Genomic DNA, 51213 nt, shown 5'->3' on the forward strand with positions numbered 1-51213 from the left:
CCCGCCGGTGCCGCGATCCTCCTGCAAGCCGCCGAGGACCTCGCCGCCGGCGGCGGTGGCGAGGAGTGCCTCGCGCTCCTGGACCGCGCCGGCATCGAGGGCGGCCTCCCCGACGACGGGCCGCTGCGCGTGGCGACGGCCCGAGGCCGGGCGCTGGCCTCCCTCGGCCGGATCGAGGACGCCGCCCGGGCGCTGACGGAGGCGCTCGAGCTCGCCCCGCCCGCCGAGCTGGCCGTGCGCCACGCCGACCTCGGCGACACCTGGCTCGGTGCGGGAGCGGTGGCCGAGGCGAACGCTGCCTACGGGCGTGCCCTCGATCTGCTGTCCGGGCCCACCCCGGAGCTGTCCAGCAGCGAGCGCCGCGGGTTGATCGCGCGCCTGGCGGCGGTCGCCTCGCTCTCGGGCCGCGTCGGTGAGCTGAGCCAGGCCGAGCTCGCAGCGATCCTCGCCCAGCCCGAGGAGCAGGACTCCTACGGGGACCGGGCGCTGCTCGCGATGGCCGCCCTCGGCATGACGATCGTCGGCGAGGACGCGGCGMCCGCCGGCCGGCTGGCCGTGCGCGCTGCGGGCGACCTCCGGGTCGTCGAGCAGGACGGGGTCCACGGGGGAGTGGTGTCGCTGCTGACTGGCGCACTCAACGGCACCGAGCAGGACGACCTCGCGCTCGACGTGATCGACGCCGCGCAGGCCCTCGCCCGGCGCCGGGGCTCCATCACGTCGTACGCGACGCTGGCCTACACCCGTGCCGCGATCCACCACAACCGCGGAGAGCTGCGCCGCTGCGAGGCCGAGGCGATGGCCGCCCTGGACCTGCGCGAGGACGGCTGGACGCTCTACCTCGAGGCGGCCCAGTTCATGGCTGTGTGGGCGCTGCTGGCCCAGGGGCGGCGCGAGGAGGCCGGGGCCGTGGTGCGCGAGGTCGACGTGGACTCGCCCCGCGGCCCGCTCCACGCGGCGATGGCCCGGGTGGTCCGTGGCATGGCGGCGCTCGACGTCGACGACCCCGAGGCGGCGCTGGCCGACCTGCTGGTGGCCCGCGACCTCAGCGCCGAGTTCACCGGCCCGTCGGTCGGCTGGTTCGTCCGGTACGCCGTGCAGGCGGCCGCGCGGGCCGGACGGTCCGAGCTGGCCCGCACCATGGCGGTCGAGGCGGTCGACCGTGCCCGCCACTACGGCGCCCCCCGCCTGCTGGGCGTCACCCTGCGCTCGGTCAGCGAGGCGCTCGAGCCCGCCGAGCGGGCCGCCCACCTCGACGAGGCGGTCCGGCTGCTGCGCGGGAGCACCTCGTGGTTCGAGCTCGCCCTGGCCCACCGTGACCGCGCCGAGCTGCGCGCCGGCCGGAGCGACACCCGGGCTGCGCTCGAGGACGCCCGACGCTGCCTGGAGCTCGCCGAGCGGATCGGCGCTGCCCCCGTCTCCGCCCGGATCCGCGAGCGGATCCGGGACTGGGGTGGTGACGACGCGGCCGGGCCCCTGCTGCCGCCGGAGTCGGTGCTGACCACGGCCGAGTACCGGGTGGCCGAGCTCGCCGCCGCGGGCCTGACGAACCGGGAGATCGCGGAGCGGCTCTTCGTCATCGTCAAGACCGTGGAGTGGCACCTCAGCCGCGCCTACAAGAAGCTGGGCGTCAGCTCGCGCCGCGAGCTCGCGGCGGTCCTGGCCACCGACCGCTGAGCGGTGGGGCAGCCTCCCCGCGGCGGCCCCGGGCCACCCCAGGGGGTACCCCAGAGTCGTGACTCTGGGGTCGAGATCGGCCGTCCGGCACCGGTAGTGCCCCCATGCTTGTTCCGTGGTGCTCGGAGGCTGTGGGGGCTCCGGGCACGGGGGACCCGTCCCGGTGGGGCGGTCGACCCGGGACGGCCGTCGTCACTGCCTCTGGACGGTCGTCCCGGTCCGCCGCCCCGGCCGGCGGCTCAGGACGGACCCGGGACCACCATCGCGTACGCCGACGGGACCACCCGCCACGCGCGCTCGCGGAACGGGCCGTCGATCTCGCCGTCGCTGTTGCAGTCGAACGGCGTGCCGCTGACCCTCACCTCCGTGCCCCGCACGATGCGGACGTCGGCGTGGTCCTCGTGCCGGGCGAACGGCAGGCGCAACGCGTACCCGAGCCGGGCCCACCGACCCACCGGGCTCGCGACCAGCACGTCGACCAGGCCGTCGCCGGGGTCGGCGTCGGGCGTGAGCTGCGTGCCGCCGCCGACCGAGGCACCGTTGCCGAGGGCCACCATCAGCACCTTCTCGTCGAGGTCGACCACGACCTCGCCGTCGACCTCGACCCGGACCCGCAGCGTCGGGGGATTCATCGCGGTCTGCACGGCGCCGATCGGGTAGCCGAGCCGGCCGAGGTTGACCTTGCCGACCCCGACCGAGCCGAGCCGCTCCTTCCAGCGTGCGCCCTTCGCGCCCGCCTCCGCGCCGGCGCCGAGGTGCACGCTGTTGACGGTGACCTCGTCGTGGTCGTCGACCACGAGGTCGGTCGGTCGCGGGTGGCCGGTGACCACGACCTCGGCGGCCGCGGCCGGCTCGAGGGGCAGCCGCAGGGTGCGGGCGAAGTCGTTGCCGGTGCCGAGCGGGACCAGCCCGATCGTCGTACCGGACAGGGAGCCGCGGCGGTGCAGCGCGGCGACGACCGCGTGGATGCTTCCGTCGCCGCCGACCACCACGACCGTGCGGTCGCCGAGGCCGGCGAGGGCGGCGTCGAGCTCGTCGGGGGAGGAGGTCGCGGCGACCTCGACCTCGGCGTGCTGCCGCAGGACGGCGAGCGCCTCGTCGAGGGCCTCCTGGTCCGCCGTACCGGCGTCGGCGTTGGTGATGACGAGCATCGATCGGGCGCTGGGCACGACCCCAGCGTAGGGACCGGTCCCGCCTGTCGTGCGCGGGACCTGAGGACCGGACGGCCCCGCCTAGAGTTCGGGCCCATGGGGACCTCTCGCCGCTGGACCGCCCGTGAGCTGATCGACCTGGTGCTCGACGAGGGCTCCTACGAGTCGTGGGACACGCCGATCGACACCTCCGGGCACCCGGAGCAGTACCGCGCCGAGCTTGCCCGGGCCGCCGAGAAGGCCGGCACCGACGAGTCCGTGCTCACCGGGCGCGGCACCGTCCGCGGGCGCCCGGTCGCCTTCGTGGTCAACGAGTTCGGCTTCCTCGCCGGCTCCATCGGCGTCGCCGCCGCGTCCCGGATCGCCTCCGCGGTGCGTCGCGCGACAGCCGAGGGGCTGCCGGTGCTGGCCAGCACCTCGTCCGGCGGCACCCGGATGCAGGAAGGCACCCGCGCCTTCGTGCAGATGGTCGAGATCTCCCGTGCCCTGATGGAGCACCGCGCCGCCGGCCTGCCTTACCTCGTGCACCTGCGGCACCCGACGACCGGCGGCGTCTACGCCTCGTGGGGCTCCCTCGGCCACGTCACCGTCGCCGAGCCGGGCGCCCTGGTCGGCTTCCTCGGCCCGAAGGTCTACGAGGCGCTCAACGGCGAGCCGTTCCCGCCGGGGGTCCAGGTCGCCGAGAACCTCGCGGCGAAGGGGGTCATCGACGCCGTCGTACCCGCCGAGGAGCTGCCCGCGCTCGTCGACGCCGCCCTCGGGGTGGTCGTCGACCCGGCGTCCGCGCCGGCCCTCGAGCGGCGTGAGCCGGTCGCGCCGGGCACCGTGTCGGACCACCACGTGTGGGAGGACATCGAGCACACCCGCGACCGCGACCGCGCCGGCGTCCGCGACCTGCTCAAGCACGGCGCCTCGCCGGCCACGATCCGGCTCCGCGGCACCGACGAGGGCGAGCGCGACGACACCGTCCTCATCGCGCTGACCCGGCTCGACGGCCAGCCCTGCGTGCTGGTCGGCCAGGACCGCACCCGCCAGACCCCGGACAGCCCGATGGGTCCCGGCGCGCTGCGCGAGGCCCGCCGGGCGATGCACCTCGCCGAGTCGCTGCGACTGCCGCTGGTGACGGTCGTCGACACCCCCGGTGCCGAGCTCTCGCCGCAGGCCGAGGAGGGCGCGATGGCCGGTGAGATCGCCCGCTGCATCGCCACCCTCGTCTCGATGACCGTGCCCACCGTGTCGGTGATCCTCGGCCAGGGCTGCGGAGGCGGCGCGCTCGCGCTGCTGCCCGCCCGCACCGTCGTGGCCACCCAGCGCGGCTGGCTCTCCCCGCTGCCGCCCGAGGGCGCCAGCGTGATCCGACACGGCGACACCTCCCGCGCCGCCGAGATGGCCGCCGACCAGGAGGTCGGCGCGCTGAGCCTGCTCGCCGACGGCAACGTCCACGTCGTCGTCCCCGAGCTCGTCGAGGACGACGCCCCGTCCCTCGCCCGCGCCATCGTCGCCGAGGTCGCCCACCAGCTCGCCGCCGCCACCGCCGACTGAACCGTCACTCGTCGCCCGTCGAGACGTCACTTCCGGCGGGTTGAGACGTCGGTTCCGGCGGGTCGAGACGTCAGCAAATGCCTGTTCAGGCGTCACTTCCGGGCGTCGTACGACGTGACGACTCGACGCGCCGCAACTGACGCCTCGACAGGCCGGATCTGACGGGTCGACAAGCCAGAAGTGACGTCTCGACCGTCCCGGCGAGACAGGTGGGTCAAGGTGGGGCGGGCGGGTCAGGCGTCGGCGACGACCATGTCGTCGCCGGACCAGAAGGCGCGCATGCTGGTGATGCGGCCCTCGTCGTCGAAGGTCATCACGTCGATCGGGGCGAGGGTGTAGGTCTGGTCGCCGGCCTTCGTGACCAGCTCGAAGGCGAAGGCGGCCTCGTTGCCGGCGACGCGGGCGTGCAGCAGGCGGGCGGTCTGCTCGAGGCCGTCGAGGGCGCCGTAGAACTCGGCGATCGACTCGCGGGTGGTGCGCACCTCCGAGCCGACCGGGTCCTCGACGGTGGCGCCGTCGGCGTACAGGGCGACGACGTCGGCGGAGGAGCCGTTCGCCACGAGGTCGACGTACTGCTGGATGGTCTCGAGGATGGTCTCGCGGCTGGCGCCCATGGCGTGCTCCTGGTCGAGGGTCGGTGAGCTGGAACGTGAACTAGAACGTGTTCTCGTTTCGCCGAATCTAGCCGGTCGGTCGCGGTTTGGTAACGTTGCGCCGCAAGAGCCCCGGTCTTGCCGGGGCTTCTTGCTTGGCAGACACCAACAACTAGTGGTGCGTTGAGCAGCCGTTCCGGACAGGCGGGGCGGAGGGACTCCGTCCGTGGCGAGGAGCAACCGAGATGCCTGCAATCGTGATCGTCGGAGCCCAGTGGGGCGACGAGGGCAAGGGCAAGGCGACCGACCACCTGGGCAGCCAGGTCGACTACGTCGTGAAGTTCAACGGCGGCAACAACGCCGGGCACACCGTCGTCGTCGGCGACGAGAAGTACGCCCTCCACCTGCTCCCCAGCGGCATCCTCACGCCGGGCTGCACGCCGGTCATCGGCAACGGTGTCGTCGTCGACATCGACGTGCTCTTCCACGAGATCGACGGCCTCGAGGCCCGCGGCGTCGACACCTCCGCGCTCAAGGTCAGCGCCAACGCGCACGTCATCGCCGACTACAACCGCACGATCGACAAGGTGACCGAGCGCTTCCTCGGCTCCCGCAAGATCGGTACGACGGGCCGCGGGATCGGCCCCACCTACGCCGACAAGATGAACCGGATCGGCATCCGGGTCCAGGACCTCTTCGACGAGAAGATCCTCACCGCCAAGGTCGAGGGCGCGCTCGAGCTCAAGGGCCAGATCCTCACCAAGATCTACAACCGCCGTGCGCCCTCGGTCGAGCAGACCGTCGAGGAGCTGCTCGGCCACGCGGAGCGGCTGGCGCCGTACGTCTGCGACACCGGGCTGCTGCTCAACCAGGCCCTCGACCGTGACGAGGTCGTGCTGATGGAGGCCGGCCAGGCGACCCTGCTCGACGTGGACCACGGCACCTACCCGTTCGTGACCTCCAGCAGCGCGGTCGCCGCGGGCGCGTGCACCGGCACGGGCATCCCGCCGACCCGGATCGACCAGGTCATCGCGATCGCCAAGGCCTACACGACCCGCGTCGGCGAGGGCCCGTTCCCGACCGAGCTGCTCGACGGCCCTGACGGCAAGGGCGAGTTCCTGCGCAAGGCGGGCTGGGAGTACGGCACCACCACCGGCCGCCCGCGCCGCTGCGGCTGGCTCGACACCGTGATCACCCGCTACGCCGCGCGGGTCAACGGCGTCACCGACTTCGTGCTCACCAAGCTCGACACCCTGACCGGGCTCGAGGAGCTCCCCGTGTGCGTCGCGTACGACGTGGACGGGGTCCGCCACGAGGAGATGCCGGTCAACCAGACCGACTTCCACCACGCGGTCCCGGTCTACGAGAACCTCCCCGGCTGGACCGAGGACATCTCGGGGTGCCGCTCGTTCGAGGACCTGCCGAAGGCCGCGCAGGACTACGTCACCTTCGTCGAGGAGCGCTCCGGCGCCCGCATCTCGGTGGTCGGTGTCGGTCCCGAGCGCGAGCAAGCCGTGGTGCGCCACCCGCTGCGCTGACCAGCGCGGCGGACCCGGCCGATACCTCCCGCAGATCCGACGGGTATGCGATCCTCCGGTCTGGGCATTGCCGCATGGATACATGCCCGGGGACATCTTGCGAGGAGCGTGCGTGTGGCCGACCGGCCGACAGTCGTGGTCATCGACGACGCACCGGAGCTCAGGGCGCTCGTCGGCGCCCGGCTCCGGTCGTCCGGCCTGTTCGAGGTGGTCGGCGAGGGTGGCGACGGCGGCGAGGCGATGGTCCTCGCCCACGAGCACCAGCCCGACCTGATGCTGCTCGACACCTCGATGCCCGTGCTCGACGGCCTCGAGGCGCTCCCGCTCGTGCTGGCGGTCTCGCCGGACACCAAGGTGGTGGTGTTCACCGGTTTCGAGAGCCGCGGCCTCGCCGGTCGCGCGTACGAGCTCGGCGCCGCCGACTTCATCGAGAAGTCCACGCCGATCGACCAGCTGCCCGACCTGCTGTGGAAGCACGTGGCGGACTCGGTGCCCCGTCCGGTGCCGCGTGGCGGCGGGCTGCGGATCGCCGGCGGCGACGACGAGCGCACGATGCGCGACCAGGCCGCCCTGGACGAGCACCTGGAGCGCTACCGCGAGGTGTTCAACCAAGCCGCGATCGGCATGGCGACGCTGACCCTCAACGGCAGCATCGTCCGGGCCAACCCCGAGCTCGCAGCGATGGTCGGCCGCACGCCCGAGGACCTCGTCGGCCTCGACTACGGCGTGCTCACCCGCCAGCACGGCGACCAGCTCGACGACGCGCTGGTGCGGATCATCGAGCAGGGGGAGGGCCTCGCGACCTTCGAGCACCCGCTGGTCTACGAGGACGGCACGTCGACCGCGCTGCGGGTCAGCCTCACCCCGATCCGCGACTCCCACGGCGCACCGCTCTACGTCTTCGCCCAGGTGCTGGACATCACCGCCGAGGTCGAGCTGCGCCGCAGCGAGGAGATGTTTCGGCTGCTGGTCACGACGGTCAGCGACTACGCGATCTACATGCTCGACACCACCGGCCGCGTCGCGAGCTGGAACGCCGGCGCGCAGCGGATCAAGGGCTACACGTCCGAGGAGATCCTCGGCCAGCACTACCGGGTCTTCTACCCCGAGGAGGAGCGCGCGCTGGGCAAGCCGGAGCGCAACCTCGAGATCGCGCTCGAGGAGGGCTCCTACACCGCCGAGGCGTGGCGGGTACGACGCGACGGCACCCGCTTCTGGGCCAACGTCATGATCAACCCGATCCACGACGACGCCGGCCAGCTGCGCGGCTTCGCCAAGCTCACCCGCGACCAGAGCGAGGAGCGGGTCCGCGAGGAGCAGCGCCGCCAGGCGATCGAGCAGCAGGCCGGCCTGCTGGCGGTCACCGCCCACGAGCTGCGCACCCCCGCCGCCGTCGTGGAGGGAGCAGCGGCCATGCTGCGGCGCCACGACGAGATGGACCCCGCCGAGCGGCTCCAGCTGCTCGAGGCGATGGTCAGCAGCGCCCGCCGGCTCCAGCGCCTCGCCTCCGACCTCAAGGCCGCCTCCGACATGCACGTCGACGCGCTCACCCTCCAGCCCGAGCGGATGTGGCTGCGGGGCACGCTGCTGGCCGCGGTCGACCGCGCCCGCGCCATGCACCCGCACGACGGGGTCGCCGTCCACGTCGATCAGGACGTCGAGTTCACCGCCGACCCCGCCCGTGTCGGCCAGGCCCTCGACAACCTGCTGTCCAACGCCGTGAACCACGGCCGCGCCCCGGTCGTCGTCACCGGTGAGCGCACCGAGTCCGGCGTGCGGATCTCGGTCGCCGACAGCGGGCACGGGGTCGACCAGCGCCTCGAGCCGCGGCTGTTCCAGCGCTACGCCCACGCCGGCCCCAACGCCGGCAGCGGCATCGGCCTCGACCTGGTCCGCGAGATCGCCCGCAGCCACGGAGGCGAGGCGACCTACCTCCCGCCGGGCCAGGACCGGATGACGACCTTCGTCATCGACCTGCCCAGCCAGCCGACGCTGCCGCGGCTGTGAGCCGCGCGCGGGGTCGGTGACCAGACCCGGACGCGGGGCCGGTCGTCGTACCTCCCGCGCATAGGATCGACCCCCGTGAAGACCCTCGTGATCGGCACCGGTGGCCGCGAGCACGCCCTCGCCCTCGCCCTGTCCCGCGACCCGTCGGTGAGCGAGGTGCACGCCGCCCCCGGCAACCCCGGGATCGCTGCCTTCGCGACCCTGCACGACGTCGACCCGATGGACGGTACGGCGGTCGCCGCGCTCGCGACGCAGGTCGGCGCCGACCTCGTCGTGGTCGGCCCGGAGGCCCCGCTCGTCGCGGGCGTCGCGGACGCGGTCCGCGCTGCCGGCGTCCCGGTCTTCGGCCCGTCTGGCGCGGCCGCGCGCCTCGAGGGCTCCAAGGCCTTCTCCAAGGAGGTCATGGCCGCCGCCGGCGTGCCGACCGCCGGCTCCCCCCCCCGCCCCCCCCCCCTGCCGCACCGCTCACGAGGTCGCCGCCGCGCTCGACGAGTTCGGTGCGCCGTACGTGGTCAAGGACGACGCCCTGGCTGCCGGCAAGGGGGTGGTGGTCACCCGTGACCGCGCCGAGGCCGAGGCGCACGCCGCGGCGTGCGGCACCGTCGTCATCGAGGAGTTCCTCGACGGCCCGGAGGTGTCGCTGTTCGCCGTCTGCGACGGCACCACCGCCTACCCGCTCCAGCCGGCCCAGGACTTCAAGCGGATCTTCGACGGCGGCCGCGGCCCGAACACCGGCGGCATGGGCTCCTACTCGCCGTTGCCGTGGGCGCCCGCGGACCTCGCGGCGACCGTGATCGACACCGTCGTCCAGCCGACGCTCGACGAGATGGCCCGCCGCGGCGCGCCCTTCGTCGGTTGCCTCTACGTCGGCCTCGCCCTCACCGCTGCCGGGCCGCGCGTCATCGAGTTCAACTGCCGCTTCGGTGACCCCGACATCCAGCCGGTGCTCGCGGTGCTCGAGTCCCCGCTCGGCGAGCTCCTCCTCGGTGCGGCCCAGGGTCGCCTCGGCGAGGTGCCGGCCCCCGTCTTCCGCGACGCGGCCTCGGTCACCGTCGTGCTCGCCTCCGCCGGCTACCCCGAGTCGTCGTCGAAGGGGGACGTGATCACCGGCGTCGGCGCGGCCAACGGCGTCTCCGACGTCGACGTGATCCACGCCGGCACCGCGCTCGTCGCCGCGCCCGAGGAGGGCGACCCCGGCCACCAGCACCTCGTCACCGCCGGCGGCCGGGTGCTCGCGGTCCGCGCCCTCGGCTACGACGTCGCCGACGCCCGGGCCCGCGCCTACGCCGCCGCCGACCTGATCAGCTTCGACGGCCTGCAGCGCCGCTCCGACATCGCCGCCGAGCCGCTCGGCGTGGTCGAGGGTGCCTCGGTCGCCGAGGGCTGAGCGTGGCCACCGTCCGGGTCGCGACCGACGCCGACCTCGACGCCGTCGCGGCGATCTACGCCCGCGAGGTCCACGACGGCACGGCCACCTTCGACACCGTGCCCCCGCCGCGCAGCAAGTGGGAGGGCCTCCTCGCCTCGACCCACCCCGGCGACCACTTCCTCGTCGCCGCGACCGGTGACCAGGTGCTGGGCTTCGCCTACTCCTCGCAGTTCCGGCCCCGGGGCGCCTACGACGGCACCCGCGAGGTCACCGTCTACCTCGACCCGGCCGCGACCGGGCGCGGCCTCGGCCGGCTGCTGTACGMCGMCCTGCTCGCCCGCCTCGAGGCCGCCGGTGTGCGCACCGCGCTGGCGCTGGTCTCGCTGCCCAACGCCGCCAGCGAGGCGCTGCACCGCGCCTGCGGCTTCGAGCGGCAGGGCGTGCTCCGGCAGGTCGGCCGCAAGCACGAGCGGTGGATCGACGTCGCCCTGTGGCAGAAGGTGCTCGCCGATGACTGACCAGCCGCCTGACCAGCCGACCGGCCAGCCGATCAGCCAGCCGATCAGCCAGCCGATCAGCCAGCCGGCCGGCCCCGCCGGCGTACCCACCGAGCGGCTGGTCCTCGTCCTCTGGGACGCGGCCACGGTCGCCGCGATCCGCTCCGGCGAGCGCCGCCCCGACTGGCACCCCGACTTCCCCCGCGAGGACGACCTCGGCGCCGCCGCGCTCTGGCACGAGGGCGACCCCTGGGGGCCGCGGTCGATCGTGTCCCGCAAGCAGCAGCTGGTCATCGGCTCCATCGGGTTCTTCGGCCCGCCCGAGCCGGCCGCCGACGGCGTCGCGGAGGCCGAGGTCGGCTACGGCCTCGTCGCCGCGGCCCACGGGTACGGCCTGGCCACCGAGGCGCTCACCGCCCTGCTCGGCCGTGCCGACGCCGCGGGCGTCCGGGTCCGCGCGTCCATCGCGCCCGACAACGCCGCCAGCCTCCGCGTCGCCGCGAAGACCGGGTTCACCGTCCTGCGGGGCACCACCGAGGACGGCGAGCTGGTCCTGGTCCGCCCGCTGCGCTGACGGGCCGGCCCCGGGCCGCCGCGGCGCCGGGTCTCGGCCCACCGCCGCTCGTTCCTCGCGCCGCCAGGGGCATGGGAGAATCAGACCCCGTGACCGTCCCGAACGTCCTCGCCACCCGCTACGCCGCCGCCGACCTCGCCGAGATCTGGTCGCCGGAGCACAAGATCGTCCTCGAGCGGCAGCTGTGGATCGCCGTCCTCAAGGCGCAGAAGGACCTCGGGGTCGAGGTGCCGGACGGGGTCGTCGAGGCCTACGAGCAGGTCGCCGCGCAGGGCGAGGCGGCCGTCGACCTGGCGAGCATCGCCGCCCGCGAGCGGGTCACCCGCCACGACGTGAAGGCGCGGATCGAGGAGTTCGCCGCGCTGGCCGGGCACGAGCACATCCACAAGGGCATGACCTCACGCGACCTGACCGAGAACGTCGAGCAGCTGCAGGTCAAGCAGTCGCTCGCGCTGGTGCGCGACCGCGCGATCGCCGCGCTGGCCCGGCTGGGCCGGCTGGCGGGGGAGTACGACGCGCTCGTGATGGCCGGCCGGTCGCACAACGTCGCCGCCCAGGCCACCACGCTCGGCAAGCGGTTCGCGACCGTCGCCGACGAGCTGATGATCGCGGTCGAGCGCGTCGACGACCTGCTCGGCCGCTACCCGCTGCGCGGCATCAAGGGGCCGATGGGCACCGCCCAGGACATGCTCGACCTGCTCGGCGGTGACGAGGCGAAGCTCGAGGACCTCGAGCAGCGGGTCGCCGCCCACCTCGGCTTCGACCGCGTGCTCACCAGCGTCGGCCAGGTCTACCCGCGCTCGCTCGACTTCGACGTGCTCTCCGCGCTGGTCCAGGTGACCGCCGCCCCGTCGAACCTCGCGACCACGATCCGGCTGATGGCCGGCAACGAGATCGTGACGGAGGGCTTCAAGGAGGGCCAGGTCGGCTCCTCCGCGATGCCGCACAAGATGAACACCCGCTCCTGCGAGCGCGTCAACGGCCTCGCCGTCGTCACCCGCGGCTACCTCTCCATGGTCGGCGAGCTCGCCGGCGACCAGTGGAACGAGGGCGACGTCTCCTGCTCCGTCGTACGACGGGTGGCGCTGCCCGACGCGTTCTTCGCCGTCGACGGCCTCTTCCAGACCTTCCTCACCGTGCTCGACGAGTTCGGCGCGTTCCCGGCCGTCATCCAGCGCGAGCTCGACCGCTACCTGCCCTACCTCGCCACCACCAAGGTGCTGATGGCCGCCGTGCGCAACGGCGTCGGCCGCGAGGCCGCGCACGAGGCGATCAAGGAGGCCGCCGTCGGCACCGCGCTCGCGATGCGCCAGGGCCAGGCCGAGAACGACGTCTTCGCCAAGCTCGCCGCCGACGAGCGGCTCGGCCTGACCTCCGAGCAGCTGCAGTCGCTGGTCGCCGAGCCGATCACCTTCACCGGGGCTGCCGTCGCGCAGACGCAGGCGGTGTGCCGCAAGGTCGCCGCGATCGTCGAGGCCAACCCCGCCGCGGCGGCGTACACGCCGGGCGCCATCCTCTGACGCCGCCCGGCGTCGCCGGCCCGCTGCGCGCCCGCGGCGGCATGGGGCGACCCGCCATGATGGGGAGGTGACCCGGATCGTCGTCCCCTTCCCGGTGTCGGCCGGCCGGGCGTTCGCCTTCCTCGCCGACCCGCGGAACCGGCCTGCGTGGCAGTCCTCGCTGCGGGCGGTGGCCGACGTCCTCCCCGCGGACGGTGACGCCACCGCCGCCGGCACCACCTGGACCGACCTCACGGTCGTGCCCGGCGTGCGCCCCCGGATGCGCACGACGCAGGCCGTGCCCGGTGTGCACTGGCAGGAGGACGGCCGCTGCGGCCTCGTCCGCGCCCGGCTGGACCTCTGGTTCTCGCCCGCCGACGGCGGGTGCCAGGTCGTCGCCGAGTTCCGGGTCCGGGGCCTCGCGGTCGGGCTGCCGCTCACCGTGGCCAGCCGCCCGGCGATCGCCGCCGACCTGCGCCGCGCCGCCTCCCTCGCCTGACCGGGACCGACCGGGACCGACCGGACCGACCGGGACCCATCGGGAAGGTCACGATTCGGACACATTCGGCGGGTCTGCTCGCCTGAGAGGTGAGGACCCCTCGCCAGACCGCTACATTCCGGGCCACCTGTGATGCGCGTCACAGGACGGAGGGGGCTGCGGTGCTCGCTGTTCAGAACCTCGAGGTCGTGTACGACGACGTCGTGCTCGCCCTGCGCGGGGTGAGCCTGGAGGTGCCTGACGGGAGGATCGTGGCGCTGCTGGGCGCGAACGGCGGCGGCAAGTCGACCCTGCTGCGCTCGCTGTCCGGCCTGCTCGACGTCCACGACGGCGAGATCCGCAAGGGTTCGGTCACGCTCGACGGTGAGTCCGTCGGCCAGCTCAAGCCGTCCGCGCTCGCCCGCAAGGGCATCAAGCACGTGCTCGAGGGTCGCCGGGTCTTCAAGGAGCTGACCGCGGAGGAGAACCTCCGCGTCGGCGCCTACGCCGACCGGCGCAACCTCAAGGCCAACCTGGAGCGGGTCTACGGGTTGTTCCCGATCCTGCGCGAGCGGCGCGAGGGCCAGGCCGGCCTGCTGTCCGGCGGCGAGCAGCAGATGCTCGCGATCGGCCGGGCGCTCATGTCCGACCCGCGCTACCTGCTGCTCGACGAGCCGTCGCTCGGGCTCGCGCCCAAGGTGGTCGACCAGATCCGGGACATCGTCGTCGAGATCAACAGCCAGGGCACGGGGATCCTCCTCGTCGAGCAGAACGCCTCGATGGCGCTCTCGATCGCCCACCACGGCTACGTCCTCGAGAACGGTCGCGTGGTGATGGACCGGCCGGCCGAGAAGCTGCGCGAGGACGCCGACGTCCGCGAGTTCTACCTCGGCCTCGGCGCCGAGGGTGAGGCCGCCCGGTCCTTCCGCTCCGTCAAGCACTACCGACGCCGCAAGAGGTGGGCCTCATGACCGCACCGGCGACGCCCGCGCCCGGGCCGGCCACCGCCACCACGACGACGCCGGGCGGGCCTGCCCCGGTGCTGGCCTTCGACGACGTGCACCTGTCCTTCGGTGCGGTCAAGGCCGTCAACGGGGTCAGCTTCGAGGTGCGCGAGGACGAGCTGTTCGCGGTGATCGGCCCCAACGGCGCAGGGAAGACGAGCATCTTCAACGTGCTCTCCGGCGTCTACCGGCCGCAACGCGGCTCGGTCGTCCTGGAGGGCCAGCCGATCCTCGGCATGCGGCCTCCGGCGATCGCGCGGCTCGGCGTCGCCCGCACCTTCCAGAACATCGAGCTCTTCGCCAACCTCACCGTGCTCGACAACCTGATGCTCGGGCGCCACCAGCACCTGCGCTACGGCACCCTCGCGGCGATGCTGTGGTGGGGCCGGGCCCGCAACGAGGAGCTGCGGCACCGCCGCAAGGTCGAGGAGATCGTCGACTTCCTCGAGCTCGAGCAGTGGCGCAAGATGCCCGTCGGCCTGCTGCCCTACGGCGTGCAGAAACGGGTCGAGCTCGGCCGAGCGCTCGCGATGGAGCCGCGGCTGCTGCTCCTCGACGAGCCCGTCGCCGGCATGAACCTCGAGGAGACCGAGGACATGGCGCGCTACATCCTCGACATCCGCGACGAGCTGCGCATCCCGATGATCATGGTCGAGCACGACATGGGCCTGGTGATGGACGTCGCCGACCGGGTGCTCGTCGTGGACTTCGGGACCCCGGTCGCGACCGGCACCCCCGCCGAGGTGCAGCGCAACCCCGACGTGATCCGCGCCTACCTCGGCGGTGAGGCGAACCCCGGCATCGACGAGGACGTCCGTGCGGCGGTCCGGGCGGTCGAGGACGCCGCCGACCCGGGGGCAGGGGGAGGAGGGGGAGCCACGACATGACCCGCAGCCTCGTGACCCGGATCCGTGACCGGGCCGCCACCACGCCGCACGGCGTCGCCATGCGCGAGAAGCGCCTCGGCGTGTGGCACGAGATCACCTGGGCGACCTACTGGGACACCGTGGTCGACGTCGGCCACGCGCTGCTCTCCCTCGGCGTGCAGCCGGGTGACCGGGTCGCCGTGCAGTCCGAGAACCGCCCCGAGTGGCTGTTCATGGACATCGCCGCCGTGGCGATCCGGGCGACCACGGTGGGGCTCTACCCGACGAACCCGACCGCGGAGACGTCGTACCTCCTCTCGCACAGCGGCGCCTGCGTCCACCTCGCCGAGGACCAGGAGCAGGTCGACAAGGTGCTGGAGGCCGGCGACCTGCCGGAGCTGCGCACGATCGTGCACGTCGAGACCCGCGGCCTGCGCACGTACGACGACCCGCGGCTGATGTCGTGGGAGGCGCTGCTCGAGCGCGGCCGCGAGCACCGCGCCGCGCACCCCGGGGCCGTCGAGGCCCTGGTCGACGCGGCGGAGCCCGACGACGTGATCACCCTCGTCTACACCTCCGGCACCACCGGCCCGCCGAAGGGCGCGATGCTCACGGTCCGCAACGCGGAGTTCGTGCTGGAGACCGTGCTCGAGCGGAGCCCGTTCGCGCGGCCGGCGCCGGGCCCCAGGGACATGACGCTGTCCTACCTCCCGCTGTGCCACGTCGCCGAGCGGGTGCTGACGACCTGGTACAACGCCGGCGCCGGCACCCAGGTCAACTTCGCCGAGTCCATCGAGACCGTGCCGCAGAACCTCCGTGAGGTGCAGCCGACCCTCTTCTTCGCCGTCCCCCGGATCTGGGAGAAGCTGCTGGCGACGGCGCGGATCAAGCTCGACTCCGCGACCTGGGCCAAGCGCCGGTGGGCCGCCTTCTGGCTGCGTCGCGCGGACGGCCTCGGGGAGAAGCTCGCCGCCAACGGCGGTCGGCACACCGCCGCCACCCGCCTGGTGTACGCCGTCGGCTGGCTGTTGTTCTACCGCGCCCTGCGCGACCGGCTCGGCCTGCGCCGGGTGCGGCACGCGAGCTCCGGCGCGGCACCGATCGCCCCCGAGGTGCTGCAGTTCTTCATGGGCATCGGCGTGCCGATGCACGAGCTCTACGGGATGACCGAGAACGCCGCGGTGGCCACCGCCAACCGGCCGGGCCGGGTCAGGCTCGGGACGGTCGGCGAGGCGCACGACGGCATCGAGGTCCGCATCGACGAGGAGACCGGCGAGATCCTCACCCGCCACCCAGCGGTCTTCGCCGGCTACTGGCAGGACCCCGAGGCGACGGCGCGCACGCTGAGCGAGGACGGCTGGCTGCACACCGGCGACGTGGGGGAGTGGGTCGACGGCACCCACCTGCGGATCACCGACCGGATGAAGGACATCATCATCACCGCCGGCGGCAAGAACGTCGCGCCGTCCGAGATCGAGAACGCGCTGAAGGCCTCGCCCTACATCAAGGAGGCGGTCGTCATCGGCGACGGCCGCAAGTACCTCACCGCCCTGATCGGCATCGAGCTCGACACCGTCGGCGCCTGGGCCCAGCAGCGGCGCATCGCCTTCACGACCTACCGCGACCTCTCCGAGAAGGAGGAGGTGCGCGACCTCGTCCAGCAGGTCGTCGACGACGTCAACTCCCGCCACAACCCGGTCGAGCAGATCAAGTCGTTCCGGATGCTGCCCAAGGAGCTCGACCACGAGGACGGCGAGCTCACCGCGACCCAGAAGGTCAAGAGGTCCGCGATCGACGCGATGTTCCACGACCTGGTCGAGTCGATGTACCGAGGCCAGGAGGCGGGTGCCCGATGACCCAGCTGCTCGGAGCGGTGGCCGGCGGGATCGGCGTCGGCTCGATCTACGCGCTGCTCGCGCTCGGCTTCGTGATCATCTACAAGTCGATGGGCGTCATCAGCTTCGCCCAGCCCGCGTTCCTGCTCGCCGGCACGGTGCTGGTGACCTACCTGTCGCCCGAGATCGGCTTCTTCCCGGCGCTGGTCGTCGGCTCGGTCGCCATCGCGGGTGTCGCCCTCGTCGTCGAGCGCGTCGCGATCCGGCCGATGGTCGGCAAGGCCGTCTTCGTCATCGCGATCATCACCATCGGCATCGACATCATCGTCCGGATCGTCTCCGGCATGTTCGTCGGCTCCGACCAGCGCACCGTCCGCGACCCGTGGGGCCTCGACGCGTGGGAGGTCGGCGGCGTCTACGTCGAGCAGCGCGACCTCGCGGCGTTCGCCGTCACCACGGTCCTGGTCCTCGCGCTCTTCGCGTTCTTCCGCTGGACCCCGATCGGCCTCGCCATGCGGGCCTCGGCCCTGGACCAGGAGGCCGCGATGGCGCAGGGCGTCAACGTCGGCACCGTGTTCGCGGTGTCCTGGGCGCTGGCCGGTGCCCTCGCCACGGTCGCCGGAGTCTTCGCGGCAGCCGGGCGCACCGTCGACCAGAACCACTGGCACATCGCGCTGCTCGCGCTTCCGGTCATCATCCTCGGCGGCCTCGACTCGCTCGGCGGCGCGGTGCTCGGCGGTCTGGTCATCGGCATCACCCAGCAGGTCGTCACCACCTACCACCGCGACTGGTTCCCCGGCCTCGACACCAACATCGGCTCGATCACGCCCTACCTGGTGATGCTGGTGGTGCTCCTCGTCCGGCCCTACGGGCTCTTCGGAACGCGGGAGGTCGAACGCGTATGACCGCCACCCGGACGCGCCGGCTCGCCCCGCTCGGGCGCCCCGAGCTCTACACCAGCTACCGCCAGGACATGGCGCTGCTCAACACCCGCTCGAAGATGCTGGGTGCGCTGGGCGTGCTGGTCGTCGCGGCGCTGATGCCGCTGATGGTCTCGGACAACCTGCTGCTCATCCTGGCCAGCGGCCTGGTGCTCGCGATCGGAGCGATCGGGCTCAACCTCGTCACCGGGTACGCCGGCCAGGTCTCCCTCGGCCACGCCTTCTTCGTCGGCGTCGGCGCCTACACCGCAGCCGCCATGGCCGGTGACCCGGACGGGCGCTACCTCGGCCTCGGCATCGACTTCATGCCGCTGTGGCTGCTCGGCGCCGGCCTGGTGGCTGCGCTGTGCGGCGCGGTGGTCGCGCCGCTGGCCACCCGGCTGCGGGGGCTCTACCTGGCGATCGTCACGCTCGGCCTGGTCTTCATCGGCCAGTACTTCTTCTTCGAGTGGGACGAGCTGACCGGCGGTTCGCAGGTCGGCCGCGACGCCGCGAAGCCGGTGCTGCTCGGCATCGAGTTCACGGCCGACTACGGCTTCAAGGGCGGCTGGACCGAGGAGCAGAAGCTCTACTGGCTGTTCCTCGCGGTCCTCGTGATCGCCGCCCTCGTCGCCCGCAACATCGCCCGCTCCCGCGTCGGGCGCGCGTTCTCCGCGATCCGCGACCGCGACGTCGCCGCCGGCGTGATGGGCGTCAACCTGACCCGCTACAAGATCATCGCGTTCACGATCTCCTCGTTCTACGCGGGGATCGCGGGCGCGCTGATGTTCTCCGCGAGCGGCCACTTCACGCCGGAGTCCTTCAACCTGCTGCTCTCGGTGCAGTTCATCGCGATCGTGCTCATCGGCGGGGTCGCGACCATCTCCGGCACCATCATGGGCGCGATGCTGATCGCGCTGCTCCCGCGGATCGCGAGCGAGCTGCCCGCCTTCGTGCCGTTCCTGTCGACCTCGGCCAGCGAGCACCCGAACATCTTCGACTTCGAGCAGATCATGTACGGCGTCCTCATCGTCGCGTTCCTGCTGTTCGAGCCACGGGGCCTGTTCGGGATCTGGCACCGCGTCCGCACGTACTGGAAGAGCTATCCCTTCTCCTACTGACCTCGGTCGAGCCCGACCGTGCCGGGGACCGCACCACCACCACAACACCAGGAGGAACCGTGAACCGTAGGTCGAGAAGTGTGGGGGTCCTCGCGACCGCCCTGACCGTGACCCTTGCCCTCGCGGGCTGCGGTCGTGACGACGACTCCGGCAGTGGGGGCGCCGGACCGGGCGTGACCGACGACCCGTGCCCCAACGCCGTCGACGACAGCAAGGGCTGCATCTACCTCGGGACCATCACCGACCTCACCGGTGTCTTCAAGGGCGTCGGGGAGCCGTTCACCGCCGGCCAGAAGGCCTTCTGGGACGAGATCAACAAGGCCGGCGGCGTCGGCGACTACGAGGTCGACGTGACCAGGCACGTCAAGGACAGCGGCTACGACCCCGAGAAGCACGCCGAGCTCTTCAACGAGATCAAGGACGACATCCTCGCGGTCAGCCAGTCGCTCGGCACGGCCCACACCAACGCGATCCTCGAGGACGCGACCAACGAGTCCATCCTCATCGGCCCGGCCTCCCTCGGCTCCAACTGGATCTTCGACGACATCTCGATCGAGGTCGGCTCCAGCTACTGCACCGAGGCGATGAACGCCGTCGACTACGCCGCCGACCAGGGCGCCAGGTCGATCGCCGTCGTGCACTTCCCGGGCGACTACGGCGACGACGCGATGGTCGGCGCCCGGATCGCCGCGGAGGAGCGGGGCCTGAAGTTCACCGACGTCCCGACCGGCACCGTGGACGGCGGCGACGACCAGTCGGCGGCCATCGGCGCGGTGCTGAAGGCCAAACCGGACTACGTCATCATCGCCACCGGGCCGAAGGAGATGGCCTCGGTCGTCGGCGGCACCGCGGCGCAGAAGTTCACCGGCAAGTTCATCGGCTCGATCCCGAGCTGGAACGCCGCCGTCCTCGACTCGCCGGCCGGACCGGCGATCCAGGCGCTCTACATGCAGGCCAGCTCGTTCCCGACCTGGGAGGCGGACGTGCCCGGCATGGAGAAGATGCGTGCGGCCGCCGGTGACACCGCACCGAACGACTGGTTCTCGATCGGCTACAGCAGCGGCTACGTGATGAAGGCGATCCTCGAGAAGGCGCTCGAGGACGACAAGCTCGACCGCGAGGGCCTCGTCGACGTCGCCAACAGCCTGACCGGCATCGACAGCGAGGGCACCCTCCCGGAGGGCACCGCGAACTGGGCCGGCGACCCGAACGACGACGCCGTCCGGGTCACCCAGCTCAACAAGGTCGACCCGAAGGCCTCCTCGAAGATCTCGCTCGCCGTCGACCCGTTCACCGGGCCGACCGCCGAGAACTACGAGTTCACCGAGCCCTGCTACCTGATGAAGTGACGATGATGAAGTGACGATGGCGTGACCCGACCGGGCCGGCAGCGCCCGGGAGGAGCAGAGCGGCCCGTCGATCCGTGAGGATGGGCGGGCCGCTCTCGTGCTCCGTGCCTGGTGGCCGGCAGCTGGTGGCCGGTCGGCTGGTGGCCGGTCGGCTGGTGGCCGTGCTCAGGAGCCGGCGACGTCCAGGACGACCTCGAACTCCAGCAGGTCCGCACCGGTGGCGACCGGCTTGCGCGGGGCCTCGCCCGGCTGCTCGGCGTGCGCCGCCCGGCCCTGGCCGTCGCGCCACGCGGCGAACGACTCCTCGTCGGCCCAGTGCGTCACCACGAAGTAGCGGTCCTCCCCGGCGGTGGGGCGCAGCAGCTGGAACCCGAGGAACCCGGGGGAGCCCTGGACCGAGTCGGCCCGGGCGGCGAACCTCTTCTCGAGCTCGGGGCCGGCGCCCTCGGGGACCTTGATGGCGTTGATCTTCACGACGGACATGCGGCGAGCCTAGTGGCGCCGCGGGCACCCGGCCGCGGGATCAGGCCTTGGCCACACCGCCCCAGTTCGCCAGCTTGGTCGCGATCGCGTGCAGGTCCGCCGGCTCGCGGGTGCCGGGCGCGAACGGCGCGAAGAACCACACGTGGAAGTGGCCGCGGTGCGCGCCGTACCGACTCACGTCGACGTACGACGTCTCCGGCAGGTTCTCGATGATGCGGGTCAGCCGGTTCGAGATCCGGCCGAACTGGGAGGCGAGCTCGTCGTCGAGCTGGCCGACCCGGGTGTGCTCGCGGGTCTGCAGCAGCAGCGACGCCGCCATCTCGGCCGGCCCGTCGGTGTAGGAGAGGATCCAGCTCTCGTCCTCCCAGACGATGCGCTCCGGGGCGACCCCGGCGCACTCGGGGCACTCGGCCCCGATCTCCGCGCGCTTGGCGCCGACGATCCTCGCCCAGACTTCCTCAGCGGTCTCCGTCATGGCGACACTGTGCCACCCGCCCCCGGTCCGCCGGGCAGCGACCCCCGGAAGTCGGGCCTGCCGCTCCGCCCGCCGGATCCCCCGGGGCGACACCCCCGGTGCGGGAGGTCAATAGGCTGTCGTCCGTGACGCTCGCGAACATCCCGCCCGCCCCGGAGCTCCCCGGCGCCCGCCACCTGCACTCCGGCAAGGTCCGCGACCTCTACGAGGTCACCGAGGGCGAGCACGCCGGCAAGCTGCTGATGGTCGCCAGCGACCGGCTCTCCATCTTCGACTTCGTGCTCGAGACGACGATCCCGGACAAGGGCGAGATCCTCACCCGGATGTCGCTGTGGTGGTTCCAGCAGCTCGCGGACCTGGTGCCGAACCACGTCGTGTCGACCGACGTCCCCGAGGCGGTGCGTGGTCGTGCGGTGGTCTGCGAGCGGCTCGAGATGTTCCCCGTCGAGTGCGTCGCGCGCGGCTACCTGACCGGCTCCGGCCTGCTCGACTACCGGGCCACCGGCGAGGTCTGCGGGATCGCGCTGCCCGCGGGGCTGGAGGACGGGAGCCGGCTGCCCGAGCCGATCTTCACCCCGGCGACCAAGGCCGAGCTCGGCGACCACGACGAGAACGTGTCGTACGACGCCGTGGTCGGCACCGTCGGCGCGGAGACCGCCGCGGCGCTGCGCGACCTGACGCTGCGGGTCTACGGCCGCGCCGAGGAGCTCGCCCGCGAGCAGGGAATCATCCTGGCCGACACCAAGCTCGAGTTCGGGGTCGGTGCCGGTGTCGCCGACGGGGCGATCGTGCTCGCCGACGAGGTGCTCACCCCCGACTCCTCGCGCTACTGGCCGGCCGACGACTGGGTGCCCGGCCGCGCGCAGCCGTCGTACGACAAGCAGATCGTGCGCAACTGGGCGCTCTCCGCCGACAGTGGCTGGGACAAGGCCTCCGGTGAGGCCCCGCCGCCGCTGCCCCCCGAGGTCGTCGAGCGGACCCGCTCGCGCTACATCGAGGCCTACGAGCGGCTCACGGGCGAGACGTTCTGACGGTCCGGTCGGTCCGGTTGGGCCGGTGCACACCCGCGCGGGCGAGGTGATGTTCGCGCGCACAGTGACCGCAGTCACGGACCGCCAGTAGGTTGGCCCCCATGACGAACCTCGCCGGTTTCCTCGAGAACAGCGCCCAGGCCTACCCCGACCGCACCGCCATCGTCCTCGGCGACACCCGGCTGAGCTACCCGCAGCTCGACGGCGTCGCCAACCAGGTGGCGAACCTGCTGGTGTCGCGGGGCATCCAGCCCGGTGACAAGGTGGCCATCAGCTGCCCCAACCTGCCGTACTTCACGATCGTCTACTACGGCATCCTCAAGGCCGGCGCGACCGTCGTCCCGCTCAACGTGCTGCTGAAGGGCCGCGAGGTCGCCTACCACCTCGGCGACTCCGACGCGAAGGCCTACTTCGCCTTCCAGGGCACGCCGGAGCTGGCGATCGGCGCCGAGGCCCACGCCGGCTTCCAGGAGGCCGCCGGCTGCGAGCACTTCTTCGTCATCACCGCCGACCCCGCTGCGGCCTCGCCGATCGAGGGCACCGAGACCCTCGGCCAGGCGCTCGCCGGGCAGGCGCCCACGTTCGACACCGTCGAGGTCGACGACGACGACACCGCCGTCATCCTCTACACCTCCGGCACCACCGGCCAGCCCAAGGGCGCCGAGCTGCGGCACCGCAACATGCGGGACAACGCGCTCGCCAGCGAGGCCCTGTTCGGTGCGAACGCGGACGACCCGGACACCTACCTGTGCGTGCTGCCTCTCTTCCACTCCTTCGGCCAGACCGTCATCCAGAACGGCGCCCTCGCCTACGGCGGCACGATCGTGATGCTGCCCCGCTTCGAGGCCGCCCCTGCGATCGGCCTGATGCTCAAGGAGTCGGTCAGCTTCTTCGCCGGCGTCCCGACGATGTACTGGGGCCTGCTCAACGCCCTCGACGACTCGGTCGACGTCAAGACCCTCGCCGCCAACCTCCGCGTCGCGGTGGCCGGCGGCGCCGCGCTCCCGGTCGAGGTGCACCACCAGTTCGAGGAGCGCTTCGGCGTCACCATCCTCGAGGGCTACGGCCTCTCGGAGACCTCCCCGGTCGCGAGCTTCTCCCGCCTCGGCGCGGAGGTCCGGGTCGGCTCCATCGGCACCCCTATCCCCGGCGTCGAGATGAAGCTGATCGACCCCGACGGCTGGGACGAGGTCACCGACCCCGACGGCATCGGCGAGATCGCCATCAAGGGCCACAACGTGATGAAGGGCTACTACAAGCGCCCCGACGCCACGGCCGAGGCGATCAACGACGAGGGCTGGTTCCGCTCCGGTGACCTCGCCCGCAAGGACGCCGACGGCTGGTACTACATCGTCGACCGGTCCAAGGACATGATCATCCGCGGCGGCTACAACGTGTACCCCCGCGAGATCGAGGAGGTCCTGCTCACCCACCCGGCGATCTCGCTGGCCGCGGTCATCGGCGTCCCCCACGAGAGCCACGGCGAGGAGATCAAGGCGTTCGTGATCCTCAAGCCCGGCGCGTCCGCGACCCCCGACGAGATCGTGGCCTGGGGCAAGGAGCAGATGGCGGCGTACAAGTACCCGCGCATCGTCGAGGTGGTCGAGGCCCTGCCGATGACCGCCACCGGCAAGATCCTCAAGCGCGAGCTCGGCTGATGGGCCGCGGTGACGCCCGCCCGCCGCTCGAGCGTGCGCTCGAGGCAGCCGGCGGGCTGAAGGCCGGGTCGTGGGAGAGCGTCGCGACCCTGGCCCTCCTGGCGCTCGAGCTCCACGCCGCCGGCCGGCACGACGACGCGCAGCGCCTGCGCCGCCAGGCGTCCGACGCCGCCGACTCCCTGAAGCCCGGCTCCTGGGAGTCGGCGCGCGCCCTCACCTGGCTGGCCCGCGCCGAGCGCGAGCTCGGCTGAGGCGGAGCGGCTCCGCGCCCGAAGCCGCATGTAACACGTGGTTCGCGGCTCTGGGGTGCGCGCGCCGCATGTAACACGTCGTTCGCGGCTCTTGTCGGCGCACGCCGCATGCAACACGTCGTTCGCGGCTCTTGTCGGCGCACGCCGCATGCAACACGTCGTCCGCGGCTGTGGCAGCCCGCTGGCGTATGTTCACGCCCCTCCCAGCGGCCTCTTCCCGCGGTCTCGGGGCTGCCAGGTCGGCGATCAGCGTGTGACACCGGCGGTCGGGCTGCCAGGTCGGCGACCAGCGTGTTACAGGGTCGGCCGGGCTGCCAGGCCCGCGATCAACGTGTTACACCGGCGGTCGGGCGGCCAGGCCAGCGATCACCGTGTGACAACGGGGAGCCACCGGCCGGCCCGGCCGTCGCCCATGCGGCACCTACCCTGCGGGCCCGCGCCGGGCACGAGCCCGGCTGACGGCGGCCGCGGCGCAGGTCGGCGCCAGCAGCAGGCTGGCGACCAGCCAGCCCCTGCCGGTCTGCCGGCCCGCCTCCTCGACGGTCGGCGCGAGTGCCGACGGGTCGACGGTGTCGGCCCCGGCGAGGAAGCGCGGCGCCGCCAGCGGACCGGCCGCCGCGGGCTCGCTCCAAGCGACCGCCCGGCCGTCCGCGCACCGCTGGGTCGTGGGCAGCAGCACCTGCTCGCCGGCCGCGGCGGCCAGCCGGGCGGTGAGCAGCGCCGGCTCGTCGGTCGGTACGGCGGCGGGCCCGGTCACCGGTCGCCACGTCACCTCGCCGCCGGCGACCTCGTGCGTCCAGCCGTCGGGGTCGCCGACCGCCACCACGGCGGCACCCGCAGGCAGGGAGACCCTCACCGCGTCGGTCGGTCCCGCGCACGCGTCGACCAGCTGCAGGGACACGTCGGCGGTGCCGTCCCCGCGGCCGACGGCCTGGGTGACGCTCGGCCGCCCGGGCCCGGGATCGTCGACCGCAGCGGCCCCAGCGGGACCGGACGACAGCAGCACGACCGCGGCGGCGATCGTCCCGGCGACCGGGACGACCCGTGCCCGGTGGGTGGCTCGGCGGCTCACTGGACCTCGATCCTTCCGATGGCGACGGGCTCCTCGAAGCGGCTCAGCGGGACGGCCAGGGTGACCTCCCAGGTCCCGGCCACCGGCAGGTCGGCGGTCGCCTCCCACGTGCCGGACGCCGACGGCGTGACCGGTCGGCGCAGCGGCCCGACCTCGCGCTCGGGCTGGAGCAACGTGAGCGTGGGTGGACCGTCGAGCTCGACCGGCCGGCCGTTGGGGTCGGTGACGCGGAGCCGGACGCCGTTGACGCCCGGGCGCCCGGGCGCGAGCGTGACGTCCGCGCTCAGCCCGTCGCCCACGTCCACCGTGACGGTGCGCTCGGCCGCGGGTGGCGGCGGTTCGGTCGCCGACCGGGCAGGCGGCGTGAGATTGACCAGCACCCCGGTGGCCGCGACGACGGCGACCAGCACCCCGGCCTCGCAACGGACGACGGTCCGCAGCCGCCCCTCGGCGCCGGCCGGGTCCTCGCGCGGTCCCGTGCCCAGACGGGGGAGCAGCCGGTAGCGGTTCCAGCCCGCGAGCGCGACGACCGGCAGCACCAGGGCCACCTTCAGCAGCACGGTGCGGCCGTAGCCCGTGTCCCAGAGCCCGCTCACGGAGTGCGCGACCTGCCAGTAGAGCACCAACCCGGCCGCGACCAGGCCCAGCACGCTGACCGCGGCCGCCCCGGAGAACCGGGCGACCAGCACGGCCCGGGCCGCGGGCCGTAGCCCGGTGCCGGGCGCGAGCGCGAGGCCGAGCGCGACCAGGCCGCCCCACCACAGCGCCGCCGCGCCGAGGTGGACGAGGTCGGCGCCGAGCACCACCGCGGCAGGGCCGGAGCTGCGGGTGTGCCCGACCAGCACCATCGCGGCCAGGGCGGTCGCCGCCGACGCCGCCGCCAGCACGTCGAGGCCGCGCCGCAGCGCCACCACGGTGACCAGCACGCCGACCACCACGACCGCCGCGGTCGTCGCCGACGCACCGCGGACCGCCTCCGACCAGGTGTCGGCCGACCACCACGCGGCGAGCGGCTCGCCCCGCGTGCGCAGGGCGGACAGCGGCGCCAGCAGGGTGCTGCCGAGGGCAGCCAGCACCGCGAACCCTCCAGCGGTCCGGTGCCACCGACGCACCAGCACCGCGTCGCGTCGGACCGCCACCGGGGCCAGCAGCGTGGCGACGCCGACGAGCCCGGCCAGGCCGAGCAGGCCGGCGTACTGCACCCCCGTCGCGATTGCCTGGGCGAGCCGCACGTCGTGCTGCTCGGTGACCACGGGGACGGCGGGGGCGTGCGCTGACGGTGCGCCGACCGCGAAGGTCCACGCGCCGGCGACGGGGTGGGAGTCGCTGGAGGTGACCCGCCAGGTGACGACGTGGGTGCCGTCCGGCAGCGCCTCCTCGAGGCTGATCGACAGCACCCGGTCGCGGACCGAGAAGTCGCTGGCGACCTCCGCGCCGTCGGGGCCGAGGACCTGGTTGCCCGCGGCCGCGAGGGTGACGGGCTCGTTGAAGGTGACGCTCAGCTCGTTCGGTGCCTCCGGCACCACCTCGTTGTCGGCGGGGTAGGTCCCGACCGGGCGGGCGTGGGCCTGGGCAGGGGAGGGCGAGCCGACCACCAGCAACGCCGCGACGGCGAGCAGCACCAGGGCTGCCCACCGTCGTGGCGTGCGGGGTGCGGCCGCCCGTACGGGCGTCCGCACGGCCGGCTCAGCGGCGGGAGCGGGCGAGGGCGGCACAGCCGGCGAGCAGACCTGCGGCGCCGAGGCCGAGACCGGTCCACGCCAGGCCGTCGCCCGAGGCCGACGCTTCGGCCGTCGCGACGGCGTGCTCATCGGCCTCGCCGAGCGCGTCCTCGGCCTCCGCGCCGCCGTGGTGGCCCTCGCCGGTCGCGTCGGTCAGGGTGAACGCAGGCGCGGGGTACTCCGGCTCGTCGGCGCCCTCGGCGGCGACCTGGACCCACGCGTTCTCGCCCCTGGTGCACTCCTGCACCACCGGGAGCACGAGCTGCTCGCCGACCGCGTCGGGAAGGGCGAGCTGGAGCTCGAACGTCTCGCGGTAGCCGTCGGCGAGCGGCTCCTCGGCGGCGAAGACGACGGCGGCGACACGCTCGGTGTAGTGGCCGCCGTGGCCGTCGTCGACCGGCTCGTCCAGCTCCTCCATCACCTTCTCCACGCTCCAGCCGGCCTTGACCGTCGGGGTCACGGAGATGACGCCGTCGGGCACCTGGAAGGTCATCGACGTGGTCGGGGCCTCGCCGCACCCGTGGCCGACCGAGAACGTGAGCACCGAGTAGGCGCCCGCGCTGGTGGTGGACGGGTTCACGGTCACGTGGGCCCCGGCGGAGGGGGCGCAGAGCAGCACGGCGGCGGCCGCGGCGGGGACGACGGCGGCACGGGCCAGGCGCGAGCGGACGGACAGGGCAGGGGAGGTCGAGACGTCGGACATGGGGGTCTCCTGAGGAAGGACGGGCGGGTACGGCGGTGCTGCGGGTCCTCAGGGAGCCGGGGGACCGCGCCGTACGACGACGTGGTCGAGCAGCGGGGCTGCGGTGCACCGTGCCGGGGCGGCGACGGGCAGGGGAGCGGTGGCGGGCAGGGCGGCGGACCGGAGCACGCGGACGGCCAGGCTGACGACCGCCCACCACTCCCACCACAACCGCTCACCGTGCGCGAGGCCGGCGGCGACCAGCGCCAGGCCGGCGAGGTGCGCGGCGAGCATCGGTGCCGGCGGCAGGTGCGCGTCGTGGCCGTGGAGGTAGCCGGCGAGCAGGTGGACGGCGAGCTGCGGAGCAGCGAGCAGCAGCACGACGACCGTCGCGGTGAGCCGACGACCGGCGAGGACCCCGGCGACCAGGACGGTCGCCACGCCGACGGGGAGCACGGCGAGGAGGGGCGCTTGCCCACCGGCCGTACCGTGCGCAGCGACCGCGCCGAGCGTCGCCCAGCAGCCCACGGCAAGGGCGCGGGCCCCGCGGGCGAGGGACGAGGTCGGTGCGATCACGGCGCCGATGCTCGCACCGAAAAGCCGCGTCCCCCGGGCCGCTTACAGGATGTTTACACGCCGTTGCGCGACCGTCCTGGTCCCCGCGTGGAGTCCCAGTCGGTGTCTCAATCAAGGTCGTCGGACCTTTACTGTCGAGGCGTCACCAGAAACACGCACGTCCCGGAACGACGGCACCGGCGAAACGCGCGACCGAGAAGTTGATGGCCCTGGCAACACGAGAGGTCATCCGCATGTCGCACAACTCCGCCGTCCGTCCGTCCGCCCCCGCCGCGTCCCGTCGGCGCCGCGCCGCCGCCCGCCTCGGGATGTCGTCGCTCGCCGCCGCCACGATCGCCGGCACCGCCTTCACCTGCCTCCCGGCAGCGCAGGCGGACCACGACGGCCACGGCACCGGCCGCATCCACGGGATCGTGCTGGAGACGGGCCGGATCATCGCGCCCGGTATCGACGTCTCGCTCTACAAGGCAGACGGCGAGTTCGTCCACGCCACCGTCACCGACAGCTCCGAGGGCGCCTTCGCCTTCGAGGGGCTCGAGCCCGGCGCCTACGTGCTCTGGTACGAGAACCAGAACCAGGCCGTCACCGAGTGGTGGCAGAACCAGCCCGACCAGGCGTCCGCCACCCCCATCCAGCTCAGCGAGGGCCAGTCCTTCCAGGCCGACGCCTACCTGACCGACGTCAGCGAGAACCTGGTCCCGCCGACGATCACCGGTACGGCGACCGTGGGCTCGACCCTCACCGCCAGCCGCGGGCAGTGGTTCCCGACGGTCAACGTCAACTTCTCCTACCAGTGGCTCCGCGGCAACCAGCCGATCAGCGGCGCCACGGCCGAGACCTACAAGGTCACCGCCGCCGACGCCGGCCAGACCATCTCGGTGCGGGTCATCGCCGAGGTGCAGGGCGGCACGGAGTCGGCGACGAGCCTGCCGACCGCCACCGTCCCCGGCGGCCAGCCGCCCGTCACCGCCGTCGTCGGGACGGCCGCCCCCACGATCAGCGGTCCGAAGGTCGAGGGCTCGGTGCTCACCGCGACCACCGGCGCCTGGACCCCGAGCGACGTCACCGTCAGCTACCAGTGGCTGCGCGGCGGGCAGCCGATCACCGGCGCGACCGGCCCGGCCTACACGACGACGTCCGCCGACGTGGGCCAGTCGCTGACCGTCAGGACGACGGCCTCGAAGGCCGGCCTCGCGGCGGCCACCCAGGCCTCGGCGGCGCACGGGCCGATCACCGCGGCCCCCGTCGTCGTGACCCCGCCGACCAGCGTGACCGCACCGAAGGTGTCGGGCACCGCCCGCGTCGGCGGCACGCTCTCCGCCTCGACCGGCGCCTGGGGTGGCAGCCAGGGCACCTACGGCTACCAGTGGACGAAGGGCGGCAAGCCGATCGCCGGCGCGACCGGCCCGAAGCTGAAGCTCGCCCCCGCGCACGCCGGTGCGTCGATCGCGGTCGTCGTCACGGCCACCAACGCGGCCGGCACCACGAGCAAGGCCTCGTCGGCGGTGAAGGTCGCCAAGGCGCCCACCACCCTCACGGTGAAGGCCACCGGCGGCGCGAAGCAGGTCAAGGTCGCGGTCAAGACCGCCGGTGCCGGCAAGCGCAGCGGCAAGGTCAAGGTCACCGTCAAGGTCGGCAAGAAGACGGTCGTGAAGAACACGACCCTGGTGGCGGGGGCCCGCACGCTCACGGTCAAGGGGCTGCCCAGGGGCACGGCCAAGGTGACCGTCGCCTACCTCGGCGACAGCTCGAGCGCCGCCGCCACCAAGAAGGTCACCACCAAGGTGCGCTGACCGCCGGCGACCCGATCGCCGCCCACGATCCGCGACGACCGACCCCCTACGGCCGTCGCGCCCCGGCTCGGGCCGGGAGGGCGGTGGCGTCGTCCCGCCACCGCCCACCCACCTCACGGCAGAACAAGGAGATCATGTGAACGCGACACTGAGCGTGCCCTGGAGGTCACGCAAGCTCGCCGCCGTTGCCGCGGTCGCTCTCGGCCTGTCCTGTGCCACGACGGCGTACGTCGTCAGCCAGGACGACGTCGCCGGCACCGAGCCCGGCATGAGCAGCGACTTCGAGGTCGTCGGCAACGGCGACCTGCCCACCAAGAAGCCCGCGCTCGGCGCCGACCGGGCCCCGCTGTCGGCCGAGGAGACCGGCTACGCCATCTCGATCGCGTCGAAGGACGCCAGCATCCCCGCCGGCGCCACCGACGTCCGCGGCGAGTCCGGCCCCGAGTTCCTCTACGCCGACCTCCCCGAGGTGGGTGCCGAGACCTCCGGTCGCAAGGTGGTCGTCGCGCTGTACGACTACACGACCGACACGTCGTTCGACATGCTCGTCGACCTCGAGGCCGGCAAGGTCGTGAAGTCGACCAAGTCGGTCAAGGCGCAGCCGCCCACGTCGGCCGACGAGGCGGACGTCGCGATGCAGATCGCGATCGACTCCACCAAGGACCTCCTGTTCAAGTCCGAGTTCGAGGACAACATGGGCGTCCCGCTCATCGCCCCTGACCAGGTCGAGTACGTCGCCGGGTCGTGGGTGTTCAACAAGACCACCTCGAAGGGTCAGGAGTGCGGCGAGGACCGCTGCGCCCAGCTGATGGTGTCCACGGCTGCCGGTACCTACCTGAACACGTGGGACTTCGTCGTGAACCTGTCCACCAAGTCGATCGTGAAGACCCAGTGATGAAGAAGGGAGTCGGGATGCGCAAGAAGTCCCTGGCGCGGCTCACCGCCGCCCTCGCCGCCCCCGCGCTGCTGACCGGTGGTGTGGTCGCCCAGGTCGCCACCGCCAGCCCCGCGCAGGCGGCTGACAGCCCGCTCGCGTGTGACGCAAGCCTGATCGAGAAGAAGCTGGAGAACGGCGCCGAGTGGCGCATGTGCGCCCGCATCCACCCGGTCAAGGGCCTCATCCTCGAGCAGATCGAGTTCAAGCCCGCCACCGGCGACTACGAGTACTCCGGCTTCAAGCGGATCATCGACCAGCTGAACATCGCCCAGCTGAACGTGCCGTACGACACCGGCCACGTGCAGTACGACGACATCACGTCGTACGGCTTCGGCAAGCAGTACCTGCAGGAGCAGGGCCCGGAGGTCTGCAAGGGCGAGGCGCTGCCCGTCGAGCAGTCCTTCACCTACAGCGGTCGCCTCGTCGAGCGCACCATCCCGGGCATCTGCGTCCAGGAGGACTCGACGGGCATCATGACCCACGCCCAGGAGACCCAGATCGGCGGCGGCACGCTCTACGTCGACCACGGCACGGGCCTCGCGGTCTCCTCGATCTCGAAGATCTCCTGGTACGAGTACCAGCAGCGCGTGGTCTTCGACGACCACGGCCAGATCGAGGTCGGGCTCGGCGCCACCGGTGACATCGCGCCGGCGTGGGCCTCCACCAACCCGAACTCGTTCTTCCACAACAACGAGAAGACCGGCTGGCCGCTGTCCGGCCCGTCGCAGGTCACGTCCGGCGGCAGCACCCAGACGATCCAGTCCTACGCCGCGTCGCACTGGCACAACGCGATCTTCAAGGTCGACTTCGGCATCGACAAGGCCGAGCGCCAGGTCGTCGAGCAGTACGACTTCTCCAGCCCCGGCGCTGGCACCCGGGCCCCGATCATCGAGCGCCAGAAGACCGTGATGGACGCGGCCTTCAGCTCGGTGGCCGGTGTCGACCACGACGAGCTGTCGTGGTGGCGGGTCATGAACCCGGCGAGCAAGAACTTCGACGGCCACGCGCGGTCGTACGAGATCGTCAACCAGAACTACGCGAACAAGACGATCCCGTACACCACCCCGCTGGTGTCCTTCACCAACTACCGGGCGTGCGAGGAGTACGCGTCGAACAACCTCAACGCCGGCTGCCCGGGCCAGAACGTCCTCGACTACGTGGCGAACGACAACCACCAGCTGACCGACCCGGTCGCCTGGATCAACGTCGGCTTCCACCACACCGACAAGGACGAGGACCAGTCGCCGATGCCGATCCACTGGCAGAAGTTCCAGCTGGTCCCCCGCGACTTCTTCGCCCAGAAGCCGACCATCAAGGATGCCCGCAAGTGCATCAACGGCCCGTTCTCGTCGGTCAACGCGGTGACCAAGCCGTGCACCCCGGAGAACACCGCGGCGCCGAAGATCACGGACAAGAACGACCCGACCGCGGCGGTCGTCCCGGCCGTCGGCAAGACCCTGACCGTCTCGAACGGCACCTGGCGCAGCGCTGCCCAGTCGCTGACCTACGCCTACACCTGGTTCCGCAACGGTGAGGCCGTGGCGACCGGTCAGGACTACACGCTGACCGAGGCCGACAACAACTCGGTCATCATCGCCAAGGTCACCGCGTCCGCGACGGGCTTCCCGTCCGGCACCGTCGAGACCGCCGCCGTCACCTTCGGCACCCCGCCGGCGACGGAGGACCCGACCGACGAGCCGACCGACGAGCCGACCGACGAGCCCACCGACGAGCCGACCGACGAGCCCGTCGTCGCGGTCTCCTCGACCACGGCCGTCAAGGTCGCCGCGAAGGTGAAGACGGGCAAGGCCTTCCCGGTCACCGTCACCGTCAAGTCGGCCAAGCCGGTCACCGGCAAGGTCACCGTGAAGTTCAACGGCAAGTCCAAGTCGGTCACCCTGGTGAGCGGCAAGGGCACGGTGAAGTTCACCGCCCCGAAGAAGCTCGCGACCTACAACGTGGTCGCCAGCTACGCCGGCACCGACACCGTCAAGAAGTCCTCGAAGACGGTGAAGGTCAAGGTGGTCCGCTGACCTGAACGATCACGGGAGGGGGCGTCGCGGAGCGGCGCCCCCTCCTGGCACCGCGGCCGGCAGCAGCCGGCCGCCGAGGACCTGCCTCGACCCACCAGCCCGACCCACCAGCCCGATCCACCAGCCCGATCCACCAGCCTGATCCCCGGCACGTCCCCGTACGGAAGGGAGAGCCTCATGGCTCGTCCGCGCACCTCGTCTTTCCTCCCCGCCCTGCTCCTCTCCGCGCTGGCCCTCGCCGCGTGCGGGGAGTCCGAGCCGGACAAGGTGGAGATCGGCGGCATGCAGGTGACGGCCGTCGACACGGTGGAGCGCCCCTGGGGGACGGTGAAGGTGTTCCCGAAGATGGAGAAGGCCGAGGAACCCTCGGTCGAGGACGTCACCTTCGCCGCCGACATGATCAGCCACCACGAGCAGGCCATCCGGCTCGGCAGGAACCTGCTCTCCCACGAGGGCCTCGACGACCGCCTCACCGCGACCGCCCGCTTCATCGTCGCCGACCAGGGCAACGAGATCGGCGAGATGTCGGCGTGGCTGACGGCGTGGGAGGCGGACCCGGCCGAGCACGCCGGCGACCACCACTCGATGCCCGGCATGCTCCCTGCGCAGCGGGTGAAGCAGGTCCGGACCCTCCCGCTCGCGGAGAGCCAGGTCGCCTTCCTCGTCGCGATGATCGAGCACCACGAGGGCGCGGTGTCCATGTCCCGCGACTACCTCGCCGTGCAGTCCAACGACTACACCCGCAAGACGGCCCAGCACATCATCGGCGAGCAGGTCACCGAGATCCAGTACATGGAGAACCTCGTGACCGAGCTCTGCGCCGACGGGAAGGTCGCGGCGTGCCCCGCGGACGCCACCGCGCGCTGAGCCCCGCCGGTCGCGACTGCCGTGCCCGCCGCTCCCGCCCCTCCCGGCGGGGGCTGGTGGGGGGCCCCCCCGCCGGCGTGACCGCACTCCTCGTCGCAGGGGTGTTCCTGACCGGGGTGCTGGGGACCGCGTCCGTGGTGTCGGCATCCATGGCGCCGTCGTACGACGTCGGGAGCACGTTGCTGACGACCAGCGTCCGCGCCGGCGAGGTCGAGCGGGGTGACGTCGTCGTCTTCGAGGTCCCCCGTTCGTGGCGCGACGCCGCCGCGGCCTCCGACTTCGACATCGCCGCCGGCCTCATGGTCAAGCGGGTCGTCGGCACCGGCGGCGACCGCGTCGTGTGCTGCGCTCCGGGCGGCCTGCTCGTCGTCAACGGCGAGGTGCTCGACGAGGACTACCTCGCCGCGCCGCCGGACAGCTTCACCAACCCCACCTACGAGGTCGTCGTGCCGCCGGGCCACCTCTGGCTCCTCGGCGACAACCGGCGCCGCTCGTTCGACTCCCGCGCGATGCAGGTCCGCTCGCCGGGCGCCGGCTTCGTCCCGGTGGCCGCCGTCCGGGCGCAGGTGATCGGCGCCTGGTGAGGCTCAGGCCCCGAACGGGTCGGCCTCGGCTGGGTCGTCGACCACGGCGACCGCGAGGTTGCGGACCCGCTGCCCCAGGGCGAAGCCGGCCAGGTCGGGGCTGCGCACGAGGTACTCCTGCTGCACGAGGTGCTTGAGGAGCCGGTAGGCGGTGGCGCGGGGGAGTCCGAGGTTCTCGGCGATCTCCCGGGCGGAGATGCCGGCGCCGCCGCGGGCGACCTCCTCGAGGATCAGGAACGCGCTGTCGAGCGCGCCGCCCTCGCGGCCGCGGAACTGGGTCGCCGGCGCCGAGGCGGCGCGGGTCCGGGTCGTGTCGCTCACTGGCCCAGCAGGTCCGACGCGATGGTCTCGTCGTGGATGCCCATCCGGGCCAGCGCCGGTCGCCGGTGCGACTGCAACCAGCGGTGCCAGAGCACGGCGCCGGCCAGCGCCGCCACGGTCACCGCCGAGGCCAGCCAGGTCCCCTGGCGGAGGTCGTCGACCACCCGCACGGAGGCGACCGTGGCCGTGAGCAGGGCGGCAGCGACCGCCACCGCGACCGGCCGCCAGGTCAGCTCGTCCAGCCGGGCGAGGAAGACCGGCACGGCGAGCGCCACGACGACGTACGCGACGGCCAGGACGAGCACCGCGGACCCGAGCAACCGACCGGTGAACACGCCGATGCGCTCCCCGGCGAGCGCCGAGCACACCGGCGGCAGCAGGGCGAACGGCGCGATCGCGAGCAGTGCGGCGTACGGCGAGCGCCAGGTCCGGTGGGTGCGGCCGAGCGCCGTGGGGAGCAGGCCCTCCCGGGCGAGGGAGAGGACGATGCGGGCCAGCGCGTTGAGCGCGCACAGGGCGAGGGCGAAGTAGCTCAGCGCCAGCAGCGACCCCAGCACCGCCTCGGCGGCGCCGACGTCGACGGCGCTGGGGAACCAGCGCCGCACCGGGCCGGTGAGCGGGCCCTCGGTCACCACGATGCCGTGCATCGCGACGTAGGCGAGCGCGAAGAGTCCGGCCGAGATCGCGACCGTCCCGCCCATGGCCCGCGGGACGCCGAGGAAGGGGCGCCGGGCCTCGGCCGCCAGGCTCGCCGCGACCTCGAGACCGACGGTGATCGACATGATGAAGGACGCGCCGAGCAGCACCCGGAGGGGATCGGCACCGTCGAGGGAGAGCAGGGTGCCGAGGGAGAGCCCGTTGCGGCTCATCGCCACCGCCACCAGGACGAGCAGGGCGAGCACCAGCAGCACCTCCGCGGCGAGCGCGATCCGGGTCGCGACCCCGATCCCGCGCACGGAGGCGGCCACGCACACCGCCGTCACGACGACCGCGAGCAGCGCCTGGGCCGGCACGCTCGGCGTACCCGCACCGGCGCTGGCGCTCGCCTCGGCGGTGTGGCGCACGGTCTGGCTGATCCCGAAGGTGACGAGCGTGCCGTAGCCGAGCAGCAGTGCCGCGGCGACGAGGATGCCTGCGCGCGTGCCGACGGAGCGGGTGACCCAGGTGTACATCGATCCCGACGCGGCCACCCGCTGGCTGAACTGCGAGAAGGTCGACACCAGCAGGAACGCCATCGTGAAGCCGATGACGGCGCTCAGCCACGCCCCGGGCCCCACGACGCGCAGCATCAGGAACGGGCTGATCAGCGCGCTGGCCGTCGGTGCGACGACCGCCACCGAGGTGCCGAGCAGGTCCAGCTGCCCGACGCTGCGCCGCGCCAGGCCGTCGAGGTCGGACGCGGAGCGCACCCCGGGCACCTCCGGCGGCGCGTCGAGGGCCCGGGCCAGGGCGGGCAGTCGGCGCGTCGGTCCACTCACTCCCGCGAGGTTAGGGACGGTTTGTTACCTGGCGGTTTCCCCGGGGCCCGGTGGACACGTGACGGTCGGCACAGCCCCGGTGCGGCCCCGGCCCGTGCCGTGACCAGGTGGTTCGCGGCGCTGGGTGCCCGCGCCGGCTGTAACACGTTGATCGCTGCTCTGGCAGCACCGTGACCGCGCCGAACCCCTGCTGGGTGGGGCGGCCACAGTGGTGGAGGGGCTGCTGGAGCCGCGATCAACGTGTTACAGCGGCGGGTGCGCGGCCAGGTCGGCGATCACCGTGTGACAGCGACGACGCCAGCCGCCGTGCGGCCCCGGCCCGTCCCGAAAGCCCCGCCGAATCGGGAGCCGGCCGTGGAGCGCTCTAGACTGCGGGCCGTGGCCCGAGTCGTCGTAGCTGTCATGCCGAAGCCCGAGATCCTCGACCCCCAGGGGAAGGCCGTCCAGGGCGCACTGCCCCGGCTGGGCTTCACCGGCGTCACCGACGTCCGCCAGGGCAAGAGGTTCGAGCTCGAGATCGAGGGCGAGGTCACCGACGAGGTGCTCGCCCAGGTCGAGAAGATGGCCGAGACCCTGCTGTCGAACCCGGTCATCGAGAACTACTCCGTCACCGTCGAGGACCAGCAGTGAAGGTCGGCGTCGTCACCTTCCCCGGCTCGCTCGACGACGTCGACGCGCAGCGCGCGGTCCGCATCGGCGGTCACGAGGCCGTCGCCCTGTGGCACGGCGACGCCGACCTCAAGGGCGTCGACGCGGTCGTCCTGCCCGGTGGCTTCTCGTACGGCGACTACCTGCGCTGCGGCGCCATCTCCCGCTTCGCGCCGGTGATGGAGAAGGTCGTCGAGGCCGCGAAGGCCGGCATGCCGGTGCTCGGCATCTGCAACGGCTTCCAGATCCTCTGCGAGTCGCACCTGCTGCCCGGCGCGCTGATCCGCAACGACCACCGCAAGTTCGTCTGCCGCGACCAGCTGCTGCGCATCGAGAACAACCGGACCCCGTGGACCTCCGCCTACACCGAGGGCCAGGAGATCCGGATCGTGCTGAAGAACGGCGAGGGCGGCTTCGTCGCCGACGCCGCGACGCTGGAGCGGATCGAGGGCGAGGGCCAGGTCGTGGCCCGCTACCTCGGGATGAACCCGAACGGCTCGCTCAACGACATCGCCGGCGTGACCAACGAGCGCGGCAACGTCGTCGGCCTCATGCCGCACCCGGAGCACTCCGTGGAGGAGCTCACCGGGAGCGGCACCGACGGCCTCGGCTTCTTCACCTCGCTGGTGGAGAAGGCCTTCGCCTGACCGGCGCCGCCCCCGGCGGGCCCGGGCGGGTCAGTGCTTGCCCGCCTGGAGCTTCTTCCACGTCGCCGTGCTCACGATGTTGTACGACGTCATGCCGATCTTGCGCCGGTAGGCGCCCACGTGCGTGGCCATCGTCGCGTCGAACACGCCGTTGACCTTGATCTTGCGCGCCGGCATCGCCGCGTTCATGGCCCGCTGCGCGCGCCGCACGGCGGCACCCGTCGAGCCGTACTTGAGGACCGGGACCGACCCCGCCGAGGACAGCGTCATCCAGTCGCGACGGCCCCACATGTTGCGGGCCGGGAAGCCCTTCTTCACCTGCCACGCCTGCGCGGCCCGGCGCGTCGGGGCGTCGTACCGGCCGTGGATCTTGCCGGTGTAGAGCTTCTTCTCCGTCAGCAGGCACTGCAGCGCCTTGACCGCCTTCGCTGGCGGGGTGGCGGTCGCGGTCGGCACCCGCAGCGTCGGGTAGGACGCGAGGTCCACCGCGATGCCGCCGCAGTGCGTCTCGCTGGCGGCGACCATGCCGCCGAGGTCGAGGAAGTTCCGGTCGATGTTGATGGTCACGCCGCCCCACTTCTCGTCGTGGCCACCCTGGTACTGCTTCACGCGGCGGCCCGGCAGCCAGGCCTTCGGGCCGAGGTAGCTGGTGCTCACCGTGGTGTTGGCCTTGCCGTCCCACCGTGCGATCCACAGCGTGTTCGGCAGGACGAACTTGCCGGGGTGGGTGCGGCGGATGTCGTCGAGCATCTTGATGCCTGACGCGGCGCTGGAGTAGAAGCCGGACTTGTAGCCGAGCTCCTTGAGGCGCTTGGACCAGGCGTGGACGAACTGGATGGCGGACATCCGGCAGGCTGCCTGGCCGATGTCGAAGGCCTCGAGGTCGTAGAAGAGCGTGCTCTTCGGGACGATGCCCAGCGAGCCGGCGACGGAGACGGCCTTCTCCGCCTCCTTCTTCCCCTGCACCCGCGCCTTGCGGTAGTTGTTGCTCGAGTCCGGGTTGATGGTCGGGTCGATGTTCTTGCCGTACTTCGGGTAGCGCGTCGCGCAGCTCGCCTGCGGGCCGAGCGTGATCGGCAGCAGGTGCCAGCCGCGGGCCAGCTGGCGGCTCACCCACGCGGGGGTGAGGTTGGGCTGGTCGCGGCAGTGGCGGGAGTTCCCGGAGATGTAGATCCCGACCGCCTTGAAGGGCGAGTGCTCCATCCAGGTGTCCATCGTCTTCTGGGTCGGCGCGAGGCACTGGTCGAAGCCGTAGCCGGTGAAGGCCCCGGGAGTCGGCTTGTTGGTCGACTCCCTGGCCACCAGCTCCACGGAGGTGCGGTCCGGCTCGCGGTCACCGGCGTCGCGCGCCGGCGCGACCATCGTCACCGCCAGCACCGCGGTGAGGCCTGCGGCGAGCAGGGTGGACAGGTGGGCAGGCCGGGCAGACATGGCGGTCAACTCCAGGGGAAGGGCGGATCAGGATGAGCGGAGCCACGTCACGATAACCACAGGAATCACACCAGTAACAGGCTTCGGCACGAACTACAACGCTGTAGTTATCGGCTGGCCGGAGATCCTGCGGTCGTCGCGGCGCACCGCGCCACCAGTGCCCATCGGCCAGGGCGACGCCGGCCTGACCGGTGCCGGCCGTGCCCGCCGGGCCGGTGAGCGATCTCATGGGAGAGCGCGTGGGCCGGTCCGCGACGACCGGCGATAGGATCGACTCCCGTGGCCGACACCGCTTCCGCACCCGCCCGTCCGACGCTCGACACCGTGGCCGTGGCGGCCGGTGACCCGGACCGTGAGCAGCCCTGGGCCGAGCTCGGCCTGAAGGGCGACGAGTACGACCGGATCCGCGAGATCCTCGGCCGCCGGCCCACGGCCTCCGAGCTCGCGATGTACTCGGTCATGTGGAGCGAGCACTGCTCCTACAAGTCCTCCAAGGTGCACCTCAAGCAGTTCGGCGAGCTGCCGCAGGAGACCCCCGTCGGCCCGATGCTCGCGGGCATCGGCGAGAACGCCGGCGTCATCGACATCGGCCAGGGCTACGCGGTCACCTTCAAGGTCGAGTCGCACAACCACCCGTCGTACGTCGAGCCCTACCAGGGCGCCGCGACCGGCGTGGGTGGCATCGTCCGCGACATCCTCGCGATGGGCGCCCGCCCGGTCGCCGTCGTCGACCCGCTGCGCTTCGGCCCGCTCGAGGAGGACGACACCCACCGCGTGCTGCCCGGGATCGTGGCCGGCGTCGGCGGCTACGGCAACTGCCTCGGCCTGCCGAACATCGGTGGCGAGGCGGTCTTCGACGCCACCTACCTCGGCAACCCGCTCGTCAACGCCGGCTGCATCGGCGTGCTCAAGCACGAGGACCTGCACCTCGCGAAGGCCTCGGGCGTGGGCAACCAGGTCATCCTCTACGGCGCGCGCACCGGCGGCGACGGCATCGGCGGCGTCTCGGTCCTCGCGAGCGAGACCTTCGACGCCGACGGCCCGGCCAAGCGGCCCAGCGTCCAGGTCGGCGACCCGTTCATGGAGAAGCTGCTCATCGAGTGCACGCTCGAGCTCTTCCAGGCCGGCGTCGTGGCCGGCATCCAGGACCTCGGCGGTGCCGGCCTGTCCTGCGCCACCTCCGAGCTCGCCTCCGCCGGTGACGGCGGCATGCGCTGCGAGCTCGACCGCGTCCCGCTGCGCGACTCCACGCTCTCGCCCGAGGAGATCCTCATGAGCGAGTCGCAGGAGCGGATGATGGCCGTCGTCGAGCCCGGCGACGTCGACGCGTTCATGGCGATCTGCGCGAAGTGGGACGTCGAAGCCGTCGTCATCGGCGAGGTCACCGACACCGGCCGCCTCGAGATCACCTGGCACGGCGAGACCGTCGTCGACGTCCCGCCGCGCACCGTCGCCCACGACGGCCCGGTCTACGAGCGCCCCTACGCCCGTCCCGAGTGGCAGGACGCGCTGCAGGCCGACGCGGCCGAGGCGCTGCCCCGCCCGGGCACCGGCGAGGAGCTGCGCGCCACGCTGCTGCAGCTGGTGGCCAGCCCCAACCTCTGCGACAAGTCGTGGATCACCGACCAGTACGACCGCTACGTGCAGGGCAACACCGTCCTCGCGCAGCCGGCCGACTCCGGGATGGTCCGCGTCGACGAGGAGACCAACCTCGGCGTCTCCATCGCGACCGACTGCAACGGCCGCTTCGCCAAGCTCGACCCGTACGCCGGCGCGCAGCTCGCGCTCGCTGAGGCCTACCGCAACGTGGCGACCGGGGGAGCGACCCCGCTCGCGGTCAGCGACTGCCTCAACTTCGGCTCGCCGGAGGACCCGGGCGTGATGTGGCAGTTCGCCGAGGCCTGCCGCGGCCTCAAGGACGCCTGCGCCGAGCTCGGCGTCCCGGTCACCGGCGGCAACGTGAGCCTCTACAACCAGACCGGCGAGACCGCGATCCTGCCGACCCCGGTCGTCGCCGTGCTCGGCGTGATCGAGGACGTGCGCCGTCGTACCCCCTCGGTCTTCCAGGCGTCCGGCGACGTCGTCGTGCAGCTCGGGTCGACCCACGAGGAGCTGTCCGGCTCGGAGTGGGCGCACGTCGTGCACGGCCACCTCGGTGGCCGCCCGCCGGCGGTCAACCTCGCCAACGAGCACAACCTCGCCAGGGCCCTTCAGGACCTGGTCGGCACGATCACCAGCGCGCACGACCTCTCCGACGGCGGGCTGGCCCAGGCCCTGGCCGAGGCGGCCATGGTCAGCGGCATCGGCGCCATCGTCGGGTTGAAGGACCTCACCCAGGACCCGTTCGTCTGCCTGTTCGCCGAGTCGACGGCGCGGGCGATCGTGACCGTCCCGGCCGACAAGCTGGACGACCTGATGAGCGTGGCGGCCCGGCACGCGGTGCCGGCCACCGTCATCGGCACCACCGGCGGTGACGCGCTCGTCGTCGAGGGCCAGTTCGAGGTGCCGCTCGAGGAGCTGCGCACCGCCTGGACCTCGACCCTGCCGGCCGCGCTCGGCGAGTGATGCCTGCCGGGCGGCCGTGCGGCCGCCCCGGCAGTGCCGCTCCGGCGGTCAGCGCAGCTTGATCCGCGCCCGGTTGGTCAGCTTCACGGTGTCCCGGCCCTCCGAGCCGCCCCACACGCCGCTCAGGCTGAGCTCGTAGGTCTGGTCCATCCGCAGCGTCGACGGCTTCTTCTTCCCGGCCTCGAAGACCAGGTGGTAGACGACGACGCAGCCGCCGCGGGTCTTGTCGGGGCACGCCGTCCGGGTGCGGTCCTCGATGACCTGGACCGGCTTGGTCCCGCCCATCCGGAAGCTCGACGTCACCGCCGTCGCGACGTAGACCGCGCCGGAGCGCAGGTCCTCCGCGACCTTGTCGTAGCGGCGCAGGGTCGTCCGGACGGTCACCACGAGCCAGTCCTTGCCCTCGGGCGCCCACTCGCCGCCGGCGTACGGCACCCGCGCGGTGCGGGTGACGTTGCAGGCGTAGTCGGAGAGCCGGTCGCGCACGTCGACGTCGAACTTCGAGTCGGTCGTGCAGGCCGCCGTGCGCTCGCGACGCGGCTTCAGGTCGTAGAGCGCCGCGGCGCGTCCCTCCTCGCGCTTGCCGGTCGCGAGGGCGACGGTCTGGGTGACGCCGTCGAACTCGACCTGCAGGCTCGCGTCCTTGCCGTCGCCGGAGACCAGGACGTAGAAGGAGTCCGCGCCGATGCCGCTCGGCTGCGGCGCCGGGATGCGGTACGACGCCTTGTCGGCCACCAGGTCCACCACCGGCGTCGCGTCGGACTCGACGTAGTCGTCGTAGTCGCCGAACGTCCCGGCGTCGTACTGCCAGGTGATCGGGACGAACGCACTGCCCTCGGGGGCGGTGATCTCCTCCAGCTGCGCGGTGTCGTCGGCGGTCAGCTTCGTCACCGGGTCGGCCGAGCTGATCTCGAGCCGGCCGATCGGCAGCGCCAGCATCGACGCCTTGCCCTTGCCCACGAACTGGTCGTCGCGCCGCGCGTCCACGATGTCGCCGACGCTGACGTCCGCCCCGCCTCCGCAGGCGGCGAGGGCAGGGGCGAGGACGAGCAGGCCGAGGACGGCCGTGACGGGGCGAGGGAGACGCATGGGCGTCATTGTGGCAGTCAGCCCACCGCCACCGGCGCGGGATCCGGGACCTGCTCGGCGAGCCGTGGCCACTGGGCCGGGCGGGGCACCGAGCGCACCGAGCGGGAGAGTGTCGGGACCAGTGCGACGAGCGCGGTCAGCGCGGTCAGCGCGAGCACGGCGTCCCGGCCGTCGAGGCCGGCGAGCAGCACCCCGGCGAGCGCCGGTGCCAGCGGCATGGTCAGCATCGAGGTGAACTGCATCGTCGACTGGACCCGGCCGACCAGCTCGGGCGGGGTGATCGCCATCCGGTAGGAGCCGACGCCCGCGTTGCCGGCCGGGTTGAGGAACAACCCGACCGAAGCCGCGAGGGCCATCGCGACCGGGTGGTTCCACAGCGCGAGCGGCACGGACAGCGGGACGAAGCTCCACGCGACCAGGACGGTCAGCCGGCCGGTCGCGAAGCGGTCGATCAGCCACGGCGCGACGATCGCCCCGGCGATGCCGCACGCGCCGATCGAGGCCTCGACCAGGCCGATCTGCCACGCCGGGAAGCCGGCGTCGACGAGTCGCAGCAGCGCGGTGAAGAAGAGGGCGTTGATCGCGAGGTTGGCCGCGGGGGACCAGACCAGGAGGACCCGCAGGAACGGCCGGCCCCACAGGAAGCGCAGCCCCTCGGCGACCTCTCGCAACGGGCGGGCGCGCTCGCCCCGCGGAGGGGCGGACAGGTCGGTGTGCACGCGGCCCAGCAGGAGCCAGCCCAGGGCGTAGGTCACCGCGTCCGCGGCGAAGGGCGCCCACCGGGCCAGGCCGAACAGCGCGCCGCCGACCGGGCCGCCCACCAGCGCCGCGACGTGCTGGCGCGCCTGCTGCTGGCTGAGCGCCGTCGGGAGCTCCTCCTGCGAGACCACCGTGCGGATGGCGGAGTACTCGGCGGGGGAGAACAGCCCGGTCACCACGCCGCTGACCAGCGCGACGCCGAGCAGGTGGGGCAGGGTCAGCGCGCCGGCCACCCCGGCGGCGACCAGCGAGGCGTAGAGCAGGGCGCCGACGCCGAGGGAGAAGCGCATCAGCCGCAGCCGGTGGCACCGGTCGGCGAGCACGCCCGCCGGCAGGAGCACGCCGACCATGCCGAGCAGGAAGAGCGCCTCGGCGGCGGCCGCCCACAGCGCGGACCCGCTCATCGCGTAGGCGACGAGCGGCATCGCGAACAGGCTCACGCGGCTGCCGAGCTCGGCGACGGTGGCGCCGACCCAGAGCGCGGTGAAGTCGCGGTTGCGGGCGAGGGAGCGGTACGACGACATATCCGCACGATAAGTTGCGCAACACAGATTGCGCAATAGGTGTTGCGCAACTTGTGGTGCGAATCCTCGGTAGGCTGCCGGCATGGTGCTGTACGACGACCCGCGGATCCTCCGCGCGATCGCCCACCCGACGCGCAACCGGGTGCTGCACGAGCTCTCCGCCGTGGGGTCGGCGCGCGCGGCCGACATCGCGCGGCGCATCGACATCCCCGCCAACCAGGCGAGCTTCCACCTGCGCCAGCTGGCCAAGTACGGCCTCGTCGAGGAGGACCCCGACGCCGGCCGGGACCGCCGAGACCGCGTCTGGCGCCTGGTCGACCCGGACGGCATCCGGTTCCGGACCGCCGACATGCTCGCCCAGCCCGGTGGGCGTGCGGCCTACACCGTCTTCCGGCGCAACGCCGTCGAGTGGGGCAAGCACCTCGTCGAGCGGGCGTTCACCACCGACGACGGGGGGCCGGGAAGCGCAGGGCGCAGCATCTCGGAGTGGTCGGTGCGGCTGAGCCCCGAGGAGGCCACCGAGCTGGCGCGCGAGGTCGAGGAGGTGCTCGACCGCTACCGCGCCGCCGGGCGGGAGGCGCCCGCCGACGACGACCGCGAGACCTACTCGGTGTTCCTGCTCGTCCAGCCCTACCCGGACCTGCCGGAGGCCGACTGATGCCGCCCCGCCTCAAGCCCGCCGACCCGGCGGCCGTCTCCGGCGCGCTCGAGCGCGTCGCCACCGGAGCCGCCGAGCGGGCCGACCTCAAGCTCCTCGTGAAGCACTTCCTCGCCCTGCTCGAGCAACGCGCGCCCGGCCGCTCGGTCGAGGTGCGGGTGCCGCCCTTCGCCGCGGTCCAGGTGGTCGAGGGCGTCCGCCACACCCGGGGGACGCCGCCGGCCGTCATCGAGACCGACGCCAACACCTGGGTCGCGCTGGCGACCGGCGAGCTCACCTGGGCCGAGGCCGTCGACCAGGGACGCGTGCACGCGAGCGGGGAGCGGACCGACCTGACGCCGTACCTCCCGCTGGGTGCGCCCGGGACCACGCCGCGTTGACAGTCGCGGAGCGGGCCGGACATCATCGCGGCTGCCCGCGGGCACGGCGAGGGTTCTCACGACGATCTCGGGGAAGAGGGGAACTGTGAACATCTGGGAGGTCGACACCGGCCAGACCCCTGCCGCGGGGATGCTGCCGGACGGCAGCCCCGACCCGGCGTACGCCGAGGCCCTCGGCCTGCTGCCCGCGCCGCGCGGCCGTCGGGCCGCCGCGGCGGCGATCGACACCGCGGTCCACCTCCTGCTCCAGCTGCCGTTCTGGATCTTCACCGCCCCGCTGCTCATCAAGCTGCTGCGCGACCGGATCACCTGGTTCGGGTTCACCAACCACCCCGACCTCTTCTGGGCCCTGCTCCTCGGCGGCATCAGCATCGGCCTGACGACGGCCTACACCATCGCCCAGCTCGCCCTGCACGGCCGCAAGGGCCTCACCCTCGGCAAGGGCCTGCTCGGCATCCGCTCGATCAACGTCGCGACCCTCGAGCGTCCGGGCTTCTGGCGGGTCGTCCTGCGCGCCCTGGTCGTCTGGGGACTCCTGGTCGTCCCGCTCGTCACCCTCGCCTTCCTCGTCTCGCCCCTCCTCGACAAGGAGGGCCGCGGCCGCGGCTGGCACGACCGGATCGGGCGCACCTGGCTGGTCGACGTCCGCGCCGGCCTGCACCCGTACGACGACAAGCGGATGCGCATCGCGCGCAAGATGCAGGAGGTCAAGCCGCGCAAGGAGCGGCCCGCGCTGCGCCCGCTCACCTCCGCCGCGGGCGACCCGATGATGGACTTCCGCCCGAGCGAGCGGCTCAGTGCTGGTGTGCTCGGCGGTGCCGACCTCGGCCCCCGCGAGCCCGACCAGGCGCTGCCCGCCGGTCCCGGCGGACCCGCGCAGCCGGGTGGCCGGCTGGCCACCCCCGGCACCGGCGCGCCCGCCTCGCCGCCGGAGCAGCCCGCCCAGCAGCAGGCCGCCCAACCCGCCCAGCCCGCCCAGCCCGCCCAGCCGTCCGCTCCGGCCCCTGACCCCACGCCGGCCCCGGCCCCGGCCCCGGCCCCGGCGCCCCAGCCGGCCCCGCGCACCGGCCGCCCGGAGACACCCCTCGAGGGCCCCACCCTGGTCCCGGCGACCTCGAGCCAGGCACCCGGCCCGGCCCCCGTGTCCCCCGACGTCCCGGCCCCCACCTCGGCCTCGGCGACCCCGGCCTCGACGTCGGCCTCGACGTCGACGTCGGCACCGTCGCGGGCCGCGCGCTTCGTGCTCGGCTTCGACACCGGCCAGGAGGTCCTCGTCGACGCCCCGCTGCTGCTCGGCCGCAACCCGGAGGCCTCCGACCCGCACCTGCGGCCGGTCGCGATCGCCGACGAGGAGTACTCCGTGTCCAAGACGCACCTGTTCGTCCGTCCCACCGCCAGCGGCGTCGAGATGATCGACCGCGGCTCGAGCAACGGCACCACGATCACCCGCGAGGGCGTGCGCACCCCGCTGGTGCCCGGCCAGGCGGTGGTGGCCCGGCCCGGCGACGTCGTCCACGTCGGGCAGCGCGCGGCGCAGGTGAGGCTCGGGTGAGCCGGGTGGTGCGCAGGACGGCAGGGCTGGCAGGGCTGACAGGGCCGGCAGGGCTGGTGCAGACGAAGGGACGTGACGCGTGAAGGTCAAGCTGACCCTCCTGCGACCCGGGACCGAGCCGCCGGTCGACGTCGTGGTCACCGTGGACTCCACGGCGACGGCCCAGGACGTCGCGCGCCACATCGCCGAGGTCGACCCGGCGCAGCGCGTCGAGTCCGGTCCCGACGACGTGCTGACCCTCGCCGTCGCCGCCCCCAACGTCGAGCGCCTCGTGCCCGTCGAGGCCAACCTGCCGATCGCCGAGGCGGCGATCGGCTCCGGCTTCCGGGCCCAGGTGGTCAACCTCGGCCCGGGCGGCTCCACCGGCCGGCACCGCGCCGGCGAGGTCGTCGGCACCCTGCACGCGACGGACGGCCCGCTGCGCGGCCAGGAGTTCCCGCTCCACGTCGGGCACGCCTCGATCGGGCGCGGCGTCAACAGCGACATCGTGATGCCGGACTGGATGATCTCCCAGCGGCACGCGCGCATCGAGGTCGGCAGCAGCGTCGAGCTGGTCGACCTCAACTCCGCCAACGGCATCATCGTCGACGGCGCCTACGTCCAGCGCTGGCGCGTCGTCCCCGGCAAGCCGTTCGTCATCGGCGCGACCACGCTGGTGATGACCCTCGCGCCGAACTTCGCCGAGGCCGTGCCCGAGCCCGTGCTCGAGAAGGGCGGCGGGCTGCTGTTCAACCGCAGTCCGCGGGTCGAGCCGCGCTACCCCGGCACGGTGTTCAAGGCGCCGGTGCTGCCCAAGGAGCGCGCCAAGAAGCTCTTCCCCTGGGTCATGCTGATCGCGCCGATCCTGATGGCGGCTGCGATGTACCTGCTCAACGGCAACCCGCGCTCGCTGCTGATGATGGGCATGACCCCGCTGATGGCGATGGGCAACTTCATCAACCAGAAGAACCAGACCGGCGGGCAGGAGCAGCACCAGTTCCTGCTCTTCGAGCGGCAGTTCGAGAAGCTCGAGGAGACCTTCTTCTACGCCAAGCCCGAGGAGGAGATCGCCCGCAACGCGGAGGCCCCGCCGGTGGTGGAGGTCTTCGAGGAGGCGATGCGCCTCGGCCCGATGCTGTGGACCCGGCGCCCGGAGCACTGGAACTTCCTCGCGCTGCGCCTGGGCACCTCGCAGGCGGAGTCCCGCAACACCATCGAGGACGGCTCCGAGTCGCCCGACGGCCTGCCGGAGTACGTCGAGCGGCTGGACCGGCTGCGCGACCGCGTGAGGTACGTCGACGACGTGCCGATCTTCGAGACCTTCAGCAGCGCCGGCTCCATCGGCGTCGCCGGGCAGCGCGACGCCGCCGCGGACGCGATGCGCGGCCTCGCCGTCCAGGTCTTCGGCCTGCACGCACCCAACGACGTCGTGACCGTCGCGTTCACCGGCTCGGACTGGATGCCGCAGCTGGAGTGGCTCAAGTGGCTGCCGCACACGACGAGCGAGACCAGCCCGTTCCGCGACATGGCGCTCGCCGACTCCGCGCCGGCCGCGGCCGCGCTGCTCGGGGCCCTCGAGGGCCACGTCGCCCAGCACGCCCGGCAGGGCGAGCCCCGCGGGCCGTACCCGGACACGTGGAACCCGATGCTCTTCGGCACCGACGTGAAGCGTGCGGCCACCGAGGAGGCGCCGCCGGTGTCGGTCATCGTCTTCGTCACCGACGACGCGCCGGTCGACCGTGCGCGCCTGGTGTCCGTGCTCGAGAAGGGACCCGACGCCGGCGTCCACGCGGTCTTCGTCGCCCGCACCGTCGAGGGCCTGCCGGCCTCCTGCCGCAGCTACGTCGACGTCGGCACCGGCCTGACCGGTGCCACGGTCGGCCTGGTCCGCAACGGCGAGGTCTACGAGGGCGTCGCCCTCGAGGGCGTGTCCAACGACTACATGCAGATGTTCGCCCGCCACCTCGCCCCGGTGGTCGACGCGAGCGTGGTCGTCCACGACTCCTCCGACATCCCGACCTCGGTGTCCTTCCTCAACCTCGTCGGGCACGAGGTGGCCGAGGACCCCGAGGCGGTCGTCGAGCGCTGGCGGCAGAACAACACCATCGTCGACCGCTCCAACGCACCGCGGCCACGGCTGAAGAAGGCAGGCGGGTTGCGCGCGATCGTCGGCCAGGGCGCGAGCGACGCGATGACGCTCGACCTGCGCTCGCAGGGCCCGCACGCGCTCGTCGGCGGTACGACGGGTGCCGGGAAGTCGGAGTTCCTGCAGGCCTGGGTGCTCGGCATGGCGTCCGCGCACAGCCCGGACCGGGTCACCTTCCTCTTCGTCGACTACAAGGGCGGGTCGGCCTTCGCCGACTGCGTCGAGCTCCCGCACTGCGTCGGCCTCGTGACCGACCTGAGCCCCCACCTCGTGCGGCGGGCGCTGACCAGCCTGCGCGCGGAGCTGCACCGCCGCGAGCACCTCTTCAACCGCAAGAAGGTCAAGGACCTCCTCGAGCTCGAGAAGCGCCAGGACCCCGAGACCCCGCCGGCGCTCGTCCTCGTCATCGACGAGTTCGCGGCACTCGCCGGCGAGGTCCCCGAGTTCGTCGACGGCGTCGTCGACATCGCCCAGCGCGGCCGCTCGCTCGGCATCCACCTGATCATGGCGACGCAGCGCCCGGCCGGCGTCATCAAGGACAACCTGCGCGCCAACACCAACCTGCGCGTCGCGCTGCGCATGGCCGACGAGAACGACTCGGTCGACGTCGTCGACGACCCCGTGGCCGCGAGCTTCCCGGCCTCGATCCCCGGTCGCGCCATCGCCAAGACCGGCCACGGCCGCCTCGTTCCCTTCCAGTCGGCGTACGCCGGAGGCTGGACCGGCGAGGAGGAGGAGCACGCCGAGATCCTGGTCTCCGAGCTGCGCTTCGGCTCCGCGCCGGTGTGGGAGGCCGCCGGCGACGAGTCCGACTTCCACGACGAGGACCTCGGCCTCAACGACCAGAAGCGGATCGTCGAGAACCTCACCCGCGCCTCCGAGGCCGCACGCATCCCGCTGCCGCGCCGGCCGTGGCTCGACGAGCTGCCCGCCATCGTCGACCTCGCCGACCTCGACAACGACGGCGACAGCCGGATCCCGTTCGCGATGGTCGACGTCCCGGAGAACCAGAGCCAGGAGGAGGTCACCTTCGACTCCGACCGTGACGGCTCGATGGTCATCTACGGCACTTCCGGCTCCGGCAAGACCACGCTGCTGCGCACCATCGCCACCGCCGCCGGCATGCGGCCCGAGCAGGGCAGGGTCGCGGTCTACTGCCTCGACTTCGCCTCCGGCGGCCTCTCCGTGCTCGCCCGGCTGCCGCACGTCGGCTCGATCGTCGACGGCGCCGACACCGAGCGCATCCAGCGCCTGCTCCTGACGCTCGACCGCGAGATGGACAAGCGCACCGCGGCGTTCACCGACGCCAACGCGGCCGACCTGTCGCAGTACCGCCAGCTCCGCGACCCCGCGATGCAGCGCATCATCGTGCTGATCGACAACTTCGCCGAGTTCAAGAAGGACTGGGAGTACGCCTCGGGTCGCCAGGCGGCGTACCGCGCCTTCGTCCGGATCATGACCGAGGGCCGCCAGCTCGGCATCCACACGATCATGACGGCCGACCGCGCCAACGCGATCCCCACCGCGATCGCGGCGAACATCCAGCGCCGGGTGATCCTGCGGCTGTCCGACGCGAACCAGTACATGATGGTCGGCGCCCCGAAGGACGTCCTCGACGACCAGGCGCCCCCGGGCCGCGCGATCGTCGACAGGCACGAGGCGCRGGKGGCCGTGCTCGGCGGCAGCACCAACACCGCCGAGCAGGCCCAGGCGCTCGACGCCCTCGCCGCGCGGCTGCGCGAGGCCGGCGTCGACGACGTCCCGGAGATCGGCGCCCTGCCGACGAAGGCGCCGATCGCCTCGCTGCCGGCGGTCGTCGACGGCCAGCCGCTGCTCGGCCTCGCCGACGACACCCTCGCGCCGTGCGGCTTCGACCCGGTCGGGTCGTTCGTCATCACCGGTCCGCCGGCGTCCGGCAAGACCAACATGATGAAGTCGCTCATCATGTCGGTCGAGCGGTTCGACCCCGAGGTGCAGCTCTACCACTTCGGCGGACGCCGGGCCGCGCTGCGCGAGTTCCGGCCGTGGGCCGGCTGCGCGAGCAAGGAGGACGACGCCAAGGAGCTCGCCACCCACCTGACCGCGCTGCTGACCGACGAGGACAACAAGCGCCGGATCATGATCGTGGTCGAGGACGTCCCGCACCTCGGCGACAGCGCCGCCGAGCGCGCGGTGCGCCAGATGTTCAAGGCCGTCCGCGACAGCGACCACCTGCTGATCGGTGACGCAGACGTCAGCCGCGCGACCGCCGGCGTCGGCGTGATGGGCGACTGGAAGTCCAGCCGGCAGGGCATCGCGCTCAAGCCCGACACCTACGACGGCGACGCGATCTTCAAGACGCCCTTCGGCAAGGTCAAGCGCGCCGACTTCCCGGCGGGCCGGGGTATCTTCGTCCAGGCCGGGCGGGCGGTCCTCGTCCAGACGCCGTGGGTGGGGTGACTTTCCTGGCACCGCCGACGTTTGACCACCCGGAAACGGTGGAACCCACCCGTTGTCCGACTCGGGTCCCGGCGTCTCGCGCCCCAGGGCCGGGCAGCGGACTGAACCACGACCAACCCATGCCGGCCCGGCCGCACAGCCACCGGAACCCAAGAGAGAAGGGGAGTGCTCATGGCTGACCAGGAGCTCACTTACGACGACATCGACGCCGCCGCCGACAAGCTGGACACCGGCAAGGAGGACATCAACAGCCTCCTGTCCGAGCTGCGCAGCCTSGTCCAGGAGCTGACCGAGAGCAGCTTCAGCACCAACGCCGCCTCCGTCTCGTTCCTCGACTCCTACGAGGAGGTCAGCGACGGCCTGGAGTCCGCCCTCGAGGCGATCCCGGCGATGGCGACCTCGCTGCGCCAGATGAAG

43 protein-coding genes and 1 pseudogene are annotated in these 51213 nt (G+C 72.7%); 31 read left to right on the forward strand and 13 right to left on the reverse strand.

All coding sequences use genetic code 11. The features are described 5' to 3' along the window. Window positions 1-1674 (forward strand): LuxR family transcriptional regulator (locus L615_RS23245; protein ID WP_222430519.1); only part of this gene is annotated, 1674 nt, incomplete at its 5' end. A gap of 239 nt (window positions 1675-1913) precedes the next feature. Here the strand turns inward: L615_RS23245 and L615_RS10280 are convergent. Further along, the gene (locus tag L615_RS10280) at window positions 1914-2843 is read right to left on the reverse strand and encodes a diacylglycerol kinase family protein (protein ID WP_232221735.1); all 930 of its coding nucleotides are present in this window, start codon (window positions 2841-2843) and stop codon (window positions 1914-1916) included. 78 nt (window positions 2844-2921) lie between these two features. Between L615_RS10280 and L615_RS10285 the strand changes: the two genes are divergently transcribed. Beyond that, a complete protein-coding gene (locus tag L615_RS10285; RefSeq protein ID WP_145725006.1) occupies window positions 2922-4367 on the forward strand; it encodes a carboxyl transferase domain-containing protein in 1446 nt (481 codons plus the stop codon). Window positions 4368-4600: 233 nt separating this feature from the next. Here L615_RS10285 and L615_RS10290 read toward each other — a convergent pair whose 3' ends face one another. After that, window positions 4601-4981: a nuclear transport factor 2 family protein gene (locus L615_RS10290; protein ID WP_028655318.1), complete on the reverse strand. Its 381-nt coding sequence runs from the start codon at window positions 4979-4981 to the stop codon at window positions 4601-4603. A gap of 224 nt (window positions 4982-5205) precedes the next feature. On the opposite strand from L615_RS10290, the gene L615_RS10295 reads away from it, so the two are divergent. The 13 genes and pseudogenes from L615_RS10295 to L615_RS23250 all read left to right on the forward strand — a co-directional run bounded on the left by L615_RS10295 (window position 5206) and on the right by L615_RS23250 (window position 20017). Beyond that, complete coding sequence (locus tag L615_RS10295; RefSeq protein ID WP_028655319.1) at window positions 5206-6498, forward strand: adenylosuccinate synthase; 1293 nt, start codon at window positions 5206-5208, stop codon at window positions 6496-6498. A 114-nt stretch (window positions 6499-6612) separates the two neighbouring features. Beyond that, window positions 6613-8505, forward strand: a complete 1893-nt coding sequence (locus L615_RS10300; RefSeq protein WP_051485661.1) for a PAS domain S-box protein — start codon at window positions 6613-6615, stop codon at window positions 8503-8505. Between the two features lie 75 nt (window positions 8506-8580). Further along, window positions 8581-9892 (forward strand): annotated as a pseudogene (gene purD, locus L615_RS10305) (phosphoribosylamine--glycine ligase). 2 nt (window positions 9893-9894) lie between these two features. Further along, window positions 9895-10392: a GNAT family N-acetyltransferase gene (locus L615_RS10310; protein WP_186449819.1), complete on the forward strand. Its 498-nt coding sequence runs from the start codon at window positions 9895-9897 to the stop codon at window positions 10390-10392. Next, window positions 10385-10945, forward strand: coding sequence for a GNAT family N-acetyltransferase (locus L615_RS10315; RefSeq protein WP_084255013.1), 561 nt, complete (start codon window positions 10385-10387; stop codon window positions 10943-10945). Before L615_RS10310 ends, L615_RS10315 begins: the two co-directional genes overlap by 8 nt. A gap of 71 nt (window positions 10946-11016) precedes the next feature. Then, the gene (gene purB / locus L615_RS10320; protein WP_145725008.1) at window positions 11017-12465 is read left to right on the forward strand and encodes an adenylosuccinate lyase; all 1449 of its coding nucleotides are present in this window, start codon (window positions 11017-11019) and stop codon (window positions 12463-12465) included. 67 nt (window positions 12466-12532) lie between these two features. Then, window positions 12533-12943, forward strand: coding sequence for an SRPBCC family protein (locus L615_RS10325; RefSeq protein WP_145725009.1), 411 nt, complete (start codon window positions 12533-12535; stop codon window positions 12941-12943). Window positions 12944-13104: 161 nt separating this feature from the next. Then, a complete protein-coding gene (locus L615_RS10330) occupies window positions 13105-13893 on the forward strand; it encodes an ABC transporter ATP-binding protein (RefSeq protein WP_145725010.1) in 789 nt (262 codons plus the stop codon). Continuing rightward, complete coding sequence (locus tag L615_RS10335) at window positions 13890-14813, forward strand: ABC transporter ATP-binding protein (protein ID WP_145725011.1); 924 nt, start codon at window positions 13890-13892, stop codon at window positions 14811-14813. Before L615_RS10330 ends, L615_RS10335 begins: the two co-directional genes overlap by 4 nt. Further along, window positions 14810-16648 (forward strand): long-chain fatty acid--CoA ligase, encoded by a 1839-nt coding sequence (locus L615_RS10340; protein ID WP_028655327.1) that lies wholly within the window; start codon window positions 14810-14812, stop codon window positions 16646-16648. The genes L615_RS10335 and L615_RS10340 overlap by 4 nt, the downstream gene beginning before the upstream one ends. Further along, window positions 16645-17532: a branched-chain amino acid ABC transporter permease gene (locus tag L615_RS10345; protein WP_028655328.1), complete on the forward strand. Its 888-nt coding sequence runs from the start codon at window positions 16645-16647 to the stop codon at window positions 17530-17532. Before L615_RS10340 ends, L615_RS10345 begins: the two co-directional genes overlap by 4 nt. Continuing rightward, a complete protein-coding gene (locus tag L615_RS10350; protein WP_028655329.1) occupies window positions 17529-18668 on the forward strand; it encodes a branched-chain amino acid ABC transporter permease in 1140 nt (379 codons plus the stop codon). The genes L615_RS10345 and L615_RS10350 overlap by 4 nt, the downstream gene beginning before the upstream one ends. 107 nt (window positions 18669-18775) lie before the next feature. Next, a complete protein-coding gene (locus L615_RS23250; RefSeq protein WP_186449820.1) occupies window positions 18776-20017 on the forward strand; it encodes an ABC transporter substrate-binding protein in 1242 nt (413 codons plus the stop codon). 165 nt (window positions 20018-20182) lie between these two features. Here L615_RS23250 and L615_RS10360 read toward each other — a convergent pair whose 3' ends face one another. Together L615_RS10360 and L615_RS10365 are read right to left on the reverse strand one after the other, a co-directional pair. Then, window positions 20183-20500: an antibiotic biosynthesis monooxygenase gene (locus L615_RS10360; RefSeq protein WP_028655331.1), complete on the reverse strand. Its 318-nt coding sequence runs from the start codon at window positions 20498-20500 to the stop codon at window positions 20183-20185. 40 nt (window positions 20501-20540) lie between these two features. Further along, on the reverse strand, window positions 20541-20975 hold the full coding sequence (locus L615_RS10365; protein ID WP_028655332.1) for a hypothetical protein: 435 nt from the start codon (window positions 20973-20975) through the stop codon (window positions 20541-20543). A gap of 125 nt (window positions 20976-21100) precedes the next feature. Here L615_RS10365 and L615_RS10370 point away from each other — a divergent pair, with 125 nt between their 5' ends. The 3 genes from L615_RS10370 (at window position 21101) to L615_RS10380 (ending at window position 23915) form a co-directional block, all read left to right on the forward strand. After that, the gene (locus L615_RS10370) at window positions 21101-22006 is read left to right on the forward strand and encodes a phosphoribosylaminoimidazolesuccinocarboxamide synthase (protein WP_028655333.1); all 906 of its coding nucleotides are present in this window, start codon (window positions 21101-21103) and stop codon (window positions 22004-22006) included. A gap of 101 nt (window positions 22007-22107) precedes the next feature. Then, the gene (locus L615_RS10375; RefSeq protein WP_145725013.1) at window positions 22108-23664 is read left to right on the forward strand and encodes a long-chain fatty acid--CoA ligase; all 1557 of its coding nucleotides are present in this window, start codon (window positions 22108-22110) and stop codon (window positions 23662-23664) included. Next, window positions 23664-23915, forward strand: coding sequence for a hypothetical protein (locus L615_RS10380; RefSeq protein WP_028655335.1), 252 nt, complete (start codon window positions 23664-23666; stop codon window positions 23913-23915). Before L615_RS10375 ends, L615_RS10380 begins: the two co-directional genes overlap by 1 nt. Before the next feature lie 421 nt (window positions 23916-24336). Here L615_RS10380 and L615_RS10385 read toward each other — a convergent pair whose 3' ends face one another. From L615_RS10385 to L615_RS10400, 4 genes are read right to left on the reverse strand one after another with little or no spacing between them, the layout of a single operon-like run. After that, window positions 24337-24987, reverse strand: coding sequence for a hypothetical protein (locus L615_RS10385; protein ID WP_028655336.1), 651 nt, complete (start codon window positions 24985-24987; stop codon window positions 24337-24339). Next, window positions 24984-26666 (reverse strand): FixH family protein, encoded by a 1683-nt coding sequence (locus L615_RS10390; RefSeq protein ID WP_186449821.1) that lies wholly within the window; start codon window positions 26664-26666, stop codon window positions 24984-24986. Before L615_RS10390 ends, L615_RS10385 begins: the two co-directional genes overlap by 4 nt. A gap of 7 nt (window positions 26667-26673) precedes the next feature. Further along, window positions 26674-27411, reverse strand: a complete 738-nt coding sequence (locus L615_RS10395; protein ID WP_145725015.1) for a YcnI family protein — start codon at window positions 27409-27411, stop codon at window positions 26674-26676. A gap of 48 nt (window positions 27412-27459) precedes the next feature. Further along, window positions 27460-27966, reverse strand: a complete 507-nt coding sequence (locus tag L615_RS10400) for a hypothetical protein (protein ID WP_145725016.1) — start codon at window positions 27964-27966, stop codon at window positions 27460-27462. A gap of 233 nt (window positions 27967-28199) precedes the next feature. Between L615_RS10400 and L615_RS10405 the strand changes: the two genes are divergently transcribed. From L615_RS10405 to lepB, 5 genes are all read left to right on the forward strand, one after another. Next, window positions 28200-29759 (forward strand): hypothetical protein, encoded by a 1560-nt coding sequence (locus tag L615_RS10405; protein WP_145725017.1) that lies wholly within the window; start codon window positions 28200-28202, stop codon window positions 29757-29759. A 136-nt stretch (window positions 29760-29895) separates the two neighbouring features. Next, entirely contained in the window at window positions 29896-30654 is a 759-nt protein-coding gene (locus L615_RS10410) for a hypothetical protein (RefSeq protein ID WP_028655339.1), read from the forward strand. Beyond that, window positions 30654-32729 carry a hypothetical protein gene (locus tag L615_RS10415; protein WP_145725018.1) on the forward strand — a complete coding sequence of 692 codons (2076 nt, stop codon included), beginning with the start codon at window positions 30654-30656 and terminating at the stop codon, window positions 32727-32729. The genes L615_RS10410 and L615_RS10415 overlap by 1 nt, the downstream gene beginning before the upstream one ends. A 177-nt stretch (window positions 32730-32906) precedes the next feature. Further along, window positions 32907-33596, forward strand: coding sequence for a DUF305 domain-containing protein (locus L615_RS10420; protein ID WP_145725019.1), 690 nt, complete (start codon window positions 32907-32909; stop codon window positions 33594-33596). Window positions 33597-33673: 77 nt separating this feature from the next. After that, window positions 33674-34180 carry a signal peptidase I gene (gene lepB / locus L615_RS23255; protein ID WP_186449822.1) on the forward strand — a complete coding sequence of 169 codons (507 nt, stop codon included), beginning with the start codon at window positions 33674-33676 and terminating at the stop codon, window positions 34178-34180. Window positions 34181-34183: 3 nt separating this feature from the next. Here lepB and L615_RS10430 read toward each other — a convergent pair whose 3' ends face one another. Both L615_RS10430 and L615_RS10435 read right to left on the reverse strand, forming a co-directional pair. After that, the gene (locus tag L615_RS10430; protein ID WP_145725021.1) at window positions 34184-34501 is read right to left on the reverse strand and encodes a helix-turn-helix domain-containing protein; all 318 of its coding nucleotides are present in this window, start codon (window positions 34499-34501) and stop codon (window positions 34184-34186) included. Then, entirely contained in the window at window positions 34498-35979 is a 1482-nt protein-coding gene (locus L615_RS10435; protein ID WP_145725022.1) for an APC family permease, read from the reverse strand. Before L615_RS10435 ends, L615_RS10430 begins: the two co-directional genes overlap by 4 nt. A 378-nt stretch (window positions 35980-36357) precedes the next feature. Between L615_RS10435 and purS the strand changes: the two genes are divergently transcribed. Then, window positions 36358-36609, forward strand: a complete 252-nt coding sequence (gene purS / locus L615_RS10440; protein WP_028655343.1) for a phosphoribosylformylglycinamidine synthase subunit PurS — start codon at window positions 36358-36360, stop codon at window positions 36607-36609. Beyond that, a complete protein-coding gene (purQ, locus tag L615_RS10445) occupies window positions 36606-37274 on the forward strand; it encodes a phosphoribosylformylglycinamidine synthase subunit PurQ (protein WP_145725023.1) in 669 nt (222 codons plus the stop codon). Before purS ends, purQ begins: the two co-directional genes overlap by 4 nt. 30 nt (window positions 37275-37304) lie before the next feature. Here purQ and L615_RS10450 read toward each other — a convergent pair whose 3' ends face one another. Continuing rightward, window positions 37305-38705, reverse strand: a complete 1401-nt coding sequence (locus tag L615_RS10450) for a glycoside hydrolase domain-containing protein (protein WP_145725024.1) — start codon at window positions 38703-38705, stop codon at window positions 37305-37307. Window positions 38706-38984: 279 nt separating this feature from the next. Here L615_RS10450 and purL point away from each other — a divergent pair, with 279 nt between their 5' ends. Then, window positions 38985-41270 (forward strand): phosphoribosylformylglycinamidine synthase subunit PurL, encoded by a 2286-nt coding sequence (gene purL / locus L615_RS10455; RefSeq protein WP_145725025.1) that lies wholly within the window; start codon window positions 38985-38987, stop codon window positions 41268-41270. 48 nt (window positions 41271-41318) lie between these two features. On the opposite strand, the gene L615_RS23260 is transcribed toward purL, so the two are convergent. Together L615_RS23260 and L615_RS10465 are read right to left on the reverse strand one after the other, a co-directional pair. Further along, complete coding sequence (locus tag L615_RS23260) at window positions 41319-42359, reverse strand: hypothetical protein (protein WP_028655346.1); 1041 nt, start codon at window positions 42357-42359, stop codon at window positions 41319-41321. Window positions 42360-42376: 17 nt separating this feature from the next. Beyond that, window positions 42377-43642 carry an MFS transporter gene (locus L615_RS10465; protein ID WP_028655347.1) on the reverse strand — a complete coding sequence of 422 codons (1266 nt, stop codon included), beginning with the start codon at window positions 43640-43642 and terminating at the stop codon, window positions 42377-42379. Between the two features lie 82 nt (window positions 43643-43724). On the opposite strand from L615_RS10465, the gene L615_RS10470 reads away from it, so the two are divergent. From L615_RS10470 to L615_RS10490, 5 genes are all read left to right on the forward strand, one after another. Next, window positions 43725-44300, forward strand: a complete 576-nt coding sequence (locus L615_RS10470; protein ID WP_028655348.1) for a helix-turn-helix domain-containing protein — start codon at window positions 43725-43727, stop codon at window positions 44298-44300. Next, the gene (locus tag L615_RS10475; RefSeq protein WP_028655349.1) at window positions 44300-44680 is read left to right on the forward strand and encodes a sterol carrier family protein; all 381 of its coding nucleotides are present in this window, start codon (window positions 44300-44302) and stop codon (window positions 44678-44680) included. The genes L615_RS10470 and L615_RS10475 overlap by 1 nt, the downstream gene beginning before the upstream one ends. A gap of 85 nt (window positions 44681-44765) precedes the next feature. After that, the gene (locus L615_RS10480) at window positions 44766-46232 is read left to right on the forward strand and encodes an RDD family protein (protein ID WP_145725026.1); all 1467 of its coding nucleotides are present in this window, start codon (window positions 44766-44768) and stop codon (window positions 46230-46232) included. Between the two features lie 79 nt (window positions 46233-46311). After that, window positions 46312-50796, forward strand: coding sequence for an FtsK/SpoIIIE domain-containing protein (locus L615_RS10485; RefSeq protein ID WP_145725027.1), 4485 nt, complete (start codon window positions 46312-46314; stop codon window positions 50794-50796). A 171-nt stretch (window positions 50797-50967) separates the two neighbouring features. Further along, window positions 50968-51213 (forward strand): WXG100 family type VII secretion target (locus L615_RS10490; RefSeq protein WP_145725028.1); only part of this gene is annotated, 246 nt, incomplete at its 3' end.

It is taken from the genome of Nocardioides sp. J9 (assembly GCF_007829375.1).
Lineage (GTDB): Bacteria > Actinomycetota > Actinomycetes > Propionibacteriales > Nocardioidaceae > Nocardioides.

What these genes read in the sequence shown, in the direction of transcription:
- L615_RS10350 (WP_028655329.1), top strand. Translation starts at nt 17,529, where the DNA reads ATGACCGCCACCCGGACGCGCCGGCTCGCCCCGCTCGGGCGCCCCGAG.
- L615_RS10340 (WP_028655327.1), top strand. Translation starts at nt 14,810, where the DNA reads ATGACCCGCAGCCTCGTGACCCGGATCCGTGACCGGGCCGCCACCACG.
- L615_RS10395 (WP_145725015.1), bottom strand. Translation starts at nt 27,411, where the DNA reads ATGTCCGACGTCTCGACCTCCCCTGCCCTGTCCGTCCGCTCGCGCCTG.
- L615_RS10295 (WP_028655319.1), top strand. Translation starts at nt 5,206, where the DNA reads ATGCCTGCAATCGTGATCGTCGGAGCCCAGTGGGGCGACGAGGGCAAG.
- L615_RS10285 (WP_145725006.1), top strand. Translation starts at nt 2,922, where the DNA reads ATGGGGACCTCTCGCCGCTGGACCGCCCGTGAGCTGATCGACCTGGTG.
- L615_RS10470 (WP_028655348.1), top strand. Translation starts at nt 43,725, where the DNA reads ATGGTGCTGTACGACGACCCGCGGATCCTCCGCGCGATCGCCCACCCG.
- L615_RS10290 (WP_028655318.1), bottom strand. Translation starts at nt 4,981, where the DNA reads ATGGGCGCCAGCCGCGAGACCATCCTCGAGACCATCCAGCAGTACGTC.
- L615_RS10450 (WP_145725024.1), bottom strand. Translation starts at nt 38,705, where the DNA reads ATGTCTGCCCGGCCTGCCCACCTGTCCACCCTGCTCGCCGCAGGCCTC.
- L615_RS23260 (WP_028655346.1), bottom strand. Translation starts at nt 42,359, where the DNA reads ATGCGTCTCCCTCGCCCCGTCACGGCCGTCCTCGGCCTGCTCGTCCTC.
- L615_RS10465 (WP_028655347.1), bottom strand. Translation starts at nt 43,642, where the DNA reads ATGTCGTCGTACCGCTCCCTCGCCCGCAACCGCGACTTCACCGCGCTC.
- L615_RS10380 (WP_028655335.1), top strand. Translation starts at nt 23,664, where the DNA reads ATGGGCCGCGGTGACGCCCGCCCGCCGCTCGAGCGTGCGCTCGAGGCA.
- L615_RS10360 (WP_028655331.1), bottom strand. Translation starts at nt 20,500, where the DNA reads ATGTCCGTCGTGAAGATCAACGCCATCAAGGTCCCCGAGGGCGCCGGC.
- L615_RS10345 (WP_028655328.1), top strand. Translation starts at nt 16,645, where the DNA reads ATGACCCAGCTGCTCGGAGCGGTGGCCGGCGGGATCGGCGTCGGCTCG.
- L615_RS10475 (WP_028655349.1), top strand. Translation starts at nt 44,300, where the DNA reads ATGCCGCCCCGCCTCAAGCCCGCCGACCCGGCGGCCGTCTCCGGCGCG.
- L615_RS10415 (WP_145725018.1), top strand. Translation starts at nt 30,654, where the DNA reads ATGAAGAAGGGAGTCGGGATGCGCAAGAAGTCCCTGGCGCGGCTCACC.
- purB (WP_145725008.1), top strand. Translation starts at nt 11,017, where the DNA reads ATGGGAGAATCAGACCCCGTGACCGTCCCGAACGTCCTCGCCACCCGC.
- L615_RS10405 (WP_145725017.1), top strand. Translation starts at nt 28,200, where the DNA reads ATGTCGCACAACTCCGCCGTCCGTCCGTCCGCCCCCGCCGCGTCCCGT.
- L615_RS10365 (WP_028655332.1), bottom strand. Translation starts at nt 20,975, where the DNA reads ATGACGGAGACCGCTGAGGAAGTCTGGGCGAGGATCGTCGGCGCCAAG.
- L615_RS10420 (WP_145725019.1), top strand. Translation starts at nt 32,907, where the DNA reads ATGGCTCGTCCGCGCACCTCGTCTTTCCTCCCCGCCCTGCTCCTCTCC.
- L615_RS10375 (WP_145725013.1), top strand. Translation starts at nt 22,108, where the DNA reads ATGACGAACCTCGCCGGTTTCCTCGAGAACAGCGCCCAGGCCTACCCC.
- L615_RS10315 (WP_084255013.1), top strand. Translation starts at nt 10,385, where the DNA reads ATGACTGACCAGCCGCCTGACCAGCCGACCGGCCAGCCGATCAGCCAG.
- L615_RS10335 (WP_145725011.1), top strand. Translation starts at nt 13,890, where the DNA reads ATGACCGCACCGGCGACGCCCGCGCCCGGGCCGGCCACCGCCACCACG.